Annotated in this window: 43 protein-coding genes and 12 tRNA genes; 8 read left to right on the top strand and 47 right to left on the bottom strand. The window is 36.0% G+C overall.

What is annotated here, in order from left to right; translation table 11 throughout:
* Nucleotides 1-21: 21 nt before the first annotated feature.
* From KI369_RS09715 to KI369_RS09655, 13 genes are all read right to left on the bottom strand, one after another.
* Nucleotides 22-92 (bottom strand) — tRNA-Gly (locus KI369_RS09715).
* 1 nt (nucleotide 93) lies between these two features.
* Nucleotides 94-170, bottom strand: a tRNA-Pro gene (locus KI369_RS09710).
* A gap of 3 nt (nucleotides 171-173) precedes the next feature.
* Nucleotides 174-250 (bottom strand) — tRNA-Arg (locus KI369_RS09705).
* 97 nt (nucleotides 251-347) lie between these two features.
* Nucleotides 348-430: transfer RNA gene (locus KI369_RS09700), tRNA-Leu, on the bottom strand.
* 16 nt (nucleotides 431-446) lie between these two features.
* A tRNA-Lys gene (locus KI369_RS09695) sits at nucleotides 447-519 on the bottom strand.
* 5 nt (nucleotides 520-524) lie between these two features.
* A tRNA-Gln gene (locus KI369_RS09690) sits at nucleotides 525-599 on the bottom strand.
* An 87-nt stretch (nucleotides 600-686) separates the two neighbouring features.
* Nucleotides 687-762, bottom strand: a tRNA-Asp gene (locus KI369_RS09685).
* Nucleotides 763-765: 3 nt separating this feature from the next.
* Nucleotides 766-842: transfer RNA gene (locus tag KI369_RS09680), tRNA-Met, on the bottom strand.
* Nucleotides 843-866: 24 nt separating this feature from the next.
* Nucleotides 867-942: transfer RNA gene (locus tag KI369_RS09675), tRNA-Val, on the bottom strand.
* A gap of 4 nt (nucleotides 943-946) precedes the next feature.
* Nucleotides 947-1,021 (bottom strand) — tRNA-Glu (locus tag KI369_RS09670).
* 8 nt (nucleotides 1,022-1,029) lie between these two features.
* A tRNA-Ser gene (locus tag KI369_RS09665) sits at nucleotides 1,030-1,120 on the bottom strand.
* A 3-nt stretch (nucleotides 1,121-1,123) separates the two neighbouring features.
* Nucleotides 1,124-1,198, bottom strand: a tRNA-Asn gene (locus KI369_RS09660).
* A 114-nt stretch (nucleotides 1,199-1,312) separates the two neighbouring features.
* A complete protein-coding gene (locus KI369_RS09655; protein ID WP_212955811.1) occupies nucleotides 1,313-1,771 on the bottom strand; it encodes a SprT family protein in 459 nt (152 codons plus the stop codon).
* Between the two features lie 195 nt (nucleotides 1,772-1,966).
* Here KI369_RS09655 and cmpA point away from each other — a divergent pair, with 195 nt between their 5' ends.
* On the top strand, nucleotides 1,967-2,083 hold the full coding sequence (gene cmpA / locus KI369_RS09650) for a cortex morphogenetic protein CmpA (protein WP_001143642.1): 117 nt from the start codon (nucleotides 1,967-1,969) through the stop codon (nucleotides 2,081-2,083).
* Between the two features lie 58 nt (nucleotides 2,084-2,141).
* On the opposite strand, the gene KI369_RS09645 is transcribed toward cmpA, so the two are convergent.
* The 6 genes from KI369_RS09645 to acpS all read right to left on the bottom strand — a co-directional run bounded on the left by KI369_RS09645 (nucleotide 2,142) and on the right by acpS (nucleotide 8,086).
* Nucleotides 2,142-4,310, bottom strand: a complete 2,169-nt coding sequence (locus KI369_RS09645) for a Tex family protein (RefSeq protein WP_212955810.1) — start codon at nucleotides 4,308-4,310, stop codon at nucleotides 2,142-2,144.
* A 68-nt stretch (nucleotides 4,311-4,378) separates the two neighbouring features.
* Complete coding sequence (gene ndoA / locus KI369_RS09640) at nucleotides 4,379-4,729, bottom strand: type II toxin-antitoxin system endoribonuclease NdoA (RefSeq protein ID WP_000635963.1); 351 nt, start codon at nucleotides 4,727-4,729, stop codon at nucleotides 4,379-4,381.
* A gap of 4 nt (nucleotides 4,730-4,733) precedes the next feature.
* A complete protein-coding gene (locus tag KI369_RS09635; protein ID WP_000004570.1) occupies nucleotides 4,734-5,021 on the bottom strand; it encodes an antitoxin EndoAI in 288 nt (95 codons plus the stop codon).
* Nucleotides 5,022-5,331: 310 nt separating this feature from the next.
* Nucleotides 5,332-6,501, bottom strand: a complete 1,170-nt coding sequence (alr, locus tag KI369_RS09630) for an alanine racemase (protein WP_212955809.1) — start codon at nucleotides 6,499-6,501, stop codon at nucleotides 5,332-5,334.
* 118 nt (nucleotides 6,502-6,619) lie between these two features.
* Nucleotides 6,620-7,633: a LolA family protein gene (locus KI369_RS09625; RefSeq protein ID WP_000829111.1), complete on the bottom strand. Its 1,014-nt coding sequence runs from the start codon at nucleotides 7,631-7,633 to the stop codon at nucleotides 6,620-6,622.
* A 93-nt stretch (nucleotides 7,634-7,726) separates the two neighbouring features.
* Entirely contained in the window at nucleotides 7,727-8,086 is a 360-nt protein-coding gene (gene acpS / locus KI369_RS09620) for a holo-ACP synthase (RefSeq protein ID WP_144616182.1), read from the bottom strand.
* Between the two features lie 92 nt (nucleotides 8,087-8,178).
* On the opposite strand from acpS, the gene KI369_RS09615 reads away from it, so the two are divergent.
* Nucleotides 8,179-8,727, top strand: coding sequence for a rhomboid family intramembrane serine protease (locus tag KI369_RS09615; protein WP_212955808.1), 549 nt, complete (start codon nucleotides 8,179-8,181; stop codon nucleotides 8,725-8,727).
* A gap of 123 nt (nucleotides 8,728-8,850) precedes the next feature.
* Here KI369_RS09615 and uvsE read toward each other — a convergent pair whose 3' ends face one another.
* The 13 genes from uvsE to KI369_RS09550 all read right to left on the bottom strand — a co-directional run bounded on the left by uvsE (nucleotide 8,851) and on the right by KI369_RS09550 (nucleotide 20,382).
* Nucleotides 8,851-9,813: a UV DNA damage repair endonuclease UvsE gene (gene uvsE, locus KI369_RS09610; protein ID WP_212955807.1), complete on the bottom strand. Its 963-nt coding sequence runs from the start codon at nucleotides 9,811-9,813 to the stop codon at nucleotides 8,851-8,853.
* Between the two features lie 92 nt (nucleotides 9,814-9,905).
* Entirely contained in the window at nucleotides 9,906-11,516 is a 1,611-nt protein-coding gene (cshA, locus tag KI369_RS09605) for a degradosome RNA helicase CshA (protein WP_144616176.1), read from the bottom strand.
* Between the two features lie 305 nt (nucleotides 11,517-11,821).
* Nucleotides 11,822-13,198: a UDP-N-acetylmuramoyl-tripeptide--D-alanyl-D-alanine ligase gene (gene murF, locus KI369_RS09600; RefSeq protein WP_212955806.1), complete on the bottom strand. Its 1,377-nt coding sequence runs from the start codon at nucleotides 13,196-13,198 to the stop codon at nucleotides 11,822-11,824.
* 60 nt (nucleotides 13,199-13,258) lie between these two features.
* The gene (locus KI369_RS09595; protein WP_212955805.1) at nucleotides 13,259-14,344 is read right to left on the bottom strand and encodes a D-alanine--D-alanine ligase; all 1,086 of its coding nucleotides are present in this window, start codon (nucleotides 14,342-14,344) and stop codon (nucleotides 13,259-13,261) included.
* Between the two features lie 233 nt (nucleotides 14,345-14,577).
* A complete protein-coding gene (locus tag KI369_RS09590) occupies nucleotides 14,578-15,849 on the bottom strand; it encodes an MDR family MFS transporter (protein WP_212955804.1) in 1,272 nt (423 codons plus the stop codon).
* A 233-nt stretch (nucleotides 15,850-16,082) separates the two neighbouring features.
* Nucleotides 16,083-17,255, bottom strand: coding sequence for a homogentisate 1,2-dioxygenase (locus tag KI369_RS09585; protein ID WP_212955812.1), 1,173 nt, complete (start codon nucleotides 17,253-17,255; stop codon nucleotides 16,083-16,085).
* On the bottom strand, nucleotides 17,221-18,177 hold the full coding sequence (locus tag KI369_RS09580) for a fumarylacetoacetate hydrolase family protein (protein ID WP_212955803.1): 957 nt from the start codon (nucleotides 18,175-18,177) through the stop codon (nucleotides 17,221-17,223). The genes KI369_RS09585 and KI369_RS09580 overlap by 35 nt, the downstream gene beginning before the upstream one ends.
* 66 nt (nucleotides 18,178-18,243) lie before the next feature.
* A complete protein-coding gene (gene hppD / locus KI369_RS09575) occupies nucleotides 18,244-19,362 on the bottom strand; it encodes a 4-hydroxyphenylpyruvate dioxygenase (RefSeq protein ID WP_212955802.1) in 1,119 nt (372 codons plus the stop codon).
* Between the two features lie 309 nt (nucleotides 19,363-19,671).
* On the bottom strand, nucleotides 19,672-19,782 hold the full coding sequence (locus KI369_RS09570) for a DUF3948 family protein (RefSeq protein WP_001083700.1): 111 nt from the start codon (nucleotides 19,780-19,782) through the stop codon (nucleotides 19,672-19,674).
* A 42-nt stretch (nucleotides 19,783-19,824) separates the two neighbouring features.
* Entirely contained in the window at nucleotides 19,825-19,932 is a 108-nt protein-coding gene (locus KI369_RS09565) for a DUF3948 family protein (protein WP_000664237.1), read from the bottom strand.
* A 41-nt stretch (nucleotides 19,933-19,973) separates the two neighbouring features.
* A complete protein-coding gene (locus KI369_RS09560; RefSeq protein WP_000654250.1) occupies nucleotides 19,974-20,090 on the bottom strand; it encodes a DUF3948 family protein in 117 nt (38 codons plus the stop codon).
* A 35-nt stretch (nucleotides 20,091-20,125) separates the two neighbouring features.
* Nucleotides 20,126-20,233 (bottom strand): DUF3948 family protein, encoded by a 108-nt coding sequence (locus KI369_RS09555; RefSeq protein ID WP_000664237.1) that lies wholly within the window; start codon nucleotides 20,231-20,233, stop codon nucleotides 20,126-20,128.
* Nucleotides 20,234-20,274: 41 nt separating this feature from the next.
* Entirely contained in the window at nucleotides 20,275-20,382 is a 108-nt protein-coding gene (locus KI369_RS09550; RefSeq protein WP_000664237.1) for a DUF3948 family protein, read from the bottom strand.
* 450 nt (nucleotides 20,383-20,832) lie between these two features.
* Here KI369_RS09550 and KI369_RS09545 point away from each other — a divergent pair, with 450 nt between their 5' ends.
* Complete coding sequence (locus KI369_RS09545; protein ID WP_212955801.1) at nucleotides 20,833-21,705, top strand: Cof-type HAD-IIB family hydrolase; 873 nt, start codon at nucleotides 20,833-20,835, stop codon at nucleotides 21,703-21,705.
* Nucleotides 21,706-21,742: 37 nt separating this feature from the next.
* Here KI369_RS09545 and KI369_RS09540 read toward each other — a convergent pair whose 3' ends face one another.
* The 6 genes from KI369_RS09540 to KI369_RS09515 all read right to left on the bottom strand — a co-directional run bounded on the left by KI369_RS09540 (nucleotide 21,743) and on the right by KI369_RS09515 (nucleotide 29,361).
* On the bottom strand, nucleotides 21,743-22,708 hold the full coding sequence (locus tag KI369_RS09540; RefSeq protein ID WP_001294493.1) for an ABC transporter ATP-binding protein: 966 nt from the start codon (nucleotides 22,706-22,708) through the stop codon (nucleotides 21,743-21,745).
* Nucleotides 22,705-23,685, bottom strand: a complete 981-nt coding sequence (locus tag KI369_RS09535) for an ABC transporter ATP-binding protein (protein WP_000030796.1) — start codon at nucleotides 23,683-23,685, stop codon at nucleotides 22,705-22,707. Before KI369_RS09535 ends, KI369_RS09540 begins: the two co-directional genes overlap by 4 nt.
* A gap of 10 nt (nucleotides 23,686-23,695) precedes the next feature.
* Entirely contained in the window at nucleotides 23,696-24,619 is a 924-nt protein-coding gene (opp4C, locus tag KI369_RS09530; RefSeq protein ID WP_212955800.1) for an oligopeptide ABC transporter permease, read from the bottom strand.
* A 12-nt stretch (nucleotides 24,620-24,631) separates the two neighbouring features.
* Nucleotides 24,632-25,588 (bottom strand): ABC transporter permease, encoded by a 957-nt coding sequence (locus KI369_RS09525; RefSeq protein ID WP_061677933.1) that lies wholly within the window; start codon nucleotides 25,586-25,588, stop codon nucleotides 24,632-24,634.
* 103 nt (nucleotides 25,589-25,691) lie between these two features.
* Nucleotides 25,692-27,419, bottom strand: a complete 1,728-nt coding sequence (locus KI369_RS09520) for an ABC transporter substrate-binding protein (RefSeq protein WP_212955799.1) — start codon at nucleotides 27,417-27,419, stop codon at nucleotides 25,692-25,694.
* A gap of 238 nt (nucleotides 27,420-27,657) precedes the next feature.
* Complete coding sequence (locus tag KI369_RS09515) at nucleotides 27,658-29,361, bottom strand: ABC transporter substrate-binding protein (protein WP_212955798.1); 1,704 nt, start codon at nucleotides 29,359-29,361, stop codon at nucleotides 27,658-27,660.
* A gap of 236 nt (nucleotides 29,362-29,597) precedes the next feature.
* Here KI369_RS09515 and KI369_RS09510 point away from each other — a divergent pair, with 236 nt between their 5' ends.
* Entirely contained in the window at nucleotides 29,598-29,795 is a 198-nt protein-coding gene (locus tag KI369_RS09510) for a hypothetical protein (protein WP_000369249.1), read from the top strand.
* Nucleotides 29,796-30,039: 244 nt separating this feature from the next.
* On the opposite strand, the gene abc-f is transcribed toward KI369_RS09510, so the two are convergent.
* Both abc-f and KI369_RS09500 read right to left on the bottom strand, forming a co-directional pair.
* The gene (abc-f, locus tag KI369_RS09505; protein WP_212955797.1) at nucleotides 30,040-31,920 is read right to left on the bottom strand and encodes a ribosomal protection-like ABC-F family protein; all 1,881 of its coding nucleotides are present in this window, start codon (nucleotides 31,918-31,920) and stop codon (nucleotides 30,040-30,042) included.
* Nucleotides 31,921-32,044: 124 nt separating this feature from the next.
* Complete coding sequence (locus tag KI369_RS09500; RefSeq protein WP_000830642.1) at nucleotides 32,045-32,179, bottom strand: RAxF-45 family protein; 135 nt, start codon at nucleotides 32,177-32,179, stop codon at nucleotides 32,045-32,047.
* A gap of 425 nt (nucleotides 32,180-32,604) precedes the next feature.
* On the opposite strand from KI369_RS09500, the gene KI369_RS09495 reads away from it, so the two are divergent.
* Nucleotides 32,605-32,727, top strand: coding sequence for a spore coat protein B (locus tag KI369_RS09495; protein WP_212955796.1), 123 nt, complete (start codon nucleotides 32,605-32,607; stop codon nucleotides 32,725-32,727).
* A gap of 140 nt (nucleotides 32,728-32,867) precedes the next feature.
* Nucleotides 32,868-33,662 carry a DUF4931 domain-containing protein gene (locus KI369_RS09490; protein ID WP_238484908.1) on the top strand — a complete coding sequence of 265 codons (795 nt, stop codon included), beginning with the start codon at nucleotides 32,868-32,870 and terminating at the stop codon, nucleotides 33,660-33,662.
* 11 nt (nucleotides 33,663-33,673) lie between these two features.
* Here the strand turns inward: KI369_RS09490 and KI369_RS09485 are convergent, their stop codons facing one another.
* Nucleotides 33,674-34,207, bottom strand: a complete 534-nt coding sequence (locus tag KI369_RS09485; RefSeq protein WP_212955794.1) for a transglycosylase SLT domain-containing protein — start codon at nucleotides 34,205-34,207, stop codon at nucleotides 33,674-33,676.
* Nucleotides 34,208-34,457: 250 nt separating this feature from the next.
* Here KI369_RS09485 and KI369_RS09480 point away from each other — a divergent pair, with 250 nt between their 5' ends.
* A complete protein-coding gene (locus KI369_RS09480; protein WP_212955793.1) occupies nucleotides 34,458-36,107 on the top strand; it encodes a DUF2334 domain-containing protein in 1,650 nt (549 codons plus the stop codon).
* A gap of 35 nt (nucleotides 36,108-36,142) precedes the next feature.
* Here KI369_RS09480 and KI369_RS09475 read toward each other — a convergent pair whose 3' ends face one another.
* The 6 genes from KI369_RS09475 to KI369_RS09450 all read right to left on the bottom strand — a co-directional run bounded on the left by KI369_RS09475 (nucleotide 36,143) and on the right by KI369_RS09450 (nucleotide 42,209).
* Nucleotides 36,143-37,648, bottom strand: a complete 1,506-nt coding sequence (locus KI369_RS09475) for a DL-endopeptidase inhibitor IseA family protein (RefSeq protein ID WP_212955792.1) — start codon at nucleotides 37,646-37,648, stop codon at nucleotides 36,143-36,145.
* A gap of 122 nt (nucleotides 37,649-37,770) precedes the next feature.
* A complete protein-coding gene (locus KI369_RS09470) occupies nucleotides 37,771-38,559 on the bottom strand; it encodes a TatD family hydrolase (RefSeq protein WP_212955791.1) in 789 nt (262 codons plus the stop codon).
* A gap of 744 nt (nucleotides 38,560-39,303) precedes the next feature.
* On the bottom strand, nucleotides 39,304-39,660 hold the full coding sequence (locus tag KI369_RS09465; RefSeq protein ID WP_212955790.1) for a YxeA family protein: 357 nt from the start codon (nucleotides 39,658-39,660) through the stop codon (nucleotides 39,304-39,306).
* Nucleotides 39,661-39,799: 139 nt separating this feature from the next.
* Nucleotides 39,800-40,636 carry a YitT family protein gene (locus KI369_RS09460; protein WP_212955789.1) on the bottom strand — a complete coding sequence of 279 codons (837 nt, stop codon included), beginning with the start codon at nucleotides 40,634-40,636 and terminating at the stop codon, nucleotides 39,800-39,802.
* Between the two features lie 117 nt (nucleotides 40,637-40,753).
* Nucleotides 40,754-41,083, bottom strand: coding sequence for a PH domain-containing protein (locus KI369_RS09455; RefSeq protein WP_212955788.1), 330 nt, complete (start codon nucleotides 41,081-41,083; stop codon nucleotides 40,754-40,756).
* Nucleotides 41,084-41,231: 148 nt separating this feature from the next.
* On the bottom strand, nucleotides 41,232-42,209 hold the full coding sequence (locus KI369_RS09450; RefSeq protein WP_212955787.1) for a LacI family DNA-binding transcriptional regulator: 978 nt from the start codon (nucleotides 42,207-42,209) through the stop codon (nucleotides 41,232-41,234).
* Nucleotides 42,210-42,514: 305 nt separating this feature from the next.
* On the opposite strand from KI369_RS09450, the gene KI369_RS09445 reads away from it, so the two are divergent.
* Entirely contained in the window at nucleotides 42,515-42,610 is a 96-nt protein-coding gene (locus KI369_RS09445) for a DUF3948 family protein (RefSeq protein WP_001060010.1), read from the top strand.
* Nucleotides 42,611-42,806 lie beyond the last annotated feature (196 nt).

Below are 42,806 nucleotides of genomic sequence, written 5' to 3'. Positions count from 1 at the left end.
TTCAGTTTTCAAAGAACTAAAAGCGGGTGAAGAGAATCGAACTCTCGACCAGAGCTTGGAAGGCTCTTGTTTTACCACTAAACTACACCCGCGTGGTCGGGAAGACAGGATTTGAACCTGCGACCCCCTGGTCCCAAACCAGGTGCTCTACCAAGCTGAGCCACTTCCCGTTATGGCGCGCCCGAGAGGAGTCGAACCCCTAACCTCTTGATCCGTAGTCAAACGCTCTATCCAATTGAGCTACGGGCGCTTATTCATGATGTTTTTTCGTCGTTGTATTTTGGCGACTCAATTATCTTATCATACTACATTTTCAAATGCAAGTACTTTTTAAAAGATTTTTTTGATGCGGCCGAGAGGACTTGAACCTCCACGGGGTTTCCCCCACTAGGCCCTCAACCTAGCGCGTCTGCCGTTCCGCCACGACCGCGCGGAAAAAACAAAAGTGAGCCATGAAGGATTCGAACCTTCGACCCTCTGATTAAAAGTCAGATGCTCTACCAACTGAGCTAATGGCTCGTAAATGGCTGGGCTAGCTGGATTCGAACCAGCGCATGACGGAGTCAAAGTCCGTTGCCTTACCGCTTGGCTATAGCCCATCGAAATTTTTATCTTCTTTTCAAAGACAAATGTTATTGTAACATAATGTCCAATAAAAAACAACTGCCAAATAGCAGAAGTTAAAATGGCGGTCCCGACCGGGGTCGAACCGGCGATCTCCTGCGTGACAGGCAGGCATGTTAACCACTACACCACGGGACCATTTGGTTGCGGGGACAGGATTTGAACCTGCGACCTTCGGGTTATGAGCCCGACGAGCTACCGTGCTGCTCCACCCCGCGATGATACTATTTATATAATTTATATGGTGGAGGATGACGGGATCGAACCGCCGACCCCCTGCTTGTAAGGCAGGTGCTCTCCCAGCTGAGCTAATCCTCCGAAGTGGTGACCCGTACGGGATTCGAACCCGTGTTACCGCCGTGAAAGGGCGGTGTCTTAACCACTTGACCAACGGGCCAGTATGTATGGCAGAGAAGAAGGGATTCGAACCCTCGCACCGCGTTAGCGATCTACTCCCTTAGCAGGGGAGCCCCTTGAGCCACTTGGGTACTTCTCTGTATGGCTCCGCAGGTAGGACTCGAACCTACGACCGATCGGTTAACAGCCGATAGCTCTACCACTGAGCTACTGCGGAATAATAAAGACAATTTGTATCTTATAAAATTTCTCATCGTAAGTCAAGAAGTTTTTTCACAACATCTTGTACAAACGTGACATGTTTATAATATACTGGATTGCGTTTTTACTGTCAAGATGTTTTCTTTATCCGGTTTAGTTTCCCTTTACACTTTCCGCAGACATATCTTTTTGTATTTATTTGTCGTCTTCTTACATATTGAAGCAAACAGCCCATACATTCATACGTATAAACCTTTTTTCCTTTCTCTTCATTCATCATTCGTTTACAAAAGCGCGGTGCATCAACTACCTTTAACAATTCACGAAAATCCCTATCCCGATGCTTATAACCTCTTCCTGCAATATGTAAGTGATAATGACAAAGCTCATGTTTAATGATTCCAACTAACTCTTCTTTCCCATACATTTCGTAATATCGATAATTCAGTTCAATATTGTGTGTATTCAATAGATAGCGTCCACCAGTTGTACGCAGCCTACTATTGAACATAGCTTTATGTAAAAATGATATTCCGAAGTATTGTAGTGATACTTCTTCCACTAACCGCTGTATTTCTTGCTCATCCATTTTCATTCCTCCTAAACAAAAAAATATTTTTACACTTTTCTCCTCTCTTATACATATATTAAATAGTACATATACCCATCCTCATTCAAGAAGCGTGGTTTCTAAAAACATAGCATGAATAGAAATCCACTCACCAACCTCTCATCAATAGTACCTTACATTTTTGAGAGTAGGATTAAACAAGGAGGGATTCCTATGCCTACGTGGCTAAAAAAACAAATGCAACGCGCATATTTTGAAAAAAACCGGTATCAAATCAAATTACTAAATGAATGCTGGTTTTATTATAGCAAAATACATCAAAGCTCATAATCCATTACACATTTTATTCCATAAAAAAAAGAGCAGTTTCATCTGCTCTCTTCTCTTACTATTCAAGCGGCAACATGGATAGTGCAACGCGACCTTTTTTCATATCAATATCATCTACCCATACCTTGACAATTTGTCCGACAGATACAATATCTAACGGATGCTTCACGTACTGTTTGCTTAGTTTAGAAATATGTACTAAACCATCTTGTTTTACACCTACATCAACAAAAGCACCAAAATCAACAACGTTACGAACTGTCCCTTCCAGTTCCATACCACGTTTTAAATCTTCTAATTTCAAAATCCCTTTTTTCAGAAGCGGTTTAGGCAGCTCATCCCTCATATCTCGCTCTGGACTAATGAGTGCATCTATAATATCAACTAACGTTGGCTCCCCAACTCCCGTTTCTTCCGATAACTTAGAAATCTCTACTTCTTCTAAGCTCTTTTGCAACTGTGGTTGCCCTACGTCACCTTTTGATAATCCTAGACTCTTCAATAACAATTCAACATTTTTATATTGTTCTGGATGAATACCCGTTCTGTCTAACGGATTTGCCCCTTCTAATATACGTAAGAAACCTATACATTGTTCATATGTCTTGGCACCTAGACGCGGTATTTTCTTTAAGTCTGTTCGTTTTGTAAATTTCCCTTCTTCTTCACGCTTTGCCACAATATTTTTCGCAACAGTTTTCGATAAACCCGAAACATATTGCAATAAAGCAACTGAAGCTGTATTTACATTCACACCGACTTGGTTAACTGCCGTCTCTACTACAAACGTTAATGATTCATTCAATCTCTTTTGAGATACATCATGTTGATATTGTCCAACCCCAACTGATTTAGGATCAATCTTTACAAGTTCAGCAAGTGGATCTTGCAGACGTCTACCGATAGAAACAGCACTTCTTTCTTCAACCTGTAAATCCGGGAATTCCTCACGTGCTAAATCAGAAGCCGAATACACACTTGCACCAGCTTCGTTCACTATAATATAGAAGACTTCTCGTTTCACACTTTGTAATACATCAACTATAAATTCTTCCGATTCTCTAGAAGCTGTACCATTCCCAATCGCAATCATTTCAACTTGATATTTATCTATAATAGAAAGAACTTTCGTTTTTGCATCTTCATATTTACGCACTGGTGGATGCGGATAAATAACATCGATATATAGAACTTTTCCCGTATCGTCTACAATGGCTAATTTACATCCCGTTCTATATGCCGGGTCTACAGCTAGCACAACTTTTCCTTTCATTGGAGGTTGTAATAACAAATTACGTAAGTTCTCAGAGAAAATATGTATCGCTTGTTCCTCAGCTGTTTCTGTTAATTCTTTTCGAATCTCTCTTTCAATAGAGGATTGAATTAATCGTTTATAACCATCCTCTATTGCTAACTTTACATAATGTGCACTTTTCGAATCGTTATCACGAATTACTCTCTTATATAAGAAATTTACTATCTCATCTACTGGTGGAACAACAGAAACTCTCAATACATCTTCTTTCTCACCACGATTCATCGCTAATACACGATGCGGCACTACTTTCTGCAACGGTTCTTCATAACTGTAATACATTTCATATATATTCTTTTCATCTTTCTCTTCATCTTTTACGGACGAAGACATAACACCTTTTCTAAAAGTAACATTCCGAATCCAACTACGATACGCCGCTTCATCTGAAATGATTTCAGCAATAATGTCTTGGGCACCTTGTAATGCTTCTTCTGCAGATTGCACTTCTTTTTCTGCGTTAATAAACTCCACTGCCTTCTGATTTGGATCTTCTTTCTTATATAACAATAACCATTCAGCTAACGGCTCTAATCCTTTTTCTTTTGCAATCGTTGCTTTCGTTCTTCTTTTCTCTTTATATGGACGATATAAATCTTCTACTTCTTGCAACTTTGCAGCTTTAACAATTTGCTGACGTAACTCCCCTGTCAGTTTCCCCTTCTCATCAATAAGACGAAGAACCTCTTCTTTCCTATCTTCAAGTTGCATCATATATTGCCATCTCTCTAAAATTGTACGAATTTGCACTTCATCTAAAGAGCCTGTCCATTCTTTTCGGTAACGAGCAATAAATGGAACTGTGTTACCTTCTTCTGTTAATTGAATAACATGACGAACTTGCTTTTCGGTAAAGCCTAATTCCTTCACTAACATTTTCATTAACGCTTGTCGATTATCTACCATTTCCATATACAACCGTAACCTCCTCTATAATAAAAAAAAGTTGCCCTGTAAAGAGAGCAACTTAAACTGCCGATTTAAAAATCTATTAGTCCTAAACTAATTTGTAGCGCTTCATCTACACGAATCATCATCACTTCATCTAAGTGAGTGATTTTATCCGTTAAGCGCTGCTTATCGATTGTTCGAATCTGCTCAAGTAAAATAACAGAATCTCTCTCAAAACCGTACTTTTTCGCATCAATTTCCACATGAGTGGGTAATTTAGCTTTTTGAATCTGTGCAGTAATAGCCGCTACAATCACCGTTGGACTAAAACGATTTCCGATGTCATTTTGAATGACAAGAACCGGACGAACGCCTCCTTGCTCAGAACCAACAACTGGGGAAAGGTCTGCAAAATACACGTCGCCGCGTTTTACAATCAAAATATTACCCCCCGCTAACTAAGCGTTCTACTGTATGAGCTGCTTCATACTCTGCTAAGAAAGCTTCAGATGCAATACCAAGATTAATTTTTCCCATTTCAATGTACCCACGTCGCATTGATTCATGTTGGTAGCGTTTCTTCGTCTTATGTTGACGCAATAACAGTTGTGTTGCCTGGCAAATTAGTTCATGGCGATTCTTATTCTCTTGTTTTCCAATTCCGTCCAATTCCGTTACCATTTGCTTTGGCAACCGAACCACGATTTCAGTAGTTACACTTGATTCGGACACAAAAATACACCTCCACCGTCAACTACACACCCAAATATATATATGACACCTATTGTAATAATACCATTGTATGGAGCCTGTTGCAAAGACTTCCTTATTCCTTGCTTATGTTTTCCAATTCACAAACAAAACATTCATATTCTTTTATTTTTTATCTCATTACAAACAAGAAAAGAAAGAGTTTCTCCGCAAAATCCACGTTAAATTATGTTAAAAGTAACTATAAGTAAAAAGCTTCTCATCAAAAACGAGCTTATTCTTAACCAATGAACAGTCCTCTCAAATGACAAGAAGCAAATCATACTACCTTCTATATATCATTCAAATAATTAATTACCTCTACAACCTTGCCATGCCTTATGAATATTCTCGGCACACGAAAGCTTATCGTTGCAATAATTTCATAATTAATGGTCCCAGAATATTCAGCAACTTCAGTAGCACTAATATACTCATCACCTTGTCTTCCAATGAGTGTGACTTTCGTACCAAGCGGCACTTCACAAGGAAGGTGTATCATGAATTGATCCATTGTTACTCGACCTACAATCGGTACCCTTTTACCATTTATAAGCACTTCAAATCCTTGTAATCTTCTAAGCCATCCATCTGCATATCCAATTGCAACGGTTGCAATCCATTCTTCCGTTTTCGTCCGATAAGTGACGTTATAGCTGATTCCATCCCCTTTAATCACCTGTTTAATATGAGCAACTTTCGTATGCAATGATAGCGCCGGTTCTAATTTAAACGGTAAAAAAGGGCGTATTTCTACAGACGGGGATAACCCATACATTGCAATGCCAATTCGTACTGCATTAAATGTAATCCCTTGAAAACGTAGCGTTGCAGCACTATTAGCTGTATGGACAAACTTAGGATCGACTCCGAACTCTTTCAACCAACTTAACTGCTGCAAAAATGTGTTATATTGCTTATCAAAGTAAGAAGTCTCCACCTCATCCGCTGTTGCAAAATGTGTATAAACTCCTTCTAATTCTAAAAATGGTGCACCTTTTAAACTCTTTAAAAACCCTTTTAACTCTTTGCGTTCGCGTATTCCAATTCTCCCCATACCACTATCGAAATTAATATGGTATTTCATTGTAGATGAACCATCCCAAAGTTTGATTGCTTCATCCACCCATTCTTTTTGAAAAACAGTTAACGCTACATCATTTTCAGCAGCTACATTGACATCACGAGGCGGGGAAGGACCTAACACTAAAATCGGCACAGTAATACCAGCCCTCCGAAGCACTAAAGCTTCATCTAAAAAGGCAACTGCTAACCTTGTCGCCCCTGCTTCTAATGCCGTTTTAGCTACCGGCACATAATCGTGTCCATATGCATTCGCTTTAACTACAGCAAAAATCTCTACATCACTTGGAATGAAATTTTTAATATGTGTAATATTGTTATAAATCGCATCTAAATCCACTTCCACCCAAGTGTCACGGTAAAATGGTGCTTCTTCCATAAATACACTTCCTTATACACGATATGCGAAGCTTATTCTTTTATATGCTTCTTTTATGAAATCCACCCTTCAAACTAAGAAAAGACGTGGTGCACATATATCACCACGTCTAAGAAGTTTACTTCACTTGCTTCTCTGTAACTGAACGAGCAACCATTAATAGCTCCTTCGGCTCTAAACCTTTAGACACGAGCATATATTCTACTCCGTTATGCGACCACGTTAAAGAATCTTTCGTCAATGCCCCAATTGTAAAGCCAAGATCAACCAATTCTCCGCTCACACTTATCGCTGACGAAGCCTCTGCAACTTTTGCCTTTTCTTGTATCAAAGTAAAGGATTTCTTACTTCCAGTGTATGTGAGTATCGCACGCTTGCCACTGTCTGTCTTCAACTCTTTTTCATCTTTCAAAACCATACCTTGCGGCGTATCACGCGGATACAAAATAGCAAATGGTTTGTCTTCTTTCGCTGTTGTTTGAACATCTACTTGTGCTCTAGACATATTTTGTTTCGTATCAAATGCACCTTTATCAAATTTCGCATCAAATTTCACTTTTGAGAAATCTACTTTCACAAGAACATTTTGATCATTATCCATTAACTTCACCGAAACTGGTGTTAAATCACTTTTCTTCAATGTAATCTCTTGTTTCGGCAACATGTTTTGATGTTGATAGTTTGTTTTTGTTTTAAAAATATAATACTTATCTGTTTTTTCAAAAGTAAGGTTTTTCTTGTCCTGCAAAATATCTCTCACAAGGGATTCATATAAATAAGCCTGGCTACTATTTTGAGGCCAATCACTTTGGAAACGGAAACTCTTATTAAGCGCTGGCGTTAATACAAATACCCCTTCTTCATTTCTTAAAATAATTTGGCTTTGATCTTTCTTCGCATTCTGCAAATTCACACGATAAAAAGAAGGCTCTTTATGCCATATTTCTACCTTATACTCCTGAGGCTCATTCCCTGTTTTAATAGATAATTTCGCTTCAGCTTGATAACTTTTCATCCCTTTTACTTTCGCCTCTAAATCTCTCACAACATCATCTTGTTTCTTTTCCATACAACCGGCCAACACAAAAACGGTTAATAAACCGACAAGAACTAAAAACAGACGCCTTTTCATCACTTCAGCCCCTTTGCCCCTATAAATGAGTGGAAGATGTACCTTCCTTATCGCTACCACAAATATATGAGACAAAGATATAAAATATGCAGACTAGCTTGACGAGCTTTCTAAAACCACTTGAGCAACAGCAAATTCCTTACTATGACTAATTGATAAATGAACAATATGCTCTGTACTTGTAACAAGAATCGGCTTACCTCTATCATCATTTCTTACTTCAATATCTAAAAAACTTACTTCTTTCCCGATACCAGTCCCTACCGCTTTTGAATACGCCTCTTTCGCTGCAAACCTTCCCGCTACAAACTCTGTAAGACGACTTCCCTTCAGTTCCTTAGCAACATTCCGTTCACTTTCAGTTAAAATACGCTCCATAAATTTAAGTTTTCCATCTAGCATTTTTTCAATTCGATTCAATTCGATAATATCGATTCCAATCCCTACAATCATTTCACATTCCCCTTCTTCTATTTAGCTTTCTTTTTTCATATTGTAAGAATAACAGAGAATCTTTCTGATGCAAAAGGAGTGATACTAACAACATGCTAATACCTTCTGCCCGCATTTCCTTACAACCAATCGTCATCACTTTACTTCTCATACAATTAGTCATGATTATGTTAGGCGACCTTTCTCTCGTTCCCATGGCATCCTACAATGAATATATCGCTAAAGGAGAATGGTGGCGTCTCATAACTTCCTTACTTGTACATGCAGACTTACAACATTTCCTTTCTAATAGTATTTGTTTATTTGTACTTGGCTCTTCTATTGAAAAACAACTAGGGCACTTTTCTTTCATCATTATTTTTTTCCTTTCTGGCATTCTTGGAAATATCTCTTCTTATCTTATTATGCCTCTTGAATATATTCATGCCGGAGCATCTGGTGGCATTTTTGGATTGCTAGGTGCACAATTATTTCTATTGTATAGTCGATATCGTTCTTCCAATCCAAGAGACATTGCTATTTTTTCAATCACAATATGTATATTACTACTATTCACTTTCTTCAATCCCTCCGCTAACCCTATAAGCCATTTAACAGGATTAATCATTGGTGGTATTTGCACTCCTTTATTAATAAAATGAAGCTTTAATCAGTGGAGGTTTTACGGGCAGCCCACCTCCCCCTCCTCTCATATTCACCAAATTTTGAGGCGGGAGTCTTACCGCTCGCAAATAGCGGGGCAAAAAAATTCGATGGTGCAGAGCTTATTTAATATAAAAGCTCGCACCATCGATAATTTCTACATCTGTTTGTTTACTTAAATCTCTCATGAGTTGAAATAAAGACTCATCCTTCTTCTTCGCCTCAATCATACAATCAATTTGCGGAACACTTCCCTTTATCTTTTTTAAAAAAGATAAAAAAGTATCTACATCAATAAAGTCCGCATGCGCTCTCGGATCTTTTCCTTCTCTAGGACTAGAAATATGCATTTTCACTGGTAACAAAGACGATTCCCACGTATGTACAACACGCGCCCAATCTTCATACCAATCTTCTCGATCATGATTCATTATATGGTGATGCAAATCAAACACGACTGGAATATCTAACTTTTCACCTAAATATAATGTTTCTTCTAAAGAAAAGGTCGTATCATCATTTTCTAATATGATCATCTCTTGAATACCTCTTGGAACACTTGACCAATTTTCTATAAAGCGTTCTAATGCGAGTTCCTTATCGTTATAACCCCCGCCCACGTGTAATACGCATCGTTGCTTATGTTCAATTCCCATACCTTTTAATAATTTTTTATGCATCTGCAATGTCTTTACAGATTGTTTAAAAATTTTCTCGTCAGGTGAATTCAGCACAACAAAATGATCTGGATGGAAATCAATACGCATATTCATTCGAATGGCGTAATCACCTAGCATTTTTAAATTTTCTTTTAAGGGGCGAATATAATTCCAATCTAACAAATCCTCATGATTCGCTAAAGGAACAAGCTTGGAACTAAGCCGAAAGAAAGATATATCATGTCCTCTATTATGCTTTAATAACCGTAAACAATTTTCTAAATTCGAATTAGCAATTCTTTCGAGTTTACGAATTGCAGCTTCTCGATCATCAATTCGTTGAAACTGCGCATATGTCATCGTTTGAGATGGAGATGCGTTTTTCAAATGTACACTCATTGCAACATACCCAAGTCTTACAAGCATGTAGCACCTCTTTTCTACACAAGTTATTATGTAGTATGTACAATTACAGAAATAAAAAAAGAGAATGCCAGCAAAGGGCATTCTCTTTTGTATTAAGCTTGTGGACGGCTATGATGTTTTCTTTCGCCACGTCCATTTGAAGATCCAGGACGACCTTGACCTTCGCCTTTACGACCACGGCTACCGCCATCACGATTACGATCACGGTTACCACCATCACGATTGCGATCACGGTTACGGCCATCGCCACCGCCGCGTCCATCACGGTTACGATCACGGTTACGACCATCGCCACCGCCGCGTCCGTCACGACTACGATTACGGTTACCATCACGGTATCCGCCTCCGTTACCGCCGCGTTTTTTAGAACCGCCACCTCTTGAAACAACTGGTGGTTCTGATGTTAAAGCGATTGGAGTTGTATCTGGCTCTTTTGTCATCATTTTTAAAGCAGCAGCTACTACTGTTACAGAGTCGTTCTCTTCTAACATTTCTTCTGCAATACGCTTGTAGTATGATAAGTTATCATTTTCAATTGTGCTTTGAAGTTTTTCAGCGATTAAACGTTGTTGACCTTCTAGTGCCTCGTCAAGTGTCGGTGCATCCATACGGTCCATTTTACGTTTTGTTGTACGCTCGATATTTTTTAATTGTCCTGATTCACGTGGTGTTACAAATAGCATTGCAATACCTTTTTTACCTGCACGACCAGTACGGCCGATACGGTGAACGTATGATTCTGGATCTTGTGGGATATCGAAGTTATATACGTGTGTTACGCCTGAAATATCAAGACCACGTGCAGCAACGTCTGTTGCAACAAGAACTTCGATAGAACCTTCTTTAAATTTACGTAGTACAGACATACGTTTCGCCTGTGTTAAATCACCATGGATACCTTCTGCAGCATAACCACGTAAGTTTAATGCTTCTGATAATTCATCAACACGACGCTTTGTGCGACCGAATACGATTGCAAGTTCTGGAGATTGAATATCTAGTAAGCGTGTTAACACGTCAAACTTTTTCTTTTCTTGCACTTCTAAATAGAACTGCTGAATGTTTGGCATTGTTACTTCTTTTGCTTTTACTTTAATGTGTTGAGGCTCAGTCATGAAACGCTCAGCAATACGACGGATTGGATCTGGCATTGTTGCTGAGAATAATAATGTTTGATGCGTTTCTGGCACATCTGTTAAAATCGCTTCAATATCTTCAATGAAGCCCATGTTTAACATTTCATCCGCTTCGTCAAGAACAACTGTCTCTACGTTTTGTAAGCGAAGTGTTTTACGGTTAATATGATCTAAAATACGACCCGGCGTACCAACAATAATGTGTGGGTGTTTTTTTAGAGCACGAATTTGGCGGTTAATATCTTGACCACCATAGATTGGTAAAATACGAACGCGTTTATGTTTACCAATTTTGTATAGCTCTTCTCCAACTTGAATTGCTAATTCACGCGTTGGCGCGATAACAATACCTTGTACTGATTCTTTATTTGTATCCACTTTGTCTAATAGTGGTAATCCGAATGCTGCTGTTTTCCCTGTACCTGTTTGTGCTTGCCCAATAATATCTTTACCTTGCAATGCATGTGGAATTGTTTCAGCTTGAATCGGCGTAGCCTCTTCAAAGCCCATACTTTCAACAGATTGCAGTAAAGACTCACTTAATCCTAATTCTCGAAATGTTGTCAATGTTACTTCTCCTTTTCTATCCTATACTTATCATTTAAAAAAAGGCGTTTTCCGAATTTGCGGAAAAGCCCTTTTCCTGAATGCTCACGTATATAAACGGGCGTATATTCTTCGCGAAAATACTTCTAAACGTTATTACACTTTATCAATTATAAGTTTTGTATGTGTAAAAAGCAAACCCAACTGTTACCTTATTTTCATATTCAGAGTTTTTTTCTTCACTTTTATTTTTTTATATTTACTGTAAGCGCTTATTATAAGTTTCTTCTATTTTCGCAGCTATCATCCCTATTTATATACACCAATTATTTCAACATCGTAATTACTTCTTCCAATTTCATACCGCGAGATGCTTTTATTAATACCACATCTTTCGCATCGACTACTGCTTGCAACTCTTTTACTAACTCTTCTTTATTATCATACGCTTTTACACGTTCATTAGGAAAATTAATTTTCGCTCCTTCAGCAATTTGAGCCCCTAATTTACCATATGTGAACACATATGAAATTTTTGCTGGATCGATTAATTTACCTACCTCATAATGAAACTGTACCTCTTGATTTCCAAGCTCTAACATATCACCGAGTACAACAATCTTTTTAGCAAATCCATCTAAGCCATTCATTAAATGGAATGCTGCTTCCATAGCCGTTGGACTTGCATTATAAGCATCATTGATAATTGTTAAACCACTATTTGTTTTTACAATCTCCATACGCATGCCCGTCATTTGAAGTGTCACTAAACCTTCTTTCATCTCTTCCCACGTTACACCGAAATGTTTCGCAATTGCCATTGAAGCAAGCGTATTATACACATTGTGTTTTCCTAATACCGGTAGATAGAATGAAATATTTTCTTCTCTGTTCATTTTAAAGTGTGTCCCAGTTGCCTGTAATGTTACAGTCGTTGGATAGTAATCATTTGCTCTAGCGTCACCAAATGTAACTGTTTCAGCTATTAAATTCATTTCAGGAACACGATTTGTTAATAATGGCTCATCTCCGTTATATACGAATACTCCACCTTCTTGTAATCCTGTTACAATTTCTAATTTCGCTTCAGCAATCGCCTCACGAGAGCCTAAGTCCATTAAATGTGCCTCACCAATGTTCGTAATGATAGCTGCATTTGGACGTGCTAACTTAGATAAGAATTCAATTTCCCCTCGGCTTGACATACCCATTTCTAATACAGCTACTTCTGTATTTTCCTCTAAATTTAAAATAGTAAGAGGTAACCCGATATGGTTATTGAAGTTTCCTTCTGTTTTTTGAACTTTGAATTTAGTCGCAAGAAGACTTGTTACAATATCTTTTGTAGATGTTTTACCGTTACTACCTGTCACACCAATAACTTTCACATCCAATTGATCGCGATAATTTTTCGCTAACATTTGTAATGCCGATAGCGTGTCTTCTACAATAATAACTGGAAGATTCTCTGGTGGATTTGCTACATCTTTCATCCATAATGTCGCCACAGCTCCATTTTCAACAGCTTTTTCTACAAAAGCATGTCCATCGAAACGTTCACCTTGAATTGGAACATATAAGTTTCCCTTTTCAATTTTTCTCGTATCAATAGATACTCCTTGTATAGTAATTCCCTCATATTGCTCTGCTAATCCCGTACCATTTACCATCTGTTCTACTTGTTTTAACGTTCGATTTATCATGAAAACACTCCTTACATAGAGGAAGCACTATTCCTGCGAATAGTGCCTCCTCCTTTTTTGTTAGATTGTATATTTAATTTTTTGTTTTTCCTCGTGACGCGCAATTGCTAAATTGATTAGCTCTTCAATTAATTCCGGATACGGTAATCCAGTATGTTGCCATAATAGAGGGAACATACTAAACGGCGTAAATCCTGGCATCGTATTCACTTCGTTAATATATACTTCTCCATCTTTCGTTAAGAAGAAATCAGCTCTTGTTAAGCCAGCACCATCTAACGATTGGAATGCAATAATCGCATCTCGCTTAATGACATTAGACTCTTCTTCTGTCATTTCAGCTGGAATAATTAACGCTGTATCTCCATCGATGTATTTCGACTTATAATCATAGAAGTCTTTTTTCGGTACGATTTCACCTACAACTGAACATTTCGGCTCATCATTACCTAGTACACCAACTTCTACTTCACGTCCAACAATATTTTCTTCTACAATAATTTTACGGTCAAATTGGAACGCCTCTTCAAATGCATTCTCAAGTTCTTCGCGATTTTTACACTTATTAATACCAACACTTGAACCAAGGTTTGCTGGTTTTACGAAGCAAGGATATCCTAATACTTCTTCTACTTTTTCATATGCTGTTTCACGATCTTTTTCCCATGCGCTACGAATGAATGATGCATATTTTGCTTGTTTCAATCCAGCTTCTGCAAAGATGTTTTTCATAACAACTTTATCCATACCAGCAGCAGATGCTAGAACACCATTCCCTACATAAGGAATGTTCATTAATTCTAATAATCCTTGAACCGTTCCATCTTCACCATTTGGTCCATGTAATAGTGGGAAAATAACGTCGATAGCATTTTCCTCAGAAGCTGCAGATGGAATGATTTCTGTGCTTAATGATAACGGAGAAATCGCATTTTCTGCACCGCTCATTTTTAGAACTTCAACATCTGTTACTTCACCTTCAATACGCTCACCGCGCACCCATTGACCTTGTTCTGTAATATAAATTGGATGAATCTCGAATTTATCTTGATTTAATGCTTTAATAGCAGCAAGAGCCGTTTGTAGCGAAACTTGATGCTCAGCTGATTTTCCACCATATAATAAACCTAATTTAATTTTTGTCACTGAAATCACCCTAACCAATTGTTTTCATTTTTCTATTTTAGCACTTTTTATAAAAATAGGTAGTTCCTATTTGAAATAAAATGTAACTTCCACAAATAAATAAATGACACCACTTATTGGTTTTCTATACTTTTTCTACTTAAATTTCTTCGTAAATATATAAAATGGCAACTCAATCTAGTTATGTACCTAGAATATGTAGAAATCCCCTTTTTGTGTATATCATCTACTTATTAAGAAGATTGTTTAGTCAGTTTGCTTTTTTGCCTTTGTTCAACGAGACGATCTAAAGAAACATATACAACACCTGCAACTACACATCCTATAGCTAAAATTGTAAATAGAAAGTGGCCAAGTAATCGATCTAGTAAAAAACCTCCAAGAAGTGGACCGAATGCACTTCCTGTAATCCACTGTAAACTTGCAGCTCCCATATAAGTCCCTCTCAAATGCTCAGGGGACAAATTCGCTACAAACGTCATCTGTACAGGCGACATAATCATCTCACCTAACGTATATATGGCATAAACGAACATTAATGTAATTAAAATAACGGTAGCATTTGTATCTAATCCTCCAAACCACTTCGGTAACCAGCCTATAAAAAACAAACCAATCCCGAACAAACATGCACCATATAACATCGTCTTTCCGACAGGTTTATCCGTGGCCCATTTTGAAATTTGAAACTGGAACAACACAACTAATAGTCCGTTTAAAGCCATTAAATATGGGTATGGATTGTTAGTTCCAAAAATATCTTTCATTTCATTATCAAAGTGCAATGGCAACATGCCTTCTGTTTGAGAAAATCCCATCGAAATAATGATACCTGCTAATAAATAAATCATGAGTGCCTTATCTCGCAATACAATTTTCCACACTGCTCCTGATTCCTTTTCGTTACCCTCTTCTTTATTCGTATTCTTTGGCATTGTCTCTTGAATAAGTATGAATACAAGTAATGCATAAAATAACATCGTAGACGAAGCGATAATAAATACAAGGTTCTTCGACAACATAACTACTGAAGCCCCCATTATTGGGCCGATTGCAGCACCTATATTGTGCCCCATTCGTAATAAACCATATGCTTCTGTTCTTTTTTCTGGCTTTGTTACATCTGCAACCATCGCTGATGCAGCTGGATGAAATAGCGAATTACTTAACCCTAAAAAAACAGATAAAATCGCATACGGAATAAATCCTTCTATAAATAAAAAACCGAGCATGAATACCGCATTACTCGTCATCGAAAATATCATGATCGGCTTTCTTCCATATATATCAGCAATTCTTCCCCCTATAATTGATCCGAAGCTTGCAGCAATTGGAGAAAGCGCCATAATAACTCCAACCTGTAATAATGAATCAACCTTATCTTTTAAATATAATGCAAAAAAAGGCATCAACATCATCATCGCAATTCCATTTAACGTCTCGCCAATAAACCGAATCCATACGTTACGGTCCATCTCCCTTAACTCACGCCACGTATTTTTCATAAGTCCCCCCCTTTGTTCCCCAACAATTATATTATATATAGAATCAGAAAAATACAAATTTTCAAACTAAAATTCCTCGCAATAATTCCTGTCGAAATAAGCAGAAATTCTTAGGAATATACACCGTCCTTATCATTCTTTCTATATATCTTTCCATAACTTTTTTTGGTATTATTATACATGTCGATTCCATAAAAGAGGCATGCTCCTTTATCGAGCACGCCTCTTTTTATCTATTTCACAGTATGTGAACCTTCTTCAATCCAGCTATACATATACTTTTCATCTTCGGTTTCATGTGCTTGTTTTACAATACGAAGCGGACGGAATGTATCTATCATAACAGCTAATTCAAGCGTTTCCTTTTTCCCTATACTTGCCTCTGTTTTCCCAGGGTGCGGTCCATGAGGAATACCGCTCGGATGAAGTGTAATAGAACCTTCTTCCACACCCTTCCGGCTCATAAAGTTACCTTCCACATAGTAAAGGACTTCATCACTATTTACATTACTGTGATAGTACGGAGCTGGAATAGATTCTGGATGATAATCATATAAACGTGGTACGAAAGAACAAATAACGAAATTGTGACCCTCGAACGTTTGATGTACGGGAGGTGGCTGATGAATACGACCTGTGATTGGTTCAAAGTCCTCTACATTAAAGACCCACGGATATAAATAGCCATCCCATCCAACTACATCTAAAGGATGATGCCCTAAAACATGCTTGTGCATATAGCCCCTCGACTTTGTCATTACGACAAACTCACCTTTTTCATCATATGTCTCTAATTTTTCAGGACCACGAATATCTCTCTCACAAAACGGACTATGCTCTAACAATTGTCCGTATTCATTGCGATAGCGACGTGGCGTTGTAATTTGGCTATTTGCCTCTACAACAAGAAGCTTAGTCTCGCCTTCATCTGGAATAACACGATAGATTGTTCCGATTGGAATCGTTACATAATCACCTTTTCTATAGTGAATCGTTCCAAACATCGTTTCAATTTTCCCTGTTCCATAATGAACAAACAACATTTCATCACCATCACCATTACGATAGAAATAATCCATTTTCTCTGTTGGACTCACTACTCCGATTAATAAATCTTCATTTCCAAGTATGAAGTTTCTCCCACTTACTGCATCACCACTTTTTTTATTTTCTTTCGTGCGGAAGTGACGATGAGAAAGTGCAACATCCTCTTCATACTGTAGCTGACAAGAATGCGATAGTGCCGCATGCCCTACTTCTGTTGGCATATAATGATGATACAAAATAGACTGCGTACCAGAAAAACCTTTCGTTCCCATTACCTGTTCACGATAAAGTGATCCATCTTTTTTACGGAATTGTACATGTCGTTTATGAGGTAGCTCCCCCATGTGACGATAAAACATGCTCATCACCTGCTTCCTTTTCTTTTTTGACCGTATTACGTAATGTACCTAAACCAGTAATCGTAAGTTCTACAACATCTCCATCTTGCAGCCACTCTTCCGTACCCAGTTCTAAAATACACCCTGTTCCTACTGTCCCAGAACCAATCACATCACCTGGATATAACGTAACGTCTTCCGAAGCACGTTCAATCATTTCAGCAAATGTATAGTAAATATCTTGGAATTTCCCCTTTGATAATAGCTTTCCATTTACATGCGCAGTCATTTCTAACTCATAACGGTCACCGTTACGATAAACATCTAGTTCCTCTTTCGTAACAAGGTATGCTCCTAATGAAGTTGCAAAATCTTTTCCTTTTGCCGGACCGAGTCCTACCTTCATTTCTGTTGCTTGTAAGTCCCTTGCACTCCAGTCGTTCATAATACAATAACCAAAAATGTATTCTTCTGCTTGCTCACGAGAAATATTTCTTCCTTCTTTCCCAATTACGCAAGCAATCTCTAACTCATAATCAAGTTTTTTAGATTTATTCGGAGAGATTACAAAATCATCCGGACCAATTACAGCACGATGGTTCGTAAAATAAAAAACCGGAAAATCGTACCATTCAGGTACAACATCTAGCCCTCTTCGGCCACGAGCCGTTTTTACATGCTGTTCAAACGCGTAAAAATCCCGAATACTACTCGGATTAGGAATTGCCGCCGCTAATTGTACTTCCTCTAAGGCATATATACCCTTTTCTGGATTCTTAATCTTACGCAATACTTCTACATACTCATCCGCTTTCTCTAAAAAGGCGAACATAGAAGAAGGTAATTTCCCATTACTAGCAAGATTCATATCAATTACTTTGTCACCTTCAAGCCATCCAGCTCGCATTTCTTTCGAAGGAAGACGAAATGTAACAAATTTCATCATGATTCCTCCCTATGAAAATGAAATTTCCACCAACAAAAGAATTTTTGCTGGTGGATATCAATTTTATAAATTTCCGCGACGCTCTTGTTCTCTTTCAATCGATTCGAATAATGCTTTAAAGTTCCCTTCTCCAAATCCGCGAGAACCTTTACGTTGAATGATTTCAATAAATAAAGTTGGACGATCTACAATTGGTTTCGTAAAGATTTGTAGTAAGTATCCTTCATCATCGCGATCTACTAAAATCTTTAATTCTTTTAACCTATCAATTTCCTCATCAATTTTTCCAACTCGTGCACTTAACTCATCATAATAAGTATCTGGTGTATCTAAGAACTCCACACCATTTGCACGAAGTGCTTCAACTGTTTTAACAATGTCACTCGTTAATAAAGCAAGATGTTGTACACCTGCTCCATTGTAGAACTCTAGATATTCTTGAATTTGTGATTTTCTCTTTCCATCTGCTGGCTCATTAATAGGGAACTTAATACGACTTCCATTTGTCATAACTTTCGACATTAGCGCTGAATACTCTGTACTAATATCATCATCATCAAAATGGATCATTTGTTTAAAGCCCATAACGTTCTCGTAATAACTAACCCACTCTTCCATTTTTTCGACATTACCAACTACGTGGTCTACAGCGATTAAGCCTGACTCTTCAAATGGAATATTAAACTCGACCTTTTGGAACCCTGGCATAAATGTTCCTTTATAATTTTTACGCTCTACAAGCGTGTGAATTGTATCACCATACGTACCAATAACTGCTTTCTTCAATGTACCGTTCTCGTCTGTTAACTCTACAGGTGGAGCAATTGCGACGGCACCACGTTTCACTGCTTCCGAGTATGCTTTATCAACATCGTCAACAAGTAACGCCACATCTTTTACGCCATCACCATGAGTCTTTACAAACTCTGCAATACGATTGTCGCTACTTAAAGCTCCAGACACAACAAAACGCATATTTTTTTGCACAAGAACATAAGATACCTTTTCACGGTTACCAGTTTCCAATCCAGAGTAAGCCACAATTTTGAATCCGAATGCTCTCGCAAGGTAATAACTTGATTGCTTTGCATTTCCTACGTAAAATTCTAAATGATCTACATCACGTACTGGAAAAAAGTCCTCCATTTGTGCAGCTAGCGTATCCATAGATTTTTGTTTCATAAAATCCTCATCCCCCTGTAAATAGATTAAATGGTCCATACTTAAAACCAACCGAAAACGCTTCCAACATCAATTGATAGAAATTAGTTAGCAAGCTAACAAATTCTGACCTTTAAAATTTTCTATCTTTTCTGTCAAATTCCTCTTTTTTTCTTACATATAAAATTCGACTTTTTTCTCTTTAAAATAAAGGGAGGCTATTCATACTTGGAGGGATATATAGAAGAAAACAAAAAAGACCCCAACATATTAACTACTTACTAATATGCTAGAGTCTTTATTTTTTTTGAATGATTGTATTTATATGTCTCATACTAATACATTTGCAAGGAATAGAATAAATGATGTTAATACTACCGCTCCACCTAATGATCCTAATAAATCTGTTTTTGTTACTTGTAACACTTGTTCACTGTTCATATTCCTCATTCTCCTTTCATTTTGTATAATTTAAAACTTCTATTATACTAATACACTTGATAGAAATACGATTAACGCTGTTAATACTACTGCTCCACTTGCTGATCCTACGAAGTCACCTTTTGTTACTTGTAATACTTGCTCTTTCATTTTGCATTCTCCTCTCTTTTTCTTTTATTACAACGCCTCTATTATACTAATACACTTGATAGAAATACGATTAATGCTGTTAATACTACTGCTCCACTTGCTGATCCTACGAAGTCACCTTTTGTTACTTGTAATACTTGCTCTTTCATATCTTTCATTCTCCCTTCATTTGTTTTTTGTTACAAAGCTTCTATTATACTAATACGCTTGATAGAAATACGATTAACGCTGTTAATACTACTGCCCCACTTGCTGATCCTACGAAGTCACCTTTTGTTACTTGTAATACTTGCTCTTTCATTTTGCATTCTCCTCTCTTTTTCTTTTATTACAAAGCCTCTATTATACTAATACGCTTGATAGAAATACGATTAATGCTGTTAATACTACCGCTCCACTTGCTGATCCTACGAAGTCACCTTTTGTTACTTGTAATACTTGCTCTTTCATTTTATGTATCCTCCTTTTAATAAGTTATCTATATGTAATTTCTAAGAAATGTTTATTTCATAGTTTTTATGTTAGCGTTACATTAAATTTAATAACGTAACGTTTGTAACATTAATGTAACATAACTATTGTTACGTTGCAATATAATTACGTAAATTTTATTACACTTTTTTTACGTTTTTTTATAACCCCCTTTAAAAACCTTGTTTTAATGCACTTTCTACTAAGTTGAAGTTTGTAACGTTATTGTAATATTACAGTCACATAACGAAATATACCCATACTTACCTCTACTTTTGTTACAAATTAAAGTGCATGTTTAAATGAACACGTTGGAATCTATCAAGCTTTTACTAACTGTTCGTGCTAGATAAAATACAATCTTTCCAAGATAAGTTTATATGTTTCCTCTATATAAATATGTATAATAAAAACAAAGAGGTGGTCATTTTGAAATTAATCGCATTAGATATGGATGGTACACTACTATCATCTAATCTTGAGATCTCCAAAGAGAACTTACAAGCTATCCAAACTGCAAAAGAGGCTGGTCATATTGTCATGATTTGTTCTGGTCGCGCAAAAGAGGATGCTTTAAAATTATTGGAAGAATATAAACTATGTCTTCCAGTTGGAGCAAGCAATGGGGCAATTGTTTATGTGGATGGAAAGGTAATTAACTCGCGTTGTTTACAAAACGATAAAGTATACAAGCTTGCAAAATTACTAGAATCTGAGGGTTTTCCATATAAGCTATATACGAATAAAGGAGTTTATTCTCCATATACATGGCAAGATCAAGTTATGCAAGCGTTCGAAGAAAACAAGCATGCACTAGATGTTACGCTTGAGGAACTTGAAAGAATTACAGAAAAACAAAAGAAATCAAACTTAATTACTGATTTCCAAAAAATTGAAGATGTTGTAAATAATCCAGAATTAGAAATATCTAAATTTTTCATTTTGACATTTAATGCAGCACATCGTGCACAGCTATTAAGCATGTTACAAGAAGACACTGATATTTCAGTTACGGCATCTGCTCCTACTAATTTAGAAATTATGGATAAGAATGGACATAAAGGAAATGGACTGAAACAAATGGCAGCCCATTTTAATATACCAATTGAAGATACAGTTGCTATCGGTGACAATTTTAACGATGTACCCATGTTAGAAGTAGCTGGTTTATCAGTTGCAATGGGAAATGCTGAAGAAGATGTAAAAAAACTATGTGATGTTGTAACATTAACAAATAATGAACATGGTGTTGCTCATGCAATCGAGCAATTTGTATTGAAACAAACTTCATCTAGTAAATAAAAAAAGGACTCTTTCTATTTGAAAGAGTCTTTTTCTTTTATACATGATGGCAAGCAACAAAATGCTCCTCACCAACATTACGAAATTCAGGTACCGTTTGTTTACAAATATCTGTTGCAAACGGGCAACGTGTATGAAAACGACACCCCGAAGGTGGATTCGCTGGACTTGGAATGTCACCCTCTAGTATGATTCTCTCTCGCTTCACTGTTGGATCTGGTATTGGCACAGCCGATAACAATGCTTTTGTATACGGATGAAGTGGATTCGTAAATAACTCATCACGCGGCGCTGTCTCCACAATCGTTCCTAAATACATAATCCCGATTTTCGTACATAAATGTTCGACTACACTTAAATCATGTGAAATGAATAAATAAGATAGTCCCTTTTTCTCCTGTAACTCACTAAATAAATTAATGATCTGTGCTTGAATAGATACATCTAGTGCTGCCACAGGTTCATCAGCTACAATAAATTCTGGGTTTAATACCATAGCCCTTGCGATAACGATACGTTGACGTTGTCCACCAGAAAATTCATGAGGGTACCGGTCAATATGATATGGGGCTAAGCCACATAACTCTAATACTTCCGTTACTTTTTCACGAACATTTTCTTTCGTCGCTAATCCGTGAGCCAACATCGGCTCACCAAGTGCCTCTCCAATTCTCATTCTCGGATTTAATGAGCTAAATGGATCTTGAAACACAAGCTGCATATTAGGACGATGTTTTCTTAATTCCTCTTTTGATAGAGAATGAACATCGTGTCCTTTAAATTTCACTTCTCCCTCCGTTTTTTGGACGAGACGTAAAATTGTTTTTCCTATCGTCGTTTTTCCACTTCCTGATTCACCAACGAGACCAAATACTTCGCCTTTATTAATAGTAAAGCTTACTCCATCAACTGCTTTTACATGTCCAATCGTTCTACTAAATATGCCGCCTTTAATCGGAAAATATGTTTTTAAGTTTTTTACTTCTAATAATGGTTCACTCATTGTTCCGCACGCTCCTCATATAACCAGCAAGCTACTTTATGATTCTCATCATGCACATTTAGATTCGGTGCTTCTTCTTTACATATTTCCATACAATGCTCACAACGACCGCTGAAGTAGCAGAATTCATCCAAACCAACTAAATTAGGAACTTGCCCTGGAATAGAATATAGTTTATCTATTCGTTTTCCCATCACTGGTTTTGACTTCAACAACCCTTTCGTATACGGGTGTTTCGGATTTTGGAATATTTCTAGTACTGGTGCTTCTTCAATAACTTTCCCGCCATACATAACGACAACGTAATCAGCCATCTCTGCTACAACACCTAAATCATGTGTAATTAATAAAATAGATGTTTTAAATTCCTCTTTTACTTGTCTTAATAAGTCTAATATTTGAGCTTGAATCGTAACATCAAGAGCCGTTGTCGGTTCATCAGCAATTAATAACTTAGGATTACAACTAAGTGCAACAGCAATCATAATACGTTGTAACATACCACCGCTCAGTTCGTGTGGATAAGAATGGACGATTTCATCCGCACGAGCTATGCCGACTTTACGAATTAACTCAATTGCCTTCTTATATGCTTCATTTTTACTAAGTAATTCATGTTCCCTTAACGTCTCTACAATTTGTTCCCCTACAGTGAAGACCGGATTCAGCGATGTCATCGGTTCTTGGAAAATCATCGCAATATCATTCCCTCGTAAACTACGAAGCTCTTTCTCTTTCATTCCTAAAAGACTTTTTCCTTCATATAAAATATCTCCACCTACTACACTGCCGGATTCAGCAATAAGTCCCATAATAGATAAAGCCGTTACACTTTTCCCGCAACCTGATTCGCCTACAACACAAACAGTTTCACCTTCTCGAACTGTAAAACTAACATGATTCACAGCTTTTACTGTTCCTTCTTCTGTCTGAAAGTGTGTTTGTAAATCTTTCAGCTCTACTACCGCTTTACTCATACCTTTTCACCTACCGTCTCATCTTTGGATCTAACGCATCACGAAGTGCATCACCAAGTAAATTAATGGATACAACTGTTATAAAGATTGCGAAACCAGGCGGAATCCATAACCATGGGCGCTTTTGGAAATCAAGTAATGAGTTAGCTGCGCTAATCATATTCCCCCATGATGGTGTAGGTGGAACGACGCCGAGACCTAAATAGCTTAGTGCAGATTCCCCTAAAATAGAACCCGCAACGCCTAATGTGGATACAACAATTAATATTGGTAAAACATTAGGAATTAAGTGATATATAATTTTCCGGTAATCTTTTATTCCTAGTACATCAGCAGCTTGCATAAACGCCTGCTCTCTAAGTGATAAAATTTGACCTCTTACAAGACGTGCAAGCCCCGGCCAACCTACTAAACTTAAAATAATCATAATGACATACAGACGATAACCAGATGGTACTTTCCACTCTGATAAAATTGCCCCCATTATAATAAGTAATGGTAATCCTGGCATCGACATTAAAATATCGGCAAGCCGCATAATAATATTATCAACGATGCCACGATAAAAACCTGCGATAGCTCCTAATACAGCTCCTAGTATCACCGATAAAACCATTGAAGCTAGGCCAATCGTTAATGAAATTCGTCCCGCTTGCATAAGTCTCGTTAAAATATCTCTTCCTAATTGATCTGTACCAAGCCAATGAGAAAAACTAGGTGGTTTATTAATTAACGCAACTTGTATTTTCCCTGATGCATACGGTGAAAAGAACGGACCGATAAAACAAAATATAAACATAAAAATTAATGCATACAATCCTACGAGCGCCATCTTATTTTTCTTTATCCGTTTAAGAGCTTGTCGCCATGGCGATGATTCATTTTTTCTTCTCTTTTTTTCTTTCTTCTCTTTAATTACTGTAACAGTCTCCATTTCTTTCCCCCCTTACTTCAACCGAATTCGCGGATCAACAACTGCATATACGATATCTGCGAAAAAGTTTGAAACGATTGTTAAACAAGAAAGAAACATCGTAAATGCCATCAATACTGTATAATCACGAAAATTTAGTGCTTCCAATTGAATACCGCCAATCCCTGGCCAGTTAAAAATTTGTTCAATAATAATTGCTCCAGAAAACAATCCAGGTAACTCAAACGCAAGCAATGTAATAGCCGGTAAAATGGCATTTTTTAATGCATGTTTATAAATAACAGTCTTCTCTTTTAACCCTTTTGCTCGTGCCGTTCGTATGTAATCTTGTCTTACAACCTCTAACATACTCGTTCTAAAGTAGCGAGTTAATGAGCCCACACCAAGAAGAGTCAAAATAAATACCGGTAAAACCATATGCTTCGCAACTTCTATCACATAAGCGAATCCAGTTGAATTACTACCAACATCAATCATTCCACCTATTGGCAATAACTTAAGATCAACTGCGAACACCTTAATTAGAAACAGACCTATAAAAAATGAAGGAAATGACATTGCTGCAAAGATACCAATTGTTACAAGCTTATCGAATAAAGAATGTTGTTTTGTCGCTGAAAATACACCGATAATAAGTGCGATTAGCCAAATAAAAAACAATGCAACAATTGCTACAATAAAAGAGTTCCAAATAAATTTATTTAATAGTGATGTTACAGGTTCTTGATATTGAAGTGAAAAACCAAAGTCTCCTTGTAACGCATTACCTAGCCAGTGAAAATAGCGTTCAACAATTGGCTTATTTAATCCGTACAATTCCCGAAGCTCTTCCGCCCTTTGCGGTGTAATCTTAGGATTCGAATCAATATAATCCCCTGGAAGAAGCGCGAACAGGAAGAAAATAACAACTGACGTTCCCAAAAGTGTAGGAATCATTTGTAACAACCTACGAACGATATACGTTTTCACCCTTTTTCTCTCCAATCTTATGCTTAAAATAGAAGAACATTTTTTCGAATCAGCATATTACTAGCCGAATGAAAAAATGTCTTCTACTTATACATTCTTCTCGTTATTTTTCAATAGATAATACCGGTGAGTTCGAACTAATACTGTCATACTTCTCCGGGTCAATTCCTTTAATGTTTCCATTGTAAGCTGTGATGATTCTACGATAATTTAATAAAATTACTGGCGGATCATCACTTAGTTCTTTGTACAGTTCTTTGTAAATTGGTTTACGTTTCTCAATATCTACAGTTTCAATTCCTTTTTTAATTAATGCATCGACTTTTTCATTTTTATAACCTAAAGTATTATCATCACCTTCTGAAGAGTAACCACTTACAGTTTCACTTGGATCTGTTGTAATTGGTGTTGCAACAGAAGCTAAATCATAATCGCCTTTTTTCACTTTTGACAGCATCGTATTGAAATCCATAAATTCAGGATTGAACTCAACACCTAATTCTTTATAGTTCTCTTTTGCTATCGGAATAAATAAATCACCATCTTTTGCTGAACTTGCACCATAGTACGTTAATTTAAGTTTTTGACCATCTTTTTCACGAATTCCGTCTGAACCAGCTTTCCATCCAGCTTCATCTAATAATTTCTTCGCCTTATCTAAATTATATTCATACTTATTAATGCCCTCTTCTGTATACGCCCAAGATGTTGGATGAATTGGAACATTTGCTACTGTACCGTATCCTTTGAGAGCTGTATCTACATATTTTTTACGATCCAATCCATAAATAAGAGCTTGACGAACTTTCTTATCTTTTAAATACGGTTTTTTACTATTCATTCTTATATAACTAAACGAAGCAGCTGTCTCTATTTCAACATTTGCAAACTGTAAACTCTTCACTTGGTCTAAAATTTCGTCCCCGTAGCCTACTCCTGTATAATCTATCTCACCCGTTTGGAATAATTGGAATTTTGTATCCGGTGAAGTAATCTTATAAATAAAGTTTTGAATTTTTGGTTTGCCTGCATAATAATTTTCATTTGCTGTAAAACGAACTTCCTGTCCTGGGATATACTTTTCGAACTTATATGGTCCCGCAGCTATCGGCTTTCCATATAACTCTTTCAAATAATCTAAACTAGTATTTTGTTTATACTCTTTTCCATAATAAGCTTTCGATAATACTGGACCACCTAAAGCAATTAGCGCTTGTGAATTAACTTTTTCAGTCGTAATTTTAATTGTTTGTGGATCAACAACTTGAATGCCTTCAATAGATGTCGCTTTTCCTTCTTTATATTCCTTTCCACCTTTAATTGCATATTGTGAAATATCATCGCCACCTTCATACGCTTTATCATGTAGAAGTGATAATGTAAATGCTACATCGTCAGCAGTTAATGGCGATCCATCACTAAATTTCAAGTCTTTGCGTAAATGAAATGTATATGTTAATTGGTCTGAAGAGACATCCCATTTCTCAGCAAGATCTGGTATAGGTTTTCCTTGTTTATCTGTTGTAACAAGGGAAGCGAAAATAACCGATGTCACATTGCCATCCCAACCGTTCTCTTGAAAGTAAGGTAAGAAAACTCCTCCAGGCTTTGAGATACCAGAAATAAACGTATCTTTTCTATTTTTCGCCTTATCCGGTACTTTTGTCTTATCTGTAGCCGTAATTTTTTCAACTTTTATATTTTTTAAATCCTGCTGTTTAACCGGTTCTGTAGAAGCCGTATCCTCCTGTCCCCCACAAGCAGATAACACAAGCGAACTACTCAGTAATACCGAAAATACACCAGCCCATTTTTTTGTCTTTTTCTTCATTGTCCCCACCCTAACTGTTTAATAGTGATACCCTTTGAACTTATTAGCCTATGTATGCCCCCCACAGCATTTTTATAGCCAATCGGAAAAGTCGGTTTTAATCGTAAAAAAATAGATGTTTTTGAGGGGTAACAATCCTATTCCGACCTTTCCGGTAGACTTTATGGTTATTAGCTTATATCGTCAGTTATATTTTGTCAATTCTTTCTGAATAAATATTTTGATAATTCCACCTAAATTATTTTTCTATCTTTAATTTAGGTAAACTTAATAAAATACCGTTATAGTTATCTTCTTGTAATCCTTGAATTCGTGCATGATGTGCAGACACAACTTTACTATTATTTAAGAAGATTACAGGCGGATCTTCACTCAACTCCTGATACAACTTTTTATAAATCTCTTTTCGTTTTTCAATATCTAACGTTTCTAGCGCCTGCTTCGCTAATTCATCTACTTTCGGATTATGGTATCCATCATAATTTCGTTTACTTGTCGAAACAAACTCCTCAATTGTTCCACTCGGATCGTCAATCATTGGCGTGGATACCATCGCTAAATCATAATCACCTTTTATCACTTTTGAAATCATCGTATTAAAATCCATATATTCTGGGTTAAACTCTACACCAAGCTTTTTATAATCCTCTTTCATTACCGGGATCATTACATCATTTATTTTACTTGCAGAAGAAGCAAAATAACTTACTTTCAATTTTTGTCCGTCTTTTTCACGGATTCCATCTGAACCTGCTTTCCATCCAGCCTCATCCAGTAATTTCTTTGCCTTCTCTAAATTATACTCATATTTATTAATGCCCTCTTCTGTATATGCCCACGAAACTGGCGTAATCGGTACATTAACGAGTGACGCATAACCTTGGAAATACGTATCAATAACCTTTTGCCGCTCTAATCCGTAAATAAACGCTTGGCGAACACGCTTATCTTTAAAGTATGGCTTCTTATAATTCATTTTAATGTAGCCGTAAGAGCTTCCTGTATATACATTAATATTAGCAAAACCTAAATCTTTTAATTGTTCAATCGTCTCCGCATTTGTCGTAAAACCATCGTAATCTACTTCTCCTGCTTGGAATTGCTGCAATTTCGTATCACCTTTTGTAATTTTATAAATAAAGTGCTCAATCTTCGGTTTTCCTTCAAAATAATTTTCATTAGCTACAAATCTAACCTCTTGACCAGGAATGTATTTATCTAACTTATAAGCTCCTGCTCCCACCGGTTTTCCATACAACTCTTTTAAATATTCCAGGTGCCCTTGTTTATACTCTTTCCCGTAATAAGCTTTAGATATAACTTCTCCACCGATGAATGATAGTGTTTGAGCATTTACCTTTTCAGTCGTAATCGTAATTGTTTTTGGATCAATGACTCGAATTCCCTCAATAGAGGTTGCCTTTCCTTCTTTATATGCTTGCCCACCTTTTATGGCTGTTTGACTTATATCAGTCGCACCACTATAAGTTGGATCATGTAATAACGTTAATGTAAATGCTACATCATCTGCAGTTAACGGTGAACCATCACTAAACTTTAAATCATCTTTCAAATAGAATGTGTATGTAAGCTGATCCTCTGAAATATCCCACTTCTTCGCCAAAATAGGAATTGGTTTCCCTTCCTTATCGAGTCCAACAAGAGGAGCAAATATAGCTTGCGTTATATTACCATCCCAGCCATTCTCCATAAAGTGCGGGAGGAATATCCCTCCAGGGCTCGGCATTCCAACTACAAAAGTATCTTTTCTTTCTTTTACTTTTTTAGGGCTTTTTGCTTTGTCGCTTGCCTTAATAAATTCATCTTTTACTTTTGGTACGTTCCCAGCTTCATTTGTGCTCGCTTCCTCTTGACCACATCCGGCTAGTAATACTGATACACTAAGAAATGTAGCAAGTGCTCCTTTAAAAACATTCTTCATTGCACGCTCACCTTTACCTTCCTAATTTTTAACAATGTAGAAACAAGGCCTCCTCCCTGTAACTATCTTTATTTTTCCTATAAAAATAGTATGAATTAATTTCAAGATTATTCCTTTCCTTGAAACATGTCAATCGTTCCCTTTTATTTCGTATTAAAAAATTAAAAATTCACTTCTATTCGTTCCGTATGAAACATAGAATACTAATAACCAATTACCAAAAAGGGGGCGAAAACATGGACAACCTATTCCAATACGTCCTGCACTACGTATTATTAACAATTATGATAGTCGGGGCGCTATTACTATTCCCATTCTTCCCAAAGTTCGTCCTCTTTTTAGCTTTTTTTATTATGCTCGGAATCGCTATTATCATTTCAACAAAGGAAGATACCACACAAAAAGAAAACAGAGTTCAGCGTGTAAAGCTGTAACTCTGTTTTTTTATTTTCAATCATGATTCGCTGTTTCACATACTTACGTCTCGAGAAATAAGTAACCGATCCAAAAAGCTCCTAATATCATTTATGTTTTACAACCTATGCAAATTACGGAACAAAGATTTATCAAATTTACTGTTTCACGTGAAACACGATTTTTATTTTTCCCTTAAAGTAAAATATCAGTATAAAAAAGCGAATCCCTTCAGCAAAGCTGATAAAATTCGCTTTCTACTTTTTACTCCGCGATATTCTCTAACTCATTATACAGTTCCGCTCGTAACAACTCTTTCTTCATTTTTTCTTCATACAATTGTTCAAGCATTTCAACATCAACTACATGTTCCATCTTACACTCAAGCGTATATATATCTTCTTCTACATGCATTAACTCGGGTTCAATCTCCTCGATATTCCTAACTTCTTTCTTTTTTACAGGGACTGTTTCCATACTTTTTCTTCCTTGGCGTTGCTGCTTTATTACTTGTGTCTCGATCTTTTCCTCCCACTTTTGACGCGCCCATGCATAGTTCCCTGCAAACTCAAATAATTTACACTCATCAATCCAGTACGTCTTTGCAAATAACTTATTTAAAAAATAACGATCATGTGAAACAGCTAAAATCGTTCCATTATATTGTTCAAGAGCTTCCTCTAGAACTTCCCTTGATTCAATGTCGAGATGGTTTGTCGGCTCATCTAAAATTAAAAAATTGATATCTTGATACATAAGTTGCGCGAGCCTTAACCTCATTTTTTCTCCACCGCTCAGTTGCGTTACCTTCTTAAACACCGCTGGGCCATAAAATAAAAACTTAGCTAATATATGTCTCGCTTCTCCCTCCGTAACAGCTACACATTCCCTGAAAGCCTCCAATACATTACTCTTCATATTTCCGTACGCATGCTGGGATAAATAACCGATTTTCACACTACTTCCAATTCGAATTTCTCCAGCGTCTGGTTCTATTTCTTCTAATAATAATTTTAGTAGCGTTGTCTTTCCTGTACCATTACGACCAACAATCGCCGCACGCTCTTGAAAACGAACATGTAAATTTGCTTCGTTAAATAAAAGATGTTCAGCAAATCCTTTACTCACTTCTTTCATCACAACAACATCTTTCCCGCTCCTCTCTTGCCCTTCAAACTGAAGTCCCATTTGTTTTCGTTCTAAAATAGGTTTCTTTAGCTTCTCCATCCGTTCCAGTGCACGTTCCATACTTCTTGCTCTCTTATGCAATCCTTCATTCGGAGGATTCGCTTGATTTGCCCATTCACGTAGTCGTTTAATTGCTTCTTTCATTTTCTTTATTTTCTTTTGTTGTTCTTGATAAGCCTGGAACTCCTGAAGTAACCTTTCTTCCTTTTCCTCAACAAACTGAGAATAGTTTGTATGATACACGTGAATCTCTCCATCTTCTAAATCAAAAATCTTCGTTACAACCTCATCAAGGAAATAGCGATCATGTGAAATGACCATAACCGTTCCAGTGTATTCTTTTAAAAATTGCTCTAACCATTCTACGGCAAATAAATCTAAATGATTAGTTGGTTCATCTAATAAAAGTAAATCTGGTTTCTGCAGCAACATGTATGCAAGGCTTACTTTTGTTTGTTCCCCACCACTTAGCTCTAAAAATGACCGAGGGAATAGTTCTGTCACCTGTAAACCATTTGCTACCTTCATAATGTTCGCTTCGATTTCATAACCACCAAGAAACGCAAACTTTTCTTGGATGATTCCGTATCTTTCCATTAATTTTTGTAAAACAGAAGATCCCTGTTCTTCCGCCATATCTTTTTCTAAAGTACGCATTTCTCTTTCTAATTCCTTTTCTATTTTAAAAGCGGAACTCAATACTTCATATACAGTCATACTCTCATCAAATTTCGGAATTTGTGCCACATGACCAATACGTGTACCTTTCTTCATATGAATGGCCCCTGCATCCAAACTTTCCATTCCAGTTAAAAGCTGAAAGATTGTTGTCTTCCCGCTACCGTTACGACCAACTAATCCAACACGTTCACCATTCTTTATTTCAAGCGATATATTTTCAAATATGATGTTTCCACCAAAAGATTTCGTTACATTATTTACACTACAAATTGTCATTTTCCGTACTCCTTTCAATATAAAAAACCATGGGAAAGAAACATTCCCCATGGTTTTCGACATAGAAAAAGGAAGCTAAATAGCTCCCTTTTCACACGTTTATTAAAAATGGGTGAAGAGATTTCTATCGTTCTATAGCTACTATGCAATTGTTAAAAAAGGACAGACGTATCCCGTTAACAACTACATCATGAAAAATCGCACGACAAAAATAGATAAAATCTAAAAATTTGGCACGTGCAGCTAAAGAACGTTTCATCTCATTCACCTCTTTCGTACGGAATTTAATACTTACTTCTTTATTATACTTTCCCATTTCATGTTTGAATAGTCATTTTTCTGAAAATAATGAAGATAGACTAAACATTTCAATAAGTGACATCAAATCTTACAAAACTGTTATGTTCACGTAATGGAAAGCGATAGTACGAAAAGATGCCTCCCTATACAATAAAGATGTAAACAAGAGAGACAACAAAAGGAGGAAACAATCATGATGAAAGAAATCGTAAAAGCAATCTTTGAGGTATTAGTGAACGGACAAGCAGTTGTAAAAGAACTAAACGAACTATAAAAAGGAGTGAGAGAATATGATGAACATGGTAAAAATGATTTTACACGCTCTAGTTGATGCAAAAGCAGTTAGCCAAGAATTAAACCAACAATAAAAAGGGGTAAACGAATATGAAGAAAGCCATTATTGTAATTACGAGTACAGCAATTGCCTTATACACAATAAAAAATAGAAAAAATAAACATAATAAAAACGATCTATATTATCCATACACATTATTAAAGAAAAAATAAAAGACAAGGTACCCTGTTGTAATGAGGATATCTTGTCTTTTATTTTTCCTATTCCCTTTAAAGGATTTCCTTCTCCTTTTCCCGAATGTATTAAGCGGGATTTTTACATTTACACACATTTTAAAGGGGCATATATACAAATGGATACACAACAACTATACTTTTTAAACGATATCGGTAAACAAAAACCAGAAAGCATCCGGAATAGAAGCGCTGCATGTCCTTTTTGTGACAGAGAAAATTTAACGGATATTTTAGCAACTGAGGGCTCAATTATTTGGCTAAAGAACAAATTTCCTACATTAAAAGATACACTTCAAACGGTGCTAATCGAAACAGATAATTGTGAAGATCATATTGCGACATATACAGAAGAACATATGAGATCGCTAATTCGTTTCTCGATTAAACATTGGTTAGACTTACAGAAGAATGAAGAATTCACATCTGTGATTTTATACAAAAATCACGGTCCATTCTCAGGCGGGAGTTTGCATCATGCACACATGCAGATTATCGGAATGAAATATGTAGACTATCTCGGTAACGTAGAACAGGACAACTTCCGAGGAGTAATTGTACAAAAAAACGAATGCATTGAACTCAATATTTCAGATCGTCCTATTATCGGTTTTACTGAATTTAATATCATCATTGAAGATATTGGATGCATAGATGAACTAGCAAATTATATTCAGCAAACTGTACGTTACATACTGACAGATTTCCATAAAGGATGTAGTAGTTATAACTTATTCTTCTATTACTTAAACGGAAAGATCATTTGTAAAGTTGTTCCTAGATTTGTCGTTTCACCGTTATACGTAGGATATAAAATACCGCAAGTTTCCACAAAACTAGAAGACGTGAAAATACAACTAGCTCGGTATTTCATGCGAGAAAAGGATGAGGTTATTCATAAAAAAACAGAGTAGGTATAAAAAACCTACTCTTTTATTACACCTTTATTTCGATAGTACACATCTTCTAACCCGACGTTATACTTCATGTTATTATCCGTCCACTCTGGACCCAAATTACCTGGCCATCCAGATGTATTCGCTATATATTTTAGTAATGCAAAATCAGTCAAACCTTTTTGCACCCCGCGCTTATATCCTTTCATTAAATGCGGCATTGCAATTTGCACATTTGTACGTGGATCTTTTAGCTCATCATCTGTTAAATGATCCGGTGCAAGTCCACCACCGCGATGCAATTGAAACAATCCGAATGAAGTTCCGTTATCTCCAACACTTCTTGGATTTAAACGACTTTCATGTTCGGCAATTGTAAGAGGTATCCATTCTGGAAGATTGACTTTCTTTGCTTCCTCTATAATAATTTGTTTCATCTGTTTTGCTTCTTCTGAGTCAACATAGCTTGTCTCATTTACTAATTTGCCCATTCCTTCAGACTTTCCTTGGAAATATAAGTACACCCCAAGAACAACTAAAAATCCTACAAAGAATTTCTTCACTACCTCTACCTCTTTCTCCGCTGAAATTTGTCCCCTTTCAGCCTTCTTCCCTTACAATTACCCACACTCTATCATTCTCTTACCCTTTTATCATAGCAAATAACTATACATATTATCATCATGCTTTAGACCGATTTTGTGAAAAAACAGCTGGTAAATACGTGCAAAAATGTAACTTTCATAGACTGAAACGCATTTTTTGTATATAATTGTAAACTGAATTCTAAATATAAACTAGGAGAATAATAATATGAAAAAATGGTTGCTACTCTTATTTAGTTTACTACTATTAATTCCTGTCCCTATTTCCGCACAAAAAAACGAAAATCCAAAAGTCCTTATTTTATACAGTTCGAGCGATGATCAAATTACAAGTGACACCCAAATACTTAATACACAAGTAGGACATTTTACTAATAACATAACAATAAAAAATATAAAACAGTTAGCTGAAATAACTGATAAATCTTCATATACACATGTTATTTACATAGGTGAAAAACAAGAAGAACTTTCCACTGAAACAAAAGAATTTCTAGAAAATTTCTCAGGACCACTACTCGTTTTAGGTCAAAATATAGAACAATTATCCAAACGTTTTTCATTTATCACACTTAAAAATGAAGATATAAACTCTGATACAATTGAATATCCAACACGTAAACTAAAGAATACATTAGAGGACGAACGATCCATTAAAAACCTTGATACAAATGGAACAATTCTTGCCAATGCTTTAAAAGGAAATACTACTTATCCATTAATTGTACAACAAAATAATTCTTATTATGTTGCAACGCCAAATCTCTTTGACTGGATGTCTCATTACATCGGTGAAGTATTATTTTCTTACTTCGGACAAAAGCCAACGAACAATAAGGTAGAAGCTTATTTACGTCTTGAAGACGTTCATCCAGCCGCAGATATAAATCAATTAAAAGAAATTGCTGAATTACTAAAAGAGAAAAAGATGCCATACATGATCACTGTTATTCCTGTATATACGGATCCAGAAACAGGTAAAACACTACATTTAAAAGATAAACCCGAACTAGTCGATCTTTTACGCTCTATGCAAGATGATGGTGCAGCAATTATTATGCATGGTTATACTCACCAATTTTATGATAGTGAAACTGGTGAAGGTTTTGAATTTTGGGACGTAAAAACAGACCAACCAATTCGTCAACCGAAGCATGAAAAACCAAAAACAAAAGATGATTTCCCTAACATAGAGGCATATAATACATACGTAAAAAAAGGGGAAGAATTTGAAGAAAAATATACGACTGATCATATTGAAAAAGGCATTCAAGAACTTGTAGATGCCAAATTATATCCTGTCGCATTTGAAGCACCTCATTACACGATGTCTCAAAAAGGATATGAAATATTATCAAGGTACTTTTCAACTTATGTGGGACAACTACAGTTAAGTGATACAACTTGGAAATCCATGCACTCTCCGGCATACAGAAGTACACCATCATTTTTACATGGCATGAAATTAATGCCTGAAACAGTTGGATTTATCGAAGAAGATAAACCACACGCTATTGCTAAAATGAAAGCAAATGCTGTATCTGTTACCAAATTATCCGATGGAGTTATTGGTGCATTCTATCATCCTTACTTAGGTGTAAAACCATTAAAAGAAGTACTAAAGGATCTAGAAAGTATTCCAAATATAGAATGGATTGATTTACAAAAGGAAACAAATGAAGTGAAAATGAAAGATATTCATATCACTACTAATAAAGACGGTATTCACGTTGAAAAACCAACAAGCGCAAGTGACGTAATGGATTATATAAAACAATATGGATTCTTCCTTATACTCGGTTTCCTCGTTATTGTCTTTCTCTTATTATTAAGACGTGCAAAAAAATTAGAATCCTAATACAAAACCACCAAGCAAAATGCTTGGTGGTTTTTTTAACTTAAACCAAAACGTGGCATATTATTAATAACCCATTGATTATGTTCATAAATAAATTCAACTTCTACTGTTTCCGTTACATTATCATAGTCATTATACGTTTCAACCTGCGCTTTTATTTTCCCATCCTTTAACTCAGCAGAAATAATTTTTGTAAATTTAGTTGCTGCTTTTGACCCTGGATCTCCAATAACATAGTGCATTCTTCCATTTAACTCTTTAATATACTTACTCTTCATATACTCTGCTATAAATGGTTTTGAGAAGTACGTAGATAGCGTGGTCTCTAAAGCGCCCTTTGTATTATAAGTAGGATTCAATAATTCCCCATACGAAAAATCTCCTACTCGTTTTGGGTTTCCTGTTAGTGCAGCCATTTGAACATTAGTAAGTTCCTTCTGTGCATTCCATACTTTCTGTAACATAACATCATCTGCTAATTTCGTATCTTTTTCTTCATTTGATTTCTTTGTATCTAGATTTAAAATAGTTCCATTATCCGTATAGAGATACATATCTCCGGCTACAAAATATAAATAAGATTTAGTTGGTTCAACCGCTTTATTATAAATTATTCTTTCATTTCCGCCATTCATTTTCTTCTTATATACGCCGTCCTTTTTTAAATAATAAAAAGTATCCCCTTTCACATTCATCTGCAAGGCATCCTTTACCAATAACTTTTCGTTATTTTGTTGAATGTCTATTTCATATATGCCATGCTCAGCTTGACTTGTTTCAAAAGGTAGCGAAAAGTCGACAACAGCATATAATTTTTGATTATTATACGTAGCACTAGATATTGTTGCATAATTTTCTTTTGACCAAGTTTTATTATCTTTTGTCACTTGTGTTCCACGATTTTTATTCCAATGTAGAATACGATCATCTATCGTTTGAGACCAACCTGAGTTTTTAAATGCCGCTTCTTCTTCCTGCCCCGTTTTCAAATCCATTTTTACTATCCCTACAATATCAAAACCACCATGCTCAGAATATTTTTTCGGATAAAATAAAGTTTGATCTTTTATATAAACATAATTTGTATTCGCCTTTAATGTGGATAGCTTTTTGTTAGATATATCATACTTCATTAAAGAAGATAATCCCGCATTCTTATCTTCATCCGTATGAATAAAATATAAAGCTTTGTTTTTTATATTTATGTAAGAAGCGTTTACACCTTCCACTACACGTTCCGAAGTCTGAAATTGATCTTTCGTTCGATAAATGCCTCCTGTATTTTTATCACCATTTACCGCATAGTAAACCCATCTATTACTCTCTGCCATCTTCCCTTTATTAGAACTATTTCCAGCCGTATTCCCATTCCCCTCATTTTCTTTCATCTGTTTTTCAACTACTGAATCGATCTGTTCTTCCTTCTTTTCCTGTGTTGTGTTTGGATTTATAACTTTTTTTCCCGCCTCACACCCAAACGCTACAAGTGAAAGTGCACCGACCATCATTGTAATAACTATTTTTTTATATGCTCTCCCCATTTTCTTCCCTACTTCCTTCATCAAATTAAACACATCGTAAATTATAGAAAATACTAGAAAAAATATCCATAACAAAAAAAGAATAAGAGTAACTCTCCTATCCTTTCAAATAAAGTGAAACTTTAATCCGTAGGGGTCTTACTGCCCGTTAATGTGGAGTAAAATTGAATCGTATTTTCATATATCGTTTTCGCAACCTTATCAACAGATACGTTTTTTATAACACTAATTTCCTTTAATACCTCTCCAATCATTCTCGGATGCGTCATAACATCCTCGTGAAATTCCCACGGCCCATCTGTTTCTACCATCATATATTCAAGTGGATAATAGGAAACAACTTTTCTGATCTTCTCCTTATGTAAAACATCTGGCGTGATAGAAATATAATAGCCGTTCCTTATCATCCGTTTCATTGTTGCTTCACTTCCTTTAAACCAATGAAAATGCGCACGTGAAACGTTATATTTCTCCAGTAAATCACATACAATATCAGCGTCTTCATACACTGCATGCAATATAATTGGTAAATCATATTTACTAGCTAGTTCAACAAACTGTTGTAACACTGATATATATGAATTAACAACAATGCACTCATCTTCTTTTCTTAAATAATATGGTAAGCCTACTTCACCAATCGCAACTATGTCCTCTACATGATCTTCAATTAATTTATAAATTTGCTCACATTCTTCTTTATGAATCCGTTGCTCCGGATGAAAACCTATTGCTGGATGTACAAAAGGGTATCGCTTTGCTAAAGATAATGTTTCTTTACATGATTGATAATTCATAGATACCGCAATAAGCCCCTTTATCTCTTCACTATTTTCCACATCTTTAAGTAATCTACTTTTTTCTTCATCCTTATATTGGTCAACATGTATATGACTATCAATCCATTTCATCTTTATTCCCCCATAAAAAAAACAAGAAAGGGTCTCCCTTCTTGTTTTTTCATCTATGTTATTTAACAATTAAGTTTGTTATGATATCAAATAATCCAATACATACTACGGCAACAGTAAAGTAGCTACAGAAATCTTTAACTGGAAACTTCACTACTTCTTCTTTAAACATCCCATTCTTCTCCCTTCTTACTATATCCCTAATTATTTTTATCTATTTGTATCTATTATGCAAAAAATATGACAAATTTACTATCGAATTAACTTACGTAAACCTTACAATGTTGTAAGGTTTATAAAAAGGGCCCCATCTACATACAGATGAGGGCTATTAAAAAGTAGTTGGTTTTTCATTCTTCATTACATTACAAACAGAAAGTAATACAGTGAGACTTTCTAATTACACTATATAAAATTCACTAGCTTTTAACCATCGAATTACATTACAGAAGACTTACATGTTTGTAAGCTACGTGTAATGTAATTCGATAGTTTCCCTTATCAATATTTCGTACAATAAATGTAGAAAGTAAGCCAAATAAGAAGAACACTCACATAACCAAATTGCATTGTTAGTAGCCACTCTTCTTATACCTTTCACTCATGCTACTACAATGTACCCCCTTCCCCTTTATATAATAAAAAAAGCCTTGGCCCATATGGACCAAGGCTTTTTTACACACATAAAAATACCCCTACCTAGTATTTTTATTTTCGACAAAAAATAGGTGGGGGTATAATACGCTATCTCATCGCTAAAAGTTTACTCTTCGCATTAATAGGAATATTTACAGCTTCAATTTCTTCGATTGACTCACCGTAGCGTCCTTTTGCATACACCTTTAACGCTTCATCTCTCTTTAACATATGCTTAACAGTCTTCTTTATTTTTTGCTCTCTTCCACGTTCGTCAAATGCAATAAATTCATATTCATACCACTCATCACCAATAGGCTGACCAATTGTATCCACAACCGTATAGTATTCTTTCGTCTTATAAAGCGGATTATATTTATCGATAACCGGTCCAAGTTTCGTAGGCAGTAACATTATTACTATCACTACCATCGCTATTATAGTAGTGATCATTTTTTTCTTCATAATAAACATTCCTCCTCAGCAGGATATATATACATCTATTTTAAAAAGAAGGAATAAAATCTACTATTGAATCTCATTACATTACACTTACATTTTTGTAAGAATTAAAAAAAGGTGAACGAATTTACTCGTTCACCTTTTAGCTCGCTTTAAAGCCACCACCAAGTACATCACGCACATCGTGAATAACTACGAAAGCATCTTCATCTACTCGACTAATAACTTGCTTTAACTTAACAAGCTCTTGTTTATTTATAACAACATATAAAACTTCTTTATTTTTACCAGTATATCCGCCGCGTCCTTCTAATACAGTGACACCGCGTGTCATGTTTTTCGTAATAGCCTCACGTATTAAGTCTGGTTGATTTGAAATGATTGTAACAGCCGTTTTTGTATCCATTCCTTCTACAATGAAATCAATCACTTTTGCTCCGATGAATACTGCAACAAGTGTGTACATTGCTTTTTCTTGTCCTATTATAAATACAGAACCAGCAATTACAACAATATCAATAATAAGTACGCCTTTACCAACGCTCCAACCTAAATATTGATTTGCTAATTGTGCTAAAATTGCCGATCCCCCTGATGTACCTCCGGCTTTGAACATACAACCTAATCCAACACCGACAAATAAGCCAGCGAATAGAGCCGCTAATAACGTATCACTATTTACATGATACTCAATATGTTCCGTAACATATAAAAACAAAGATGTTTCTACAATCCCTAAAATTGTATAAACCATCGTTTTCTTATCAAAAAATTTATAACCAATAGCTAGTAAGATTGCATTTATAGCAAAGTTTACAACCCCTGGCGACCAATCAAATAAATAGTACGTAACAACCGTTACACCAATAATTCCACCCTCTGATAAACGGTTTGGAATTGCAAAGTAATTAATACCAATTGCGAATAATAATGAACCAATTGTAATTAGTGTTATTTCCTTTATACGTTGATTAACCATAGTTCATACCTCCCCCCATTTGACATTGTATCACTATCTTCTAGAGGTTTAGAAGTTGTTTTTATCGCGCATTTTTCCTCTTAAAGATCGAGATATTATGTTTAAACAAAGGGGTGATTAATTATTCATATTCACTCTAACTGCACGGACAAATCGCTCCACATTCCCCTTCTGAATATACTTAGCTCGAATGGTTTCATGATTACAAGTAAATTCGAAATGCGGATGAAAATCTATGCTATCTATATGCAAATATGAATAATCTTTAAATGTTGCAGGATAATAGGAAAATTTCCCGTAAAACAGGAGACGTCTAGTAGTAACAACAAAGATTCCATGTTGATATGATAACGTAAAATTATCCCTCTCAAATATCCCTACTACAAAAGCCAAAACCTTTTCATCATCCTCTATATATTTTTTCATACTCAATAAAAGTTCATTCATGCCTATCCCTCCAAATACTATTCTTGAAAAGAATCCATGGATTATTACAGACCGGTGTAACTCCTTTATAAAGTATGAAACGCGTTTCCTGTCAAAGGTATTTCAAAAAAATAATCCGTTATGCACTTATACACATAACGGATTAAAATCACACTGTAGATCGCTCCACAAGTTCATATGGAACTTCCACCTTTTCTTGTTTAGAGCTCTTGTCACTTATATGCCGGTAAAACATTTCAAAAGCTGTTTTCCCTATCTCCTTCAAATTTTGATCAATGGTTGTAAGTTGCAACACTTGCGAAATAGGTTGGTTATCTAAACCAATAATCGCTAAGTCCTCAGGAACTTGAATACCCAATTTCCCAACTTCCGTCATAACCCCAATCGCAACTTCATCTCCTGCTACTATTAACGCTTCAGGGAGATTCTGCATACCTTTTAACTTATGAGCGACTCTCACACCATCTTCTAATGTAAAACATTCTGTGAAAATCCATTCTTCATTCACTTCTTCATCTATAGATTGCAATTGCTGTTTATACACATCAAAACGCTTTTGACTACTCGGTCCTAGCTTTCTTCCCGTACAATAACCAATTTTTTTATAACCTTTTTCAATCAGGTGATTCATTCCTAACTGGAAAGCTGCCGAATGATTTGTATATACACTTGAGATGTTTGAAATATCATTATCTTCACAAGCAATGATTGTGCCGTAAGAAGCATACGGTTCTATCATTTCCCAATCATTTGCACGTGAACAAATAATAAGACCATCCAATTGTTTCGTTTTTAACATATGTAAACTTTTCATTTCTTCTTTTTTATTATAATTCGTTTGGCAAAGTAGCACCCTGTAGTTATGAGTTAAAGCTCCCTCCATCATTCCCCCTACCATTGCATCGAAGCTCGGGTGATTGATGTAAGGGAGAATCACACCAACAATATTCGTCTTTCCTTTTGATAAATGAACAGCATTTGCGTTTTGCGAGTAATTCAATTTCTCAACTATCTCTATAACCGCTTTCCTTTTTTCTTCACTTACATACGGATGATCATTCAATACTCTCGAAACAGTCGTAACTGAAACTCCCGCCATCCTTGCAATATCTTTAATATTAGCCATACACTCACCTCTACTTTTAACTTAATCAATTCCATGAACATATGTCAAATCTTCTCATCATTACATCTTCATTCGTTTTTCTTACAAAAGTGTAATTCTCCTGTAAGCTAATTCGATAGTTACTTCCTACGATATTTCATACAATTAAGTCAGAAACAGGGCAACAACTATTCGAAAAGGAGCGGATTCATATGATGAACAAAGTGAAATCAAACAATTTTTTAAATACAATGGGCATGATATTTTCTGCTCTAATCGATGCTAAAGCTGTTGCTTCTACATTAAACAAGTAAGGAGAATGTATGATGAACAATATCACTTTTAACAAATTAGATTTTTTAGGACTAGCTAGCGGATCAGTTCTTCTTACTGCTTTTATTTACGCCGCTACGCTTGTATAAATTCCGTGTCCCCTTTCCCCTTTACCCCGCTTTAACGGGCAGTAAGACTCCCACCTCAGAATTCGGCGGATGCGAGGAAGTTAGGCGGGAGATCAACTGCCTGTAAAAGCCCGATTGGTTCAACTAATAATCAGTGGGGACGAACAAAACCCCCACTGATTAAAGTTTCACTTTATTATAAATAGTAATAGAAAAG

It is taken from the genome of Bacillus sanguinis, from assembly GCF_018332475.1.
Lineage (GTDB): Bacteria > Bacillota > Bacilli > Bacillales > Bacillaceae_G > Bacillus_A > Bacillus_A sanguinis.
This window is presented reverse-complemented; position numbering and strand designations above follow the sequence as displayed.

Bases quoted from the DNA above. Each gene is read 5' to 3' on its own strand.
- KI369_RS09655 (WP_212955811.1), bottom strand. From the start codon at position 1,771: ATGGATGAGCAAGAAATACAGCGGTTAGTGGAAGAAGTATCACTACAA.
- cmpA (WP_001143642.1), top strand. From the start codon at position 1,967: ATGCCTACGTGGCTAAAAAAACAAATGCAACGCGCATATTTTGAAAAA.
- KI369_RS09645 (WP_212955810.1), bottom strand. From the start codon at position 4,310: ATGGAAATGGTAGATAATCGACAAGCGTTAATGAAAATGTTAGTGAAG.
- alr (WP_212955809.1), bottom strand. From the start codon at position 6,501: ATGGAAGAAGCACCATTTTACCGTGACACTTGGGTGGAAGTGGATTTA.
- KI369_RS09625 (WP_000829111.1), bottom strand. From the start codon at position 7,633: ATGAAAAGGCGTCTGTTTTTAGTTCTTGTCGGTTTATTAACCGTTTTT.
- acpS (WP_144616182.1), bottom strand. From the start codon at position 8,086: ATGATTGTAGGGATTGGAATCGATATTATCGAATTGAATCGAATTGAA.
- KI369_RS09615 (WP_212955808.1), top strand. From the start codon at position 8,179: ATGCTAATACCTTCTGCCCGCATTTCCTTACAACCAATCGTCATCACT.
- uvsE (WP_212955807.1), bottom strand. From the start codon at position 9,813: ATGCTTGTAAGACTTGGGTATGTTGCAATGAGTGTACATTTGAAAAAC.
- murF (WP_212955806.1), bottom strand. From the start codon at position 13,198: ATGATAAATCGAACGTTAAAACAAGTAGAACAGATGGTAAATGGTACG.
- KI369_RS09590 (WP_212955804.1), bottom strand. From the start codon at position 15,849: ATGAAAAATACGTGGCGTGAGTTAAGGGAGATGGACCGTAACGTATGG.
- KI369_RS09585 (WP_212955812.1), bottom strand. From the start codon at position 17,255: ATGTTTTATCGTCACATGGGGGAGCTACCTCATAAACGACATGTACAA.
- KI369_RS09580 (WP_212955803.1), bottom strand. From the start codon at position 18,177: ATGAAATTTGTTACATTTCGTCTTCCTTCGAAAGAAATGCGAGCTGGA.
- hppD (WP_212955802.1), bottom strand. From the start codon at position 19,362: ATGAAACAAAAATCTATGGATACGCTAGCTGCACAAATGGAGGACTTT.
- KI369_RS09570 (WP_001083700.1), bottom strand. From the start codon at position 19,782: ATGAACAGTGAACAAGTGTTACAAGTAACAAAAACAGATTTATTAGGA.
- KI369_RS09565 (WP_000664237.1), bottom strand. From the start codon at position 19,932: ATGAAAGAGCAAGTATTACAAGTAACAAAAGGTGACTTCGTAGGATCA.
- KI369_RS09560 (WP_000654250.1), bottom strand. From the start codon at position 20,090: ATGAAAGATATGAAAGAGCAAGTATTACAAGTAACAAAAGGTGACTTC.
- KI369_RS09555 (WP_000664237.1), bottom strand. From the start codon at position 20,233: ATGAAAGAGCAAGTATTACAAGTAACAAAAGGTGACTTCGTAGGATCA.
- KI369_RS09550 (WP_000664237.1), bottom strand. From the start codon at position 20,382: ATGAAAGAGCAAGTATTACAAGTAACAAAAGGTGACTTCGTAGGATCA.
- KI369_RS09540 (WP_001294493.1), bottom strand. From the start codon at position 22,708: ATGAGTGAACCATTATTAGAAGTAAAAAACTTAAAAACATATTTTCCG.
- KI369_RS09535 (WP_000030796.1), bottom strand. From the start codon at position 23,685: ATGAGTAAAGCGGTAGTAGAGCTGAAAGATTTACAAACACACTTTCAG.
- opp4C (WP_212955800.1), bottom strand. From the start codon at position 24,619: ATGGAGACTGTTACAGTAATTAAAGAGAAGAAAGAAAAAAAGAGAAGA.
- KI369_RS09520 (WP_212955799.1), bottom strand. From the start codon at position 27,419: ATGAAGAAAAAGACAAAAAAATGGGCTGGTGTATTTTCGGTATTACTG.
- KI369_RS09515 (WP_212955798.1), bottom strand. From the start codon at position 29,361: ATGAAGAATGTTTTTAAAGGAGCACTTGCTACATTTCTTAGTGTATCA.
- KI369_RS09510 (WP_000369249.1), top strand. From the start codon at position 29,598: ATGGACAACCTATTCCAATACGTCCTGCACTACGTATTATTAACAATT.
- abc-f (WP_212955797.1), bottom strand. From the start codon at position 31,920: ATGACAATTTGTAGTGTAAATAATGTAACGAAATCTTTTGGTGGAAAC.
- KI369_RS09500 (WP_000830642.1), bottom strand. From the start codon at position 32,179: ATGAAACGTTCTTTAGCTGCACGTGCCAAATTTTTAGATTTTATCTAT.
- KI369_RS09495 (WP_212955796.1), top strand. From the start codon at position 32,605: ATGAAGAAAGCCATTATTGTAATTACGAGTACAGCAATTGCCTTATAC.
- KI369_RS09490 (WP_238484908.1), top strand. From the start codon at position 32,868: ATGGATACACAACAACTATACTTTTTAAACGATATCGGTAAACAAAAA.
- KI369_RS09480 (WP_212955793.1), top strand. From the start codon at position 34,458: ATGAAAAAATGGTTGCTACTCTTATTTAGTTTACTACTATTAATTCCT.
- KI369_RS09475 (WP_212955792.1), bottom strand. From the start codon at position 37,648: ATGGGGAGAGCATATAAAAAAATAGTTATTACAATGATGGTCGGTGCA.
- KI369_RS09470 (WP_212955791.1), bottom strand. From the start codon at position 38,559: ATGAAATGGATTGATAGTCATATACATGTTGACCAATATAAGGATGAA.
- KI369_RS09465 (WP_212955790.1), bottom strand. From the start codon at position 39,660: ATGAAGAAAAAAATGATCACTACTATAATAGCGATGGTAGTGATAGTA.
- KI369_RS09460 (WP_212955789.1), bottom strand. From the start codon at position 40,636: ATGGTTAATCAACGTATAAAGGAAATAACACTAATTACAATTGGTTCA.
- KI369_RS09455 (WP_212955788.1), bottom strand. From the start codon at position 41,083: ATGAATGAACTTTTATTGAGTATGAAAAAATATATAGAGGATGATGAA.
- KI369_RS09450 (WP_212955787.1), bottom strand. From the start codon at position 42,209: ATGGCTAATATTAAAGATATTGCAAGGATGGCGGGAGTTTCAGTTACG.
- KI369_RS09445 (WP_001060010.1), top strand. From the start codon at position 42,515: ATGAACAATATCACTTTTAACAAATTAGATTTTTTAGGACTAGCTAGC.